51 protein-coding genes and 1 tRNA gene (1 of these 52 running past the window's edge) are annotated in these 57,671 nt (G+C 60.0%); 16 read left to right on the top strand and 36 right to left on the bottom strand.

Going from position 1 to position 57,671, the window contains the following annotated elements:
- The 5 genes from Q0V70_RS07945 to Q0V70_RS07925 form a co-directional block, all read right to left on the bottom strand.
- Nucleotides 1-1,128 carry the 5' portion of a glycosyltransferase gene (locus Q0V70_RS07945; RefSeq protein ID WP_297590486.1) on the bottom strand. 81 nt of this gene lie to the left of the window's left edge, so the window shows 1,128 of its 1,209 coding nt (coding positions 1-1,128); the start codon lies at nt 1,126-1,128; its stop codon lies off the left edge, out of view.
- A gap of 5 nt (nt 1,129-1,133) precedes the next feature.
- A complete protein-coding gene (locus tag Q0V70_RS07940; protein WP_297346873.1) occupies nt 1,134-2,120 on the bottom strand; it encodes a Gfo/Idh/MocA family protein in 987 nt (328 codons plus the stop codon).
- Nucleotides 2,121-2,233: 113 nt separating this feature from the next.
- Nucleotides 2,234-3,334 carry a DegT/DnrJ/EryC1/StrS aminotransferase family protein gene (locus tag Q0V70_RS07935; RefSeq protein WP_297590483.1) on the bottom strand — a complete coding sequence of 367 codons (1,101 nt, stop codon included), beginning with the start codon at nt 3,332-3,334 and terminating at the stop codon, nt 2,234-2,236.
- Nucleotides 3,335-3,366: 32 nt separating this feature from the next.
- Complete coding sequence (locus Q0V70_RS07930) at nt 3,367-3,999, bottom strand: acyltransferase (RefSeq protein WP_297590481.1); 633 nt, start codon at nt 3,997-3,999, stop codon at nt 3,367-3,369.
- A gap of 248 nt (nt 4,000-4,247) precedes the next feature.
- Nucleotides 4,248-6,584 carry a cell wall-binding repeat-containing protein gene (locus Q0V70_RS07925; protein WP_297590479.1) on the bottom strand — a complete coding sequence of 779 codons (2,337 nt, stop codon included), beginning with the start codon at nt 6,582-6,584 and terminating at the stop codon, nt 4,248-4,250.
- 305 nt (nt 6,585-6,889) lie between these two features.
- On the opposite strand from Q0V70_RS07925, the gene Q0V70_RS07920 reads away from it, so the two are divergent.
- Both Q0V70_RS07920 and Q0V70_RS07915 read left to right on the top strand, forming a co-directional pair.
- Nucleotides 6,890-7,540 carry a glycosyltransferase family 2 protein gene (locus tag Q0V70_RS07920; protein ID WP_297590641.1) on the top strand — a complete coding sequence of 217 codons (651 nt, stop codon included), beginning with the start codon at nt 6,890-6,892 and terminating at the stop codon, nt 7,538-7,540.
- 1 nt (nt 7,541) lies between these two features.
- On the top strand, nt 7,542-7,994 hold the full coding sequence (locus tag Q0V70_RS07915) for a DUF2304 domain-containing protein (RefSeq protein ID WP_297590477.1): 453 nt from the start codon (nt 7,542-7,544) through the stop codon (nt 7,992-7,994).
- Here the strand turns inward: Q0V70_RS07915 and Q0V70_RS07910 are convergent.
- Nucleotides 7,948-8,874 (bottom strand): glycosyltransferase family 2 protein, encoded by a 927-nt coding sequence (locus tag Q0V70_RS07910; protein ID WP_297590474.1) that lies wholly within the window; start codon nt 8,872-8,874, stop codon nt 7,948-7,950. The genes Q0V70_RS07915 and Q0V70_RS07910 overlap by 47 nt on opposite strands.
- 97 nt (nt 8,875-8,971) lie before the next feature.
- On the opposite strand from Q0V70_RS07910, the gene Q0V70_RS07905 reads away from it, so the two are divergent.
- From Q0V70_RS07905 to Q0V70_RS07890, 4 genes are all read left to right on the top strand, one after another.
- The gene (locus Q0V70_RS07905; RefSeq protein ID WP_297590471.1) at nt 8,972-10,423 is read left to right on the top strand and encodes an LCP family protein; all 1,452 of its coding nucleotides are present in this window, start codon (nt 8,972-8,974) and stop codon (nt 10,421-10,423) included.
- Nucleotides 10,420-11,715: an LCP family protein gene (locus tag Q0V70_RS07900; RefSeq protein WP_297590468.1), complete on the top strand. Its 1,296-nt coding sequence runs from the start codon at nt 10,420-10,422 to the stop codon at nt 11,713-11,715. The genes Q0V70_RS07905 and Q0V70_RS07900 overlap by 4 nt, the downstream gene beginning before the upstream one ends.
- A gap of 419 nt (nt 11,716-12,134) precedes the next feature.
- Complete coding sequence (gene purE, locus Q0V70_RS07895) at nt 12,135-12,668, top strand: 5-(carboxyamino)imidazole ribonucleotide mutase (RefSeq protein WP_295027787.1); 534 nt, start codon at nt 12,135-12,137, stop codon at nt 12,666-12,668.
- Between the two features lies 1 nt (nt 12,669).
- The gene (locus Q0V70_RS07890; protein ID WP_297590464.1) at nt 12,670-13,824 is read left to right on the top strand and encodes a 5-(carboxyamino)imidazole ribonucleotide synthase; all 1,155 of its coding nucleotides are present in this window, start codon (nt 12,670-12,672) and stop codon (nt 13,822-13,824) included.
- 74 nt (nt 13,825-13,898) lie between these two features.
- Here the strand turns inward: Q0V70_RS07890 and Q0V70_RS07885 are convergent, their stop codons facing one another.
- The 6 genes from Q0V70_RS07885 to Q0V70_RS07860 all read right to left on the bottom strand — a co-directional run bounded on the left by Q0V70_RS07885 (nt 13,899) and on the right by Q0V70_RS07860 (nt 18,384).
- Nucleotides 13,899-14,738 (bottom strand): ABC transporter permease, encoded by an 840-nt coding sequence (locus Q0V70_RS07885; protein WP_297590461.1) that lies wholly within the window; start codon nt 14,736-14,738, stop codon nt 13,899-13,901.
- Complete coding sequence (locus tag Q0V70_RS07880; protein ID WP_366126885.1) at nt 14,728-15,462, bottom strand: ABC transporter ATP-binding protein; 735 nt, start codon at nt 15,460-15,462, stop codon at nt 14,728-14,730. Before Q0V70_RS07880 ends, Q0V70_RS07885 begins: the two co-directional genes overlap by 11 nt.
- Complete coding sequence (locus Q0V70_RS07875) at nt 15,455-15,817, bottom strand: GntR family transcriptional regulator (RefSeq protein WP_297590458.1); 363 nt, start codon at nt 15,815-15,817, stop codon at nt 15,455-15,457. The genes Q0V70_RS07880 and Q0V70_RS07875 overlap by 8 nt, the downstream gene beginning before the upstream one ends.
- 115 nt (nt 15,818-15,932) lie before the next feature.
- Nucleotides 15,933-16,607, bottom strand: a complete 675-nt coding sequence (locus Q0V70_RS07870) for a nucleoside triphosphate pyrophosphatase (RefSeq protein WP_297590455.1) — start codon at nt 16,605-16,607, stop codon at nt 15,933-15,935.
- A gap of 9 nt (nt 16,608-16,616) precedes the next feature.
- On the bottom strand, nt 16,617-17,465 hold the full coding sequence (locus Q0V70_RS07865; protein WP_297590452.1) for an alpha/beta hydrolase: 849 nt from the start codon (nt 17,463-17,465) through the stop codon (nt 16,617-16,619).
- Nucleotides 17,466-17,589: 124 nt separating this feature from the next.
- Nucleotides 17,590-18,384 carry an alpha/beta fold hydrolase gene (locus Q0V70_RS07860; RefSeq protein ID WP_297590450.1) on the bottom strand — a complete coding sequence of 265 codons (795 nt, stop codon included), beginning with the start codon at nt 18,382-18,384 and terminating at the stop codon, nt 17,590-17,592.
- A gap of 286 nt (nt 18,385-18,670) precedes the next feature.
- On the opposite strand from Q0V70_RS07860, the gene Q0V70_RS07855 reads away from it, so the two are divergent.
- The 4 genes from Q0V70_RS07855 to brnQ all read left to right on the top strand — a co-directional run bounded on the left by Q0V70_RS07855 (nt 18,671) and on the right by brnQ (nt 23,710).
- The gene (locus Q0V70_RS07855; protein ID WP_297590446.1) at nt 18,671-19,348 is read left to right on the top strand and encodes a response regulator transcription factor; all 678 of its coding nucleotides are present in this window, start codon (nt 18,671-18,673) and stop codon (nt 19,346-19,348) included.
- Nucleotides 19,349-19,351: 3 nt separating this feature from the next.
- A complete protein-coding gene (locus Q0V70_RS07850; RefSeq protein ID WP_282921052.1) occupies nt 19,352-20,671 on the top strand; it encodes a HAMP domain-containing sensor histidine kinase in 1,320 nt (439 codons plus the stop codon).
- Between the two features lie 62 nt (nt 20,672-20,733).
- A complete protein-coding gene (locus Q0V70_RS07845; protein ID WP_297590444.1) occupies nt 20,734-21,918 on the top strand; it encodes a site-specific DNA-methyltransferase in 1,185 nt (394 codons plus the stop codon).
- 343 nt (nt 21,919-22,261) lie between these two features.
- Nucleotides 22,262-23,710: a branched-chain amino acid transport system II carrier protein gene (gene brnQ / locus Q0V70_RS07840; RefSeq protein ID WP_297590442.1), complete on the top strand. Its 1,449-nt coding sequence runs from the start codon at nt 22,262-22,264 to the stop codon at nt 23,708-23,710.
- Nucleotides 23,711-23,817: 107 nt separating this feature from the next.
- Here the strand turns inward: brnQ and rplL are convergent, their stop codons facing one another.
- From rplL to Q0V70_RS07825, 3 genes are all read right to left on the bottom strand, one after another.
- Nucleotides 23,818-24,207, bottom strand: a complete 390-nt coding sequence (gene rplL, locus Q0V70_RS07835; RefSeq protein WP_297590438.1) for a 50S ribosomal protein L7/L12 — start codon at nt 24,205-24,207, stop codon at nt 23,818-23,820.
- Nucleotides 24,208-24,312: 105 nt separating this feature from the next.
- Nucleotides 24,313-24,834, bottom strand: coding sequence for a 50S ribosomal protein L10 (rplJ, locus tag Q0V70_RS07830; protein ID WP_282921048.1), 522 nt, complete (start codon nt 24,832-24,834; stop codon nt 24,313-24,315).
- Nucleotides 24,835-25,121: 287 nt separating this feature from the next.
- Entirely contained in the window at nt 25,122-25,820 is a 699-nt protein-coding gene (locus Q0V70_RS07825; protein ID WP_297590436.1) for a TetR/AcrR family transcriptional regulator, read from the bottom strand.
- A 141-nt stretch (nt 25,821-25,961) separates the two neighbouring features.
- Here Q0V70_RS07825 and Q0V70_RS07820 point away from each other — a divergent pair, with 141 nt between their 5' ends.
- From Q0V70_RS07820 to Q0V70_RS07800, 5 genes are all read left to right on the top strand, one after another.
- Nucleotides 25,962-28,505 carry a DMSO/selenate family reductase complex A subunit gene (locus Q0V70_RS07820; protein ID WP_297590433.1) on the top strand — a complete coding sequence of 848 codons (2,544 nt, stop codon included), beginning with the start codon at nt 25,962-25,964 and terminating at the stop codon, nt 28,503-28,505.
- Nucleotides 28,506-28,516: 11 nt separating this feature from the next.
- Complete coding sequence (locus tag Q0V70_RS07815; RefSeq protein WP_297590430.1) at nt 28,517-29,155, top strand: DMSO/selenate family reductase complex B subunit; 639 nt, start codon at nt 28,517-28,519, stop codon at nt 29,153-29,155.
- A 2-nt stretch (nt 29,156-29,157) separates the two neighbouring features.
- A complete protein-coding gene (locus Q0V70_RS07810) occupies nt 29,158-30,144 on the top strand; it encodes a DmsC/YnfH family molybdoenzyme membrane anchor subunit (RefSeq protein WP_297590427.1) in 987 nt (328 codons plus the stop codon).
- Nucleotides 30,145-30,220: 76 nt separating this feature from the next.
- On the top strand, nt 30,221-31,126 hold the full coding sequence (locus Q0V70_RS07805) for a molecular chaperone (RefSeq protein ID WP_297590424.1): 906 nt from the start codon (nt 30,221-30,223) through the stop codon (nt 31,124-31,126).
- Nucleotides 31,123-32,010 (top strand): 4Fe-4S dicluster domain-containing protein, encoded by an 888-nt coding sequence (locus Q0V70_RS07800; RefSeq protein WP_297590421.1) that lies wholly within the window; start codon nt 31,123-31,125, stop codon nt 32,008-32,010. The genes Q0V70_RS07805 and Q0V70_RS07800 overlap by 4 nt, the downstream gene beginning before the upstream one ends.
- A gap of 59 nt (nt 32,011-32,069) precedes the next feature.
- Here the strand turns inward: Q0V70_RS07800 and rplA are convergent, their stop codons facing one another.
- The 11 genes from rplA to lepB form a co-directional block, all read right to left on the bottom strand.
- Nucleotides 32,070-32,759, bottom strand: coding sequence for a 50S ribosomal protein L1 (gene rplA, locus Q0V70_RS07795; RefSeq protein ID WP_282921040.1), 690 nt, complete (start codon nt 32,757-32,759; stop codon nt 32,070-32,072).
- 62 nt (nt 32,760-32,821) lie between these two features.
- Nucleotides 32,822-33,247: a 50S ribosomal protein L11 gene (gene rplK, locus Q0V70_RS07790; protein ID WP_282921039.1), complete on the bottom strand. Its 426-nt coding sequence runs from the start codon at nt 33,245-33,247 to the stop codon at nt 32,822-32,824.
- Between the two features lie 218 nt (nt 33,248-33,465).
- Complete coding sequence (locus Q0V70_RS07785) at nt 33,466-34,773, bottom strand: sugar MFS transporter (protein WP_297590418.1); 1,308 nt, start codon at nt 34,771-34,773, stop codon at nt 33,466-33,468.
- 9 nt (nt 34,774-34,782) lie between these two features.
- Nucleotides 34,783-36,426, bottom strand: coding sequence for an MFS transporter (locus tag Q0V70_RS07780; RefSeq protein WP_297590416.1), 1,644 nt, complete (start codon nt 36,424-36,426; stop codon nt 34,783-34,785).
- Between the two features lie 48 nt (nt 36,427-36,474).
- A tRNA-Tyr gene (locus Q0V70_RS07775) sits at nt 36,475-36,559 on the bottom strand.
- 364 nt (nt 36,560-36,923) lie between these two features.
- Nucleotides 36,924-38,168, bottom strand: coding sequence for a UDP-N-acetylmuramate dehydrogenase (locus Q0V70_RS07770; protein WP_297590414.1), 1,245 nt, complete (start codon nt 38,166-38,168; stop codon nt 36,924-36,926).
- A gap of 52 nt (nt 38,169-38,220) precedes the next feature.
- The gene (locus tag Q0V70_RS07765; RefSeq protein WP_297590412.1) at nt 38,221-40,932 is read right to left on the bottom strand and encodes a translation initiation factor 2; all 2,712 of its coding nucleotides are present in this window, start codon (nt 40,930-40,932) and stop codon (nt 38,221-38,223) included.
- Complete coding sequence (locus tag Q0V70_RS07760) at nt 40,914-41,090, bottom strand: hypothetical protein (RefSeq protein ID WP_297590409.1); 177 nt, start codon at nt 41,088-41,090, stop codon at nt 40,914-40,916. The genes Q0V70_RS07765 and Q0V70_RS07760 overlap by 19 nt, the downstream gene beginning before the upstream one ends.
- A gap of 14 nt (nt 41,091-41,104) precedes the next feature.
- Complete coding sequence (locus Q0V70_RS07755) at nt 41,105-42,148, bottom strand: adenosine deaminase (protein WP_297590407.1); 1,044 nt, start codon at nt 42,146-42,148, stop codon at nt 41,105-41,107.
- 65 nt (nt 42,149-42,213) lie between these two features.
- Nucleotides 42,214-43,065, bottom strand: coding sequence for a zinc metalloprotease HtpX (htpX, locus tag Q0V70_RS07750; protein WP_297590405.1), 852 nt, complete (start codon nt 43,063-43,065; stop codon nt 42,214-42,216).
- Nucleotides 43,066-43,135: 70 nt separating this feature from the next.
- Entirely contained in the window at nt 43,136-44,035 is a 900-nt protein-coding gene (lepB, locus tag Q0V70_RS07745) for a signal peptidase I (RefSeq protein WP_297590401.1), read from the bottom strand.
- Nucleotides 44,036-44,148: 113 nt separating this feature from the next.
- On the opposite strand from lepB, the gene Q0V70_RS07740 reads away from it, so the two are divergent.
- On the top strand, nt 44,149-45,009 hold the full coding sequence (locus tag Q0V70_RS07740; protein WP_297590399.1) for an SDR family oxidoreductase: 861 nt from the start codon (nt 44,149-44,151) through the stop codon (nt 45,007-45,009).
- Between the two features lie 185 nt (nt 45,010-45,194).
- On the opposite strand, the gene Q0V70_RS07735 is transcribed toward Q0V70_RS07740, so the two are convergent.
- The 10 genes from Q0V70_RS07735 to Q0V70_RS07690 all read right to left on the bottom strand — a co-directional run.
- A complete protein-coding gene (locus Q0V70_RS07735; protein WP_295027607.1) occupies nt 45,195-45,593 on the bottom strand; it encodes a hypothetical protein in 399 nt (132 codons plus the stop codon).
- Nucleotides 45,594-45,618: 25 nt separating this feature from the next.
- Nucleotides 45,619-46,671 (bottom strand): polyprenyl synthetase family protein, encoded by a 1,053-nt coding sequence (locus Q0V70_RS07730; protein ID WP_297590396.1) that lies wholly within the window; start codon nt 46,669-46,671, stop codon nt 45,619-45,621.
- Nucleotides 46,672-46,681: 10 nt separating this feature from the next.
- A complete protein-coding gene (nuoN, locus tag Q0V70_RS07725; RefSeq protein WP_297590393.1) occupies nt 46,682-48,268 on the bottom strand; it encodes an NADH-quinone oxidoreductase subunit NuoN in 1,587 nt (528 codons plus the stop codon).
- Entirely contained in the window at nt 48,265-49,857 is a 1,593-nt protein-coding gene (locus tag Q0V70_RS07720; RefSeq protein ID WP_297590390.1) for a NuoM family protein, read from the bottom strand. Before Q0V70_RS07720 ends, nuoN begins: the two co-directional genes overlap by 4 nt.
- A gap of 12 nt (nt 49,858-49,869) precedes the next feature.
- Nucleotides 49,870-51,861, bottom strand: coding sequence for an NADH-quinone oxidoreductase subunit L (gene nuoL / locus Q0V70_RS07715; protein ID WP_297590387.1), 1,992 nt, complete (start codon nt 51,859-51,861; stop codon nt 49,870-49,872).
- 15 nt (nt 51,862-51,876) lie between these two features.
- Nucleotides 51,877-52,176 (bottom strand): NADH-quinone oxidoreductase subunit NuoK, encoded by a 300-nt coding sequence (nuoK, locus tag Q0V70_RS07710; RefSeq protein WP_282921025.1) that lies wholly within the window; start codon nt 52,174-52,176, stop codon nt 51,877-51,879.
- Nucleotides 52,173-53,147, bottom strand: coding sequence for an NADH-quinone oxidoreductase subunit J (locus tag Q0V70_RS07705; protein WP_297590384.1), 975 nt, complete (start codon nt 53,145-53,147; stop codon nt 52,173-52,175). Before Q0V70_RS07705 ends, nuoK begins: the two co-directional genes overlap by 4 nt.
- A complete protein-coding gene (nuoI, locus tag Q0V70_RS07700; RefSeq protein WP_297590382.1) occupies nt 53,144-53,875 on the bottom strand; it encodes an NADH-quinone oxidoreductase subunit NuoI in 732 nt (243 codons plus the stop codon). The genes Q0V70_RS07705 and nuoI overlap by 4 nt, the downstream gene beginning before the upstream one ends.
- Nucleotides 53,872-55,230, bottom strand: a complete 1,359-nt coding sequence (nuoH, locus tag Q0V70_RS07695; RefSeq protein WP_297590380.1) for an NADH-quinone oxidoreductase subunit NuoH — start codon at nt 55,228-55,230, stop codon at nt 53,872-53,874. Before nuoH ends, nuoI begins: the two co-directional genes overlap by 4 nt.
- A 5-nt stretch (nt 55,231-55,235) precedes the next feature.
- A partial coding sequence (locus Q0V70_RS07690; RefSeq protein WP_297590378.1) for an NADH-quinone oxidoreductase subunit G occupies nt 55,236-57,671 on the bottom strand: 2,436 nt, incomplete at its 5' end.

Here is a 57,671-nt window from a genome sequence, read left to right as displayed (position 1 = left end):
GCGCGTCTCACCGGTCCGCAACCGACCCTCTAAAACACTGGTCAGAGCCATTTTCAGGACTTCGCGGTCATAAGGCAGGGCCAAACCTAACCGGTTTTCGGTGATGTCCGCGCCGGCCGGACCCGCGCCCACGTAAATGACCGGAGTTCCGCAAGCCAGCCCCGCCAGCACCTTGGTCGGGTAGGCGAAATCGTAGCCCAGCCCCGGTTTGATACTGACCAGGCAGGCCCGCGCCTGACGCTGCCAGGCCGCGGCCTCAACCGGGGACACCTGATCGAACAGGATTCGCCCCGGCTCCAGGCGCTGGGCAATATCGCGCATCGCGGCAAAAGAACTGCCCTGCCCCAAGAACAGCAGGCGGGCGCGGGGAAACTTCGGGGCAACTTCGGCAAAAGCCTGGGCAAAAATTTCTGCCCCCTGCCACTCCGAAGCCGTCCCAGCATAAACCAACCAATCCGCCTCAGCTACCTCATCGGCACTCAACCCCGCCACCGGCTGCGGGGCGGGACCGTGCGCGGTAAACACCTCGGTATCTATCCCGTTTTCCACCACGGCCACCCGCCGGGCTCCCAGCTCCTGACAACGGGCTGCCACCTGGTCAGACACGGCAATGACCGTGGCGGCTCCGCGCAGCGCGAAACGTTCCACCGCCCGCAGAGCCCGCACCACCCAGCCCGGGGCGCTGGTCTGGGCCGCATCTGACCAAATATCGGCGGCGTAATACACGTAAGGACGGCGTTTCAGGGCCGCCAAAACGCGCAGCATCGCCCCGGTAGTCGGCGGCGGCTCACTGACATAAACCCTGGGGCTCGGGGCGAACAGCAGCCGGAAAAACGCGGGAATGTCAAAGCTCATATAGGGCAGGTAGCCGCGAATATACCCGGTTTCGTCGCGTTTGGCCTGGACTCGTTGGATGTGCAGCAGGTCGCCCGCGCCGGTTTGTGTTTCGACTTGCGCCCGCGCGTCGCGGTCCGTGCCGGGAGCGGGAATCGTGGTCAAGACATTGACGGCGGCCCGGTGTTCTAGCAGGGCTTTCACCAGGGCTTCGAGCCGGAAGGATGCCGCGGCCGGCTCCGGGGCAAAAATCCGGGATACCACGGTGACATCAGGGTGCGCTTGAGAACACATAGGAGCTACAGGTCGACCGTTTGTCCCGTGTCTCGCGACTGAACCATCGCCTCCAACACCCTGAGAGTCTGCAGCGCGTCCGTGAGCGGCACGATTCGGCTGGCGTCCCCGTTCAGGGCGGCCACAAAGTTCTCGTGCTCCACCCGCAGCGGTTCGCGCTGGTCCAAGGCGTATTGAGTCACTTCCCCAACGCTGACCCCGCGGACGTTCGCCACCTGATCCCATTCCACAGCTTTCGTGCCATTTTCATAGAACGTCAAAGTGGAATTCATCGTATCCGCGACCAGCGCGCCCTTTTCACCGGTGACGGTGGTCAGGCGCTCTTTGAAAGGACTGAACCAGTTGACGATGTGGTTTACCAGCACCCCGTTTTCCAGCACCCCGGTGGCGAACAGCAAGTCTTCATGTTCGCGCCCAGATTTGCGAGCCGTCCGGGCGGACACGGATTGGTAGCGCGAACCCGCAATCCACGCGGTCAAATCCACGTCATGAGTCGCCAGGTCCTTGATGACCCCCACGTCTGAAATTCGGGCGGGGAACGGGCCTTGACGCCGCGTGGCAATCTGGAATACCTCCCCGAGTTCGCCGGCGGCAACCCGCTTTTGCAGCTCGATCAAGGCCGGGTTGCAGCGTTCTACGTAACCGGCGGCACCCACCAGGTTGGCCCGCTGGAAAGCGCTCACGATTTGCTCGCCTTCCGCAACCGTGCGAGCCAGGGGCTTTTCGATGAGGGCCGGGACACCCGCGGCGGCCAGCTGCAGCGCCACTTCCAGGTGAAAAGCCGTAGGCACTGCCACGACCGCAGCCTCGATACCGGCGCCAATCAGGGCCGACACGTCGGGAAGAACCTCCAGTTCCCCCGCCACCCCGAACTTGTCACCGGCCGGATCCGCTACGGCGACGAGGGTTTCGCCAGGAGTCTCGCGGACGTTGCGGACGTGGTGTCTGCCCATTGAGCCGATTCCGATTACTCCAACACGTATTTCTTTCATGACTTTCCTATCTGCTTTGAGTTCCGGCTAAAACGGTCCCCCGGACCGTTTCTAAACGCCTCCACACCACCACGCGGCGCCCCCATGCTAACGCACCGGCGCCACGCCGTTGTCTAGGCACCGGCTTTGGCCAAGGCGTTCACGGCAGTCACGATGCGCTCCAGGTCTTCCTGGTCTAGGGAAGGATGCACCGGCAGGGACACGACTTCGCGGGCGGCCGCTTCAGTCTGGGGCAGGTCCAAGCCCGGCGCAAAGTGGCACAGGGACGGCAACCGGTGATTGGGAATCGGGTAGTACACACCCGAACCAATCTGGTATTCCTCGCGCAACGCCTGGACAAACCCATCACGGTCGGCCGTGACTCGAATCGTGTATTGGTGGAACACGTGGGAGGCTTGCGGAGCAATGGCCGGGACGGCGACTCCCCGCAGGTTTGCGCTCAGGAAAGCGGCGTTTTCCTGGCGTTTCGCGGTCCAGCCCGCGACCTTTTTCAGCTGTTCACGCCCGATTGCGGCGTGAATGTTCGTCATGCGCAGGTTAAAGCCGATGACTTCGTTCTGGTACTGCTTTTCCATGCCCTGATTGCGGTACAGGCGGCATTTGCGGGCGTGCTCAGGAGCTTCAGAGGTAATCATGCCGCCCTCGCCGGAGGTCATGTTCTTGGTTGGGTACAGCGAGAACGCCCCAAACGTCCCAAATGTCCCGACCGGCTGACCGTCCCAAGTCGCCCCGTGAGCCTGGCAGGCGTCCTCAAAAATCATCAGGTTGTGTTCGCGCGCAATCCGACCCAGCTCGGTCATATTCGCCGGATGTCCATAGAGGTGGACCGGCAAAATCGCCCTAGTGTTCGGCGTGATGGCCGCCTCAACCGCAGCGGGATCGAGGCAGAAATGCTCCGCCTCAATGTCAGCAAACACGGGCTTTGCCCCGGTCAGCGCCACCGAATTCGCCGTAGCGGCAAAGGTAAAGGACGGCACGATGACTTCATCGCCCGCCCCGATTCCCGCCGCCAGCAGCCCACACAGCAGGGCGGAAGTTCCGGCGTTGACCGCCACGGTCTCCCTCCCCGCCCCCAGCTGGGTGCCAAATTCCTGTTCAAACTCGGCCACTACACTGCCCTGAGCCAACATTCCGGTGCGCAGTACCGCATCCACTGCTTCGCGTTCTTCCGCGCCGATAATCGGCTTGGCTGCGGGGATGAATTCTTTACTCATATTGTCTCCTTGCTTGTGTACTCTCTAAAGCCTCAGACTTCGTCCAAAGTCAACGTTCCGTCAGTTTCGGTATAGGTCTGTCCAGTCACGGGACACCGCCAGCACCCGGCTTTGCCTTCCACCGCTTCGAGGCGCACCCCGGCGCGCCCTACCCACCCAATCTGGCGAGCCGGAACGCCAACCACCAGGGCGTAATCGGGAACGTCACGGCTGACCACCGCGCCGGAACCGACTGTGGCCCACCGCCCCACGGTAACCGGGGCGATGCACACTGCCCGAGCCCCGATGGCACAACCGTGGCGCAACGTCACCCCTACGGCTTCCCAATCAGTTGCGGATTTCAAGGTGCCGTCCGGGTTGATGGCCCGCGGCCACTGGTCATTGGTCAAGACCGCGGCCGGACCGACGAACACGCCGTCTTCCAGCACCGCTGGTTCATAAACCAGGGCATAGTTTTGAATCTTGCAATTCGCGCCGACTTTCACGCCGGCATCGATGTAGGCTCCGCGTCCCACGATGCAGTTTTCTCCCAGCACCGCATCTTCGCGGACTTGGGCGTAATCCCAAATCGAGCAGTCGGCACCGATTGCAGCCGACGGCGCAATTTGGGCGGTTTCAACGATGCGACCCATAGCTGCCTTTCTGACCAAATCAAACTCCTCCATCTTATCCCAACGGAGCCTAGCGGAACCTGGTGGAAAGCGGGCGGGCCAAACAATATCCGCGTTTGGTAATCGAAATCTGCGATTAAATCGGGGTACGTGGCTATATAGACCAGCAACCCCGATTTAAACGCAAATTAGAATCGCTCCGCAACGGACACCCCCGATATCGAGGACTCCTACCCCGCAAATTATCCCGGGCACAAAAAACGGGGGCTCGGGAATCGCCCCGAGCCCCCGCAGTTCAGGCCCTATTTGGTGCTGGTTGTCGGGGTGGCACCGATGGATTGCAAGGTCACAAAGACCTGGTTAATTTGCTCCTGTGCCACCGCGCCGGGTCCACCCAAGGCCGTGGCCGTGTGCGCCTGGAGACGCACAATTTCAGCGGCGATGCTCCCGTTCAAAGATTTCCCTCGGGCGTTGGGCAGCAGCAGAATCGGCCCGTCCGTCAGCACCCCACCAGCTACCGCGTCAACCGGGTTCTTTCCAGAAGCCAGGTAGACCTGCGCGGAGCCTTGCGGGAACTGATATTTACTGATTTCACGGGCAGTCTCGTAGCGGTCGGCCCCAAAGATACGTTCGGAGGCACGCCCGGCGGAGGCTTGGGACAAAATCCGATTCGAGACCGCACCCGGTCCGCCCAAAGCCACCACTTTGGCCGGGTTTATGGCCGCAATCGTCTGGGTCACGACCGCGGGCAGCTTGCCGTTGGTGGGAACCAGAATGACCGGCCCAGCCGTCAACGAACCGGCCGCTAACGCGTCTATTCCTTGTGACATTTCCGCCAGGAACACGGCACTGGCCGGTCGCGTTCCCGCGGCGTGGCGGGCAATGAGGGCAGAAGTCTCCACCCGGTCGCCGCCCCCGATACGCTCGGTAGCCACACCTCCCGCCGCGGCATTCAAGGCCGCGTTGCTCACCGCTCCAGGGCCGCCCAAAGCCACCACCTTCGTAGCTTTCGCTTCTCGCACATAGTTCGCGACCGCCGCTTGAGCGTCCCGTTTAGCTGATACCAGCACAATCGGGCCATCCGTGAGCGACCCGCCGGCCAGCGCGTCAGCGGTATTGACCGCGTTGGCCAGGTAGACCGTGCGCGAGCCTTGCGGGAAAGCATGACGGGCAATCTCAATAGAGGTGCCCACACGATCTGCACCAGCCAAAGCTAACGGAACGCCGGCATTTATCTGGTTTTGCTGGAGTTGGGCATAGTCGGGCACTTTAATTGGGTCGCTCGGTTGGGAAATGTATTCCGCGACCATCTGGCGCAACGTCGGCAGGAACGCGTAAAAGGCGTTGCCGGGGCAGGCGGTGGCACCGACGTCACGGTGTCCCGAGATGACCGGCGCGGTAATAGTTCCTTTGCCCTTGTGGATCGTGGTCTGAAGTTCCAGGGGATCCAGGCCGGTGGGCTTCAGTTTGTAGGCAATAACGCGAGAAACCGTGTCTACCGCCGCGTCCGAGGGGCGGAAATCCGTGTAATTGCCCAGCACGGAAATCCCGAAAGTCCAAGAGTTTACGCCCGAAGCATGAGCACCGACAGTGTTGTAGTGCCAGAAATCGCCAGCACGCCCCTGCCAAGCGCGTCCGAAGTTATCCACCAGCACGTTGTAGCCGATGTCTCCCCACTTCAGACTGATGGCGTGGTAACGGTAGATGGAACGCAGGATGCTGGGAACCGCTTCGGGGCTGTAGTCGTTGGCGGTGGCTGTATGGTGTACGACCGCTCCCGTCACCTCGCCGCGGTAGGCTCGCCAGCTCCGCCAAGATTCGTTAGCGCCCCAGTCTGCCCGCGTGTACAAGGTGGAGGGCTGGCCGGTAGCAGGCACTTTCGTCCATTCGTTTTCTACGTTCGAGGGAGGAATGACTTTGTTGCCGGCGTCATCCTGATTGTCCTTGGTAGCGTTCGGGTCGCCGCCGTCCGGTCCGCTAGCTTGGCCCGGAGTGACGAGGGTAGGTGTTTTCGCAGAAACGAAGGCATGAGTGTGTCCCTGATCGTTCAGGGCGTAGTTTTGGTCGGCTTGACGCGTACCGGGGTCGATGACCTCAACTTTGGGTTGGAATCCCACCGCTGATTTGGGCAGCACCACTGCCACTTCGGCTTTGGCCGCATTGGACACAATCCACGGTTCACTGGCCGCGATGGAACCGTCCCGGCTGGACTCGAAGTCGTCGCCAATAGTTTGCCAGGTTGACCAGGCACCACCCTGCAGGTAACGACCCAGTAGCGCCAAAGGTTGGGGTCCGTCCGTCGGCCACTGCACTGCCACCAACGACACTGCGGACTTCAGGTCTACGCGCGATATCTGCTGTTTTGTGCCGGTGCTCGGGTTGGATTCGACGTGTCGAGACTGGGTCACCAGACCGCCGCGGCCCAAATGGGGCACCTCTCCGCGCAGGGAGGCCTGGAATTGCGCAACATGGTCACCGAGTTCTGACCTGCTTAAACCGGGCAGGGAGGACACGGCTGAAAAATTTGTACTGTAAGTCTCGCTCGGCGCCGTGTCTCCCCCGGAGGTCGGGGCCGCGAGGGCTGGACTGGCCAAAAGACACAGGGCGGACAGCGCCCCCAAGATGACGTACTTAGGCATTACTAACTCCAATCAACACTGCACAATAGCTTTCCCGATTTATTGACCTGTGTCCAGATCAAGTTTCGGAAACGACTCAATTATTATGTGTTTTGATAGCTTTTGATGCTTAATTTTCACATCAGTAACAATAGTAACACATTCTACTGGCATGTCCCGCACATTTTTCGCCTCGCTCTAAATCTGCTTTCACGCAACCCGCCCACCCATGACACAATAGGGTCGTGAGTGAAAACGGGAAAACTAGCGACCTCGCCGGGTCTGATAACGCGGCCCGGCGCGCCGGCCAGGAAGTCGCCTTAGTCATCCCTATCTATAACGAAGGCCCCGTCATCACCGAAGTTCTCCAGGAAGCCAAAAAAACTTTCCCCCACCTCATCTGTGTTGACGATGGTTCCAGCGACGACTCAGCCGCCCTGGCTCGCCGGGCCGGAGCCACCGTCCTGACTCACGCCATCAACTTGGGACAAGGCGCCGCCCTGCAAACCGGCATCACCTACTTCCTGCAAGCTACCGACCTGCCCTACGCGGCGACTTTCGACGCCGATGGCCAACACCAAACCGATGACGTCGTTTCCATGTGGAACCGCGCCAAAACAGACCAGCTCGATATTATCTTTGGTTCCCGATTTTTGTCCGAGAAACAAGAGATGGGAACCGCCAAGCGCATTGTGCTGAAAACCGCGGCTTGGGCGACCGCCCGCACCACCCATATGCTACTGACTGACGCTCACAACGGACTGCGCCTGTTGTCTCGGTCCGCGGCCAACACCTTGAACCTGAAGCAAAACCGCATGGCTCACGCTTCGGAAATCGTGGCGCAACTGGGCAAAAGCGGGCTACCCTGGGCGGAAATGCCGGTCCACATCCGCTACACCGACTATTCCAAAGCCAAGGGACAATCCCTGTGGAACTCGATAAACATCGTCATGGATTTAGTGATGGGGGTGCGCTGACATGGGTGTTTTCACAAGTGTAGCCGGGCTGGTTCCCGCTTCGGTTCCGACTTTGCTGGCGTGGGTAGCAGCCGGCCAGTGGGGTATCAAGATTGTCCTGTTAATTGTGGTCGCGGTGGGGCTGGTTTATGTGTCCCGCCTCCAAGGAGCCCGCAACCTGGCTTTGCGGCGCATTCTGGCGCTGCTGTTCGCGGTTTTGGCGGCCGTGGCGATTATCTACCCGCCCGTCATTTCCGCGGTCGCGGCGTTCCTCGGAGTGGGTCGCGGCACCGATTTACTGCTGTATATGCTGGTCATAGTGGTGTTAGCAACCTGGCTGGTGCAGTGGCGTTACAACATTGCCGTGCAGACGCGCCTGACCGAGCTGACTCGGGCGCTGGCTCTCTCCGAGGCGCGGCGCACCGACCCTAACGACGAGCCAAAACCCGATACCGCAGCCGCAGACCCCAGCTAATCAACATCAGCAACGGCAAGGCATACGGCTGGTTCACATAGAGCCGGTCCAGGAAAATCCGCGCCGAATCGTGGTGAGCCCGCAAGACCCGCAAGTTCCGTTTCTGACCCGCCCCCAAGGTCTTGTTACCGGTCGTGGCCCCCTGTTCGTGGATTGCCACGGCGCTGCCCACGAACAGTGCCCCGCGCCCCAGGAAACGCCGCGCCCGCCAAGCCAAGTCCACGTCCTCAAAGTACATAAAGTATGCCGGGTCAAAACCACCCAGCTGCTCCCAATCTGAGCGGCGAATCAGGATGCATGCCCCGCTGACCCAGTCCACCTCGGCTGCGTCAGTCCCTCGCCAAGACGACCCCCAATACCGGCGAGTCCATGGGTTTCCCGACCACACTCGCCCCAGCAGCGCGTGGCCGATTCCGATGGAAATATAGGGAAAAGACCGGCCGGTGGGGTAACGTGTACCGGTTTCGTCCACCAGGGCCGGGCCGATTATCGCCGCCGCGGGATGAGACTCGGCGGCAGCAATCAGGGTGTCCACAGCGCCGGGAGTCAGGCGCAAATCCGGGTTAGCGAATAATAGCCACGGCTCACTGCCCCCGAAATCGGAACCAAAATTATTACCCGCCCCGAATCCCGGATTGTCCGGCAAGGACCGGTATTCCGCCCCGAATTCTTGGCAGAGAGCCGCCACCGTGGTATCACAGTTCTCTGAGTTGTCCACCACCACGGTGTGAATTGCCTGGCGGGAAGCCTCGGGAAGGCTCTGCAGCAGTCCGCGTATTCCCTCCCCGCAGTGATAAGCGACCGTGACCACGCGAATAGCCGGGCGGGCAACACCGGGCATCGGGGCCGGACTGGCGGGCACCGCGGACGAACTCGACACGAACTTTCCCCTCCCTGTCGCACAAAATCTAGGAAAATCATCGGCCCAGGCACGACCGTGCCAGGAAATACCTGACGCTTAAGTCTACAATGGCCTGGTGTCATCAAAGCACCACCCTGTTGCTTCCCACGCCGCCGCTCTGACTCGCCCGCGGCGAGGACTACGCATTTTTAGCCTTGTGGTACTATTCTTGGCGATTTTCAGCCTGAGCTTCGCAGGTCTGGTCAATGCCGATATTTCCTCGTGGACCAAGAAAGTCAATGTGAACGCTTTCTTGGAGGGAAACCGCCGAGAGAAAGACCTCCCGGAGGACAGCTTCGCGAACCGTGACCTGAACGTGCTGGTCATCGGGTCGGACTATCGGGCTCAAAAGGAATATGACGAGATGGGCCGGCGGATTACCGGGATGCGCTCGGATACGACCTTGGTGGCGCACATCAGCGCGGACCGCACCCGCGTGGAGGTCATGTCTATCCCACGCGACCTGATGGTGAAGCGCCCGGCTTGCCTGCGTGCTGACGGGAAAACCGAGCCCGCCAGTCAAGGTCTGGTTCAGTTCAACTCCGTTTTTGCCCTGCTGGGACAGGACGAGGACGTGGCTGCGGCTACGGCCTGCACCTTAAAAACTGTGGAGCAGCTGACCGGGATTTTCCTTGACGAATTTGTGGTCGTGAACTTTGACGGTTTCCAAGACATGGTGGCGGCCCTGGGCGGGGTGCCGATTTGCCTGGAAGAAAAGATGAAGGACAGCAAGGGCACCATTGACCTTCCAGCCGGGTGCCAAACGTTGAATTCCCAACAAGCTCTCGGTTTTGCCCGCGCCCGCTACGGGGTGGGCGACGGCTCGGATATTTCCCGGATTGGCCGCCAACAGCAACTCATCGGCGCCATGATGAAGGAAGCCAAGAGCCGCAATATGCTCACCGATTTACCGACTTTATACGCCTTCATGAAAGCGGGAATGAGGTCCCTGACCACCTCACAAAGTTTTGGCAATGCTCAGAATCTGGGCGGTTTGGCACTGTCCTTATCGAAAGTCAAGCCCGACAATATCCGCTTTTACACCCTGCCTTTCGGGGAATATGCTCCCGACCGGGCGCGCGTGGCGGTGGCGGATAATGCCGTGGAGATGTTCGACGCCCTACGTTTGGACAAGCCGGTTCCCTCCATTTTCCCCTACCAGGACATGAACGGGGGACTTCACGAGCCTAGCGAGCAGGCCTCCTCACTTTCGCCCGATTCCGCCAGTTCCGGCGGGTCTGTCCCTACACAAGGGAGTCGCACCGGTCACACTGAAGGGTCGCCTTCCCGGGGGACGAATGGGACGGGCGGCGCAAATTCCGCTCACCTTGGGCAAACCGGGGGAACAACGAGCAACAACTCTGGCGGTAACGCCGCGAGTACCCCGGAAGCCCCGGCGCACAACCCCGACACCACGAGCCACCCGAACTCGGCAAACACCAGCGAAACGGAAGGAAATTCTGTCAATAACGCCCCATCCGGAGAAACGTCCGGGGGCAGCGGCGCTTGGCAGGACACCCAGCAATGACTTTGCCGCCATCCTTTCCGCCTGAGAGTTCCCCGCGTAGCCCGAACCCCGGAAGTTCTCCCGATGCTCGACCGGAGGCCCCTGCGCCAACTTTCCCCAGCTACGAAACCTCACGGGGACGTCCGGATTCTCGCAACGCCGTGGTTGTGGGCGGCTCCTCCACCCCTAACTCGCACCGGCAAGGGCTGAGCTATGAAGATTTGGCGCTACCAGCCGCTTATGCCCCCGGTTCGGCAGCAAACCCCGGCATTCCCGACTCTCCCGACACACCCCCGGCGCGGGTGGCTAGCCCCGAACTGGTTCTGCCCGCCAGCCAACCACATACCGGAACCACCCGGACTCGCAGCTGGCCGAAACGAATCTTTCTCACCATTTTCACCCTATTTTTAGCGTTGATTCTGGCCATAGTGTTTTGGGGACTGTTCCTGATACACCGGGTGGACACGAACCTGGGACGCACCGATGCATTGAGTGGAGCAGCCGACACGCCGGGCACGACCTGGCTCATCGCCGGTTCGGATTCCCGCGAAGGCACCGCCGAAGCGAACAGCGGGGTAGAGGGCCAACGCTCCGACACGATTCTTTTGCTGCACCAGGCCACCAACGGCACCGCCATACTGGTTTCCCTGCCTCGTGACACCTATGTCGAGATTCCCGGTCACGGCCACAACAAACTAAACGCCGCGTTTTCTGAAGGCGGACCACAACTGCTGGTTTCCACCGTCGAAGGCTTGACCGGGCTCAGTGTGGATCACTACGCCCAGCTGGGTTTCAACGGTGTAGCCCAGGTCGTTGACGGGGTCGGCGGAATCAATCTGTGCTGGGATCAGACGTTTTCCGACCGGATGACGGGGCTGAACTGGCAAGCCGGTTGCCATGATGTAGACGGGCCGACCGCCCTGCTGTTTGCGCGGATGCGCTATTCCGACCCACTGGGCGACATTGGGCGCACCCAACGCCAACGCCTAGTCATCAGCTCCACTCTGAAAAAGGCGCTGAGCCCGGAAGTGCTAGTTAATCCCGCCCGGCAAATAGCACTGGCAGACGCGGGCGCAGCTGCCCTGACGGTTGACCGTTCCACCGGAACCCTTGACATTGGCCGGATGACACTGGCACTACGGAAGGCCGGGAACACCGGGCTGCAAGGGGTGCCGCCCATCGCGTCTCTCGGTTACAACCCCGGCGGCGGGGTGGGCTCGACGGTGAAGCTGGACGAGAGCCGCACCCCCGCTTTCTGGGAAGGGCTACGCAACGGGACTCTCACCCCTGCCGACCTGACCCCGCAGTTCTAGGCTCGTTGTTATCGCTCGTTGAACTGCCCGGCTGGGTGGGGTGTCGCTCGCGAAGAGCCGCGCTGGGCGGGGGCTCGCTCGCGGAGGTCTCGCGCGACTTGGGGGGTCTCAGACCCCCCTCGGAAAATGCTTGCAGAGCATAGCATTTTCCTCACCCCCTAGCGTCGCCTGCGAGTACCTCCGACTTCGCTCTCCCCGCCCAAAATCACAACCCTCTCCACCCCCGAATCCCAGCTAACAGCACTCGGACAAACCCCCGCTCAAACCGCAATCCTCGCAATACTCCCCAGGCAGGGCATCACTCGTTAAACTGCCCAGCAGGGCGCGAGTACCTCCACCTTCGCTCCCCCCGCCCGAACGCCAGGACGAATGCTCCAATCCCCGCCCCGGGCTGGGAATCCACGGGGTAGAATGGCGCTATGAGCGAAGCTGAGAATACGCCCCTGGTGGGCTTGGTGATGGGTTCGGATTCCGATTGGGCGACAATGTCGGCCGCCGCGGAGGTGCTGCGCGACTTTGGGATTCCCTTCGAAGCTCGGGTCGTGTCCGCCCATCGGATGCCTATCGACATGCTGGAGTACGGGACTTCGGCGGAAAAGCGCGGTTTGCGAGTGATTATTGCCGGAGCGGGCGGGGCAGCGCACCTGCCCGGAATGCTGGCGGCAGCTACTGTCCTGCCGGTCATCGGGGTGCCGGTACCGTTGAAACACCTGGAAGGCATGGACTCCCTGCTGTCTATCGTGCAAATGCCCTCCGGGGTGCCGGTCGCTACCGTTTCTATCGGAAACGCGAAGAACGCCGCCCTGCTGGCTGCCCGTATCTTGGGCGCTGGGGAAGGACCATTAGCGGAACAGATGCGCGAACGCATGTTGCAATATCAAGCCCTGCTGCGCCAGGTAGCCATCGACAAAGGCGAAGCTCTGAAAAACGTGATGGACACAGAGGAGAACTGAGTTGACCACCTATCATCCGCCCGTAGTGGCGTGTATCGGCGCTGGTCAGCTGGCTCGAATGCTGGCTACTGAAGCCGGCGAACTGGGCTTTTGCCTGCGAGTTTTAGCTGACTCTCCCTCGGATCCGGCCGCTTTTGTGTGTCCGGAAACTGTGGTGGGCTCCCCTGACGATCCCGAAGCGTTGCGCGCGCTGCTGGACGGGGCTGACGTGGTGACTTTTGAACACGAGTTGATTCCGGACGCCGTTTTCGATGCTGCCGCCGCGGCCGGTGTCCCTGCCCGGCCTACCCAATCCGCCCTGCTCTACGCGAAAGATAAACTGGCGATGCGCCAGCGTTTGGGTGAGTTGGGGCTGCCCATGCCCGCTTGGGCCAATGGGGCGGATCTTGATGCGGTCAAGGACGTGGGCCGGCGCTGCGGTTGGCCACTGGTGGCGAAAATCAGCCACGGCGGGTATGACGGGCGCGGGGTACGTCTGGTATCAAGTTTGGACGAGTTTAAGACCTGGCGGGAAGCCTTGGATGAAGGCATCGAGTGCCTGGTCGAGCAGCGGGTTCCTTTCAGCAGCGAGCTGGCCGTGATGGCGGCGCGACGCGCTTCGGGCGAACTGCGCACCTATATCCCCATGCAAACCTGGCAGGAACAGGGACAATGCGCGGCTGTTTTGGAGCCGGCCCCGATTCCTGAGGACATCATTGACCAGGCGGAGGACTTGGCGCGCCAAATTGGCGTGGAACTCGACATCACCGGGGTGTACGCGGTTGAAATGTTCCTGGTGAAAACCCCCAATGGCAAATACCGCCTGTACATCAATGAGCTGGCCATGCGTCCGCACAACTCCGGACACTGGACCCAAGACGGATGCGTGACTTCCCAGTTCGAGCAGCATTTGCGGGCGGTACTGGACCTGCCGCTGGGCGATACTTCCCGCACCGCGCCCTACACCGCGATGGCTAATGTCTTGGGCAGTAAGCTCGACGACCCGGCTCTGGCCGTAACCAGCGTGATGGAGAATTATCCCGAAGCCAAGATTCATCTGTATCGCAAGAGTAACCGCCCGAAGCGCAAGCTCGGCCACGTCAATGTCTGTGGCACAGACCCCGACCTGGAGCTTTCCACCGCCCGCGCGGCCGCTAACCTGCTGATGGGCAAGTAAGCGCCGCCCCGGCCTGGTGACCCTAAAAAGTGGTGGCGGCCCGGAATACCGAGCCGCCACAATGAAACACCCAACTAACGCAACGACAGGTGTCGAGACAGTGAGTTGTGGGCGAACCAGTAGCCGACAATAAACAGGGGAATCATGCCCAGCATTCCCAGCGGAAGGAATACGCCGGCCCCTTCGTTGGTCCGCGAGAGGATAGCGCCGAAAAACAACTTTGCCTGGGTGCCGCCTGCCGAAGTCGTGATGTGCAACGTCGCCGGCACCAGGAAAGTAAACAGAGCCAACACCGCTTCATAAACCACATAGATGAGGATTGCGCTGATGGTCACCGCCTTGTTGGTGGACAGGTAAGCGAAGCCGAAACGGTTAGACAGGGCGGAAAAGCACACCACCCACAGTACAAACTGTGCCGTCGCCAGCAGTAAGGTCACGATTACGGCAACGATGAGGTAGGCAGGGGCGCCCTGCAGAAGCTGCCCGATAGCCTCCCAGGTGGCAGCGACTTTGTCGCCAAAACTCAGCTTAGCGCCTGCCGCCCCTGCCATCTGGGTAAAGATGACCCAGGCCAGCGCCAAGCAGCTCCAACAAATGCTGAGTAGAACCGCGATAAACAGCCACAAAGACTTCGCACCCAACACGGTTCCGCCCGAGGCCGGCAGCGTGTTTGTAAAGTAGCCGCGTTGCCCGTAGGTGGTCTGGTAGTAGTACTTGGAACCCATGATAAAGATGAGGAAAGGAATGATGATTGACACCAAGGCACCGATAGTGGTCCCCATTACCGACAGGAAACTTTGGTTAGTGAGGCTCAGCAACCCCGAGGTAAACACCACCACCAAGCCGACAGCCAGATAAAGCAGCAGCTGCCAGCCCATTTCCTTGGCTTCATACTTGAATAACTTAGCAAACATGGGAGTATTCCTTCCGAAAGATTTGATCCAGGGACATACCGTAGGCTTCCCGCAGTTCATCGGCTTCACCCTGTTTGAACAGTTTGCCCGCGTGCATGAATACGGCTTCGTCCATTACCGGCTCAATGTCGGTAACCAGGTGGGTGGAAATAAACAGAGTCGCTTCGGGGTTCCACCCTTTCACAATGGTGTCCAGCAGGGCTTGGCGCGATGCCGGGTCCACCCCCGAAATCGGTTCGTCCAATAGATAGAGCCGGGCGGAACGTGACATTACCAGCGCCAGCTGGAGCTTTTCACGCATCCCTTTACTCATATGGTTGGTGGTTTGGCGACGTTGCAGCCCCAGGAACTCCACCAGTTCCGTGGCTTTTTTCGCGTCAAAGTCCGTGAAATAATCCGCGTGCCGTTTGATAGCCGCGTCAACACTGATTGATTCAGGCAGCCAGGCGGCATCGGGCAGGAAAGAAGTCATGGCTTTGGTTTTCGCCCCGACTTCCTGGCCGTCGATGCGGACTTGCCCGCTGGTGGGTTCCAGTACGCCTGCCAAAATTTTTAGCAGTGTGGTCTTGCCGGAGCCATTTTCGCCCAGCAAACCGATGATTTTTCCGGCATTCAAGTTAAGGGTGAGCTGGTCCAATGCCGGTTTCACCACTCCGTTTACCTTGATGCCCTGGTAGCGTTTGGTGAGGTTGGACACTTCCACTAAGGGTTGCATCTCAATCACGTCCTTTCCATTGACTATTCAACAGATCTTGGGCTTCGCTGAGGCTTAGTCCCAAAGTTTTCATGTCTGTTATGAAGTTGCGTACGGAGGTTTTCGCCAGATCCTTGCCGAGTTCCCGGACGGTTCCGGCATCTTCGGTGACGAAACGTCCCAAGCCCCGGCGCGAGGCAACCAAGCCGGTGCGCTCCAGCTCGGTCAACGCCTTTTGCATAGTGTTGGGATTGACCCCGTACTCGGCGGATAGATCGCGTACAGAGGGAATTTGGGAACCCCGCTCCCACGCTCCGCTGGTGATGCGCCGTGAGAAGTCGTCAAGTAACTGACGCCAAATGGGCGTTCCAGTATCGAAATCCATCAGCTTCTCCTTACCGAAACAAACGCGGTACCATGTTTGTGTACTACAACACTAATACACCATCACACGGCTGTCAAGGGGAAACTATTTTGCGGTGAATGGAGGGGGATTCGGCTCAAGCCCACAACGAGGGCCAGAAAATCCCCAGTTCGCCAGCCAGTTTTCGCAGCAAAGGCAGAGAAATCCCGATGACATTGTGCGGATCGCCCTCGATACCGCTGATGAATGCCCCACCCAGGCCGTCAATCGTAAATGAGCCGGCGACTTCCAGCGGTTCCCCGCTGGCCACGTAGGCGCGAGCCTCTGCCTCGCTGAAATTCGCGAAATGCACCACGGTAGACTCGGTGCGCCCCACTTGCGCAACCGGCTCGACGGCATCGCTGCGTAAACGCATCACCCAATGCCCGGTGTGCAACACCCCGCAATCCCCCGACAGGGCGCATACCCGCGCGAGGGCCACCTCGGGATTGTGCGGTTTGCCCAACACTTCTCCGTGAAACTCCAGCATGGAGTCACAGCCCACCACCAATGTGTCCGCACCCGGCGAAAGCGACGTCTCCAGCTCCCCCGCTACTGCCCGCGCTTTTGCCTGCGCGAGAGCCAAAACCTGCTCGGCCGGACCGGCCGCACGCGAACGCAGCTCAGCCAGCAAAGCATCCTCGTCCACGTGAGAAACCCGCACCACCGGGCGCAGCCCCGCCCCTTGCAAGACTTTGCGCCGCGCCGGGGAGGCGGAAGCCAACACCACGTGCACCGCGGCCGCACCCCAATCAGAATCTGGTTTTTCCATGTCTCTAGCCTAATCGCGCGGGTTTGATTCGCGGCAACCCAGAAAACGACCCAGCAGTTCCCGCAGCTCAGCCCAGGTTTGACTGCCCGGCACTCGCAAGGACCCGTGGAAGGTTCCGGCATACATATGCGCCTCCACCGGCACCCCGCAATCAGCCAGGCGCAGCGCTAAACGCAGCCCTTCATCGCGCAACGGATCGATGGGGTTCACCACGATGAGACTGCGCGGCATTTTCCCCGCCACTGCCGGACTGTCCAGGATTTTTGCCAGTTTCGCACGCAGTGCCGGGCTCGGCGCCGCCAAAGCCCAAGCCTCCCGATTGGCCTCGGCCGTCCAGACCGGGCCGGCGGCGTGGGTTTGCATAGAATCACTATCGCAGCGCGGATCCAAGCAGGGCTCAAACAGGATCATTCCCGCCACCGGACACTCCGCTGATTCCGCCAGCAGGTCGGCCACGGAATAATACGCCAGCCCGGCCCCGGCGGAATCGCCGAAAACATACACTTGCAGCCCCAACTCGCGACCCCGCTCCAAGGCATAAAGCAGCGCCGCCCGGCAATCCGCCACCGCTCGGTCCACCGGAAATTCGGGCGCCAAACGATAATCCGCAGACAGGACTACGGCCCCCAAATACTCAGCCAGTTCAGCATTATGCACATCATCAAACCGGGCTCTACCAGCCACGTAGCCGCCGCCGTGGAAGGTGAGCAAGATGGCTGAACAGTCCGCCCGACCTTTTGCCGCCGGGAACTGTGCGGCTAGCTGCGGGGTGAAACAGCGCAGTTCCATGGGCTGGCCGTCCCCGCCGGGAATCTCCCGCACGTCGAGGTTTACTCCGGCCGGGGTTTCTGTGGACATACCTAACATTCGATCCCCTTCGCTTCGCATAGTTTGCAGGTCACAAGGTGTTTGTGGGGGCGTGGCGGCGATTGCTGGTGTCAGTTCGGGACACAAGAATGGTTGCATCGTTTTGCCTTTCCGGTCAGCCCGCGTAGCGGTGGAGCCATTCGTCTAAGCTGGCGTGGTATTGTTCCGGGGCGCCGAGCCGCACTCCGTGACCAGTCCCGGAAATAACCTCGGTTTGCACCAAAGGGTTTCCCACCTGGGCGATAGCGTCCACGCCCGCCAGGCCAATCAGCACTTCATCCGTGTCTGAGGTAACAACTTTGGTCGGTACACGCAGTGCCGCGACGATTTCTGGCCAAGGTTCGCGAAAACTGACGATACCGGTGGCCAGCAGGCGCGAGTCCACCAGTCCTTTGCCGAAAGCCCAGCCGTAGTGCGAGGCGGCGCTCCAGCCCGGACGTTGTGCCACGTTGTCCGCCAGCGTTTCCACCGGATTAGCCTGCCAGGTGTGTTCACAGCGGGCGACCTGTTCACCAGCCCGCTGGCGATATCCGGCCGCTTGCGCCGGGCTCAACCAGGCCGGGTCCTCGAGAAAGAGCGCTCTCATCAACTCGGGACGACGCCCACCGAGGTAGCTGGAGATGGACGCCCCCATGGAATGGGCTACGATGACCGGAGTTTGCCCATAGAGTTTTTCCAAATGTTCAAGTGTCAGCTCCAGCTCATTTGCCGTCGCCTCACCTGGGTCATCCAACTCGGAGTCTCGCAAACGTCTCGAAGTGCCATGCCCCAAGGAATCCAGCGCAATCACCAAATAGTGCTCACTGAGATGATTAATTAAATCTACCCACGCTGAGGCCGAATCGCACACCCCATGAACCAACACCACCATCGGATTGTGCAGTTCACCCGACACATAATGGGACAACATCTCCAGTTTCCTTTCGTCAGCCCCATTCTAGCTGCGGTTGCATTCCTACCCGTAAGAACCGGACAGAATACCCGCCAGTCACGCTCAAAAAGACTGGGAATACTGAGGAATAATTTAAATGTTCCGTCGAATAGCGCAACGGGTCAAAAGAGGGTAAAGTTTTACTCGATGATGACTTAGGGTTTCACCATTCTCCCAGTTCACGAACACCTGCGATAATCCAGAGTTTCTGGCAATTCGAGAGAACGGAACCAGGAGATAGAAAAGCGAAAGCAGAGGAAGAGGAATGACCAGAGTCCTTTTAGTCGAAGACGATCCCGCGATTGCCGAGCCGCTGACCCGCGCTTTGCAACGCGAAGGCTACGAAGTCAGCGCCCACGTTACGGGCGGTTCTGCCCTGAAACAAGTCAATGACTCCGACATGGTGATTTTGGACTTGGGGCTGCCCGATATGGACGGCCTGGACGTAGCGCGCACAATTCGTGCCCAAGGCCTGACCATTCCGATTCTCATTCTGACGGCACGTACCGGCGAAGTTGACATGGTGGTGGGCTTGGACGCCGGGGCGGACGATTACGTCACCAAGCCTTTCCGGCTGGGCGAACTGCTGGCTCGCGTGCGGGCTCTGCTGCGGCGCTCCGGCGGGGAAATCACCGAAGAAAGCGACCTGACCGCCCAGGACGTGCGCATCGAGGTTTCCGCGCACCGCGCTTTCCAAGGCACGCGCGAACTGCAGCTGACCGCGAAAGAGTTTGAACTGCTGCGGGTGCTGGTGCGCGAGGCCGGCGCGGTCGTGGAGCGGGAAGCCATTATGCGGGAAGTGTGGGGCGGGGATCCGTCAGGTTCCACCAAGACCCTGGACATGCACGTCTCGTGGCTGCGCCGCAAACTTGGCGACGACGCGAACAATCCGCATTACATCACCACCGTGCGCGGCATGGGCTTCCGTTTTGAAACTGCCTAGCCCTTGCGCAAGCAAATCCTGATTTCTATCCTCAGCGCGGTCATCATTGCCGTGCTGTTGCTGGGCGTACCTTTGGCCGCTTTCGCCGTCAATCAGCTGTGGGATTCGGCCCGCGCCGATGTTGACGCAACCGCTAAACAATACGCGCTCGCCCTGGACCGCACGTCCCTGACCGGCCACTATGTGACTGATGTCACCGTGGCCAGCTGGCTGTGGCCGGGACGCTCGGCGAACACCAGGGTGGAAGTCACCACTCAGGACGGGCGGGATTTGAGCTTTGGGACTCGCCCGGTTTTCCCGCTCGTCTCCAGGGTCGAGACCGCCACGGGAGCCACCCTGACAGTCATTTCTTCCTCGGATAACGCCCGTTCGCGTTCCGTAGTGTTTGTTTTGGTGACTCTTTCCGGGGTGGGAGCAGCAGTCTTGGTCGGCGCGTTCATCGCGCTACGGTCCTCTCGCCGAATCTCGGCACCGCTCATTTATCTGTCCGCTCAGGCCGAACAGCTCGGTTCCGGCGGGGTACGTCCCCGCGTGACCCCCTCCGGGATTGAAGAAATCGACCTGGTGCAAGACGAACTGGTTCGGGCCAGCGAAAACCTGGCGGGGCGTATCGCCGCGGAACGCCAGTTCGCCTCGGACGTATCCCACCAGCTGCGCACCCCGCTGACGGCCCTGTCTATGCGGCTGGAAGAAATCCAGATGATCAGCAGCGAACCGGAGGTACAGCAAGAAGCCGAACAGTGCCTGGACCAGCTGGAACGCCTGACCGGTGTAGTCGAGGACCTGAAACGCAACTCCCAGAATGCCGGCGGGGGCACCACCCAGGCAATTAACGTGGATGAATTTTTGGTACACCAGCAAAACGAGTGGGAAAACCAGTTCCGGGCAGCGAATCGCCCACTGGTGTTCCGTAACGAAACCGACCGTCCCGCCCTGGCCACGCCGGGCTCGCTGGGCCAGGTCATCGCCACCCTGCTGGAGAATTCGTTGAAGTATGGGGCGGGCACGACTACGGTACGCGCCAAGATGAGCGGCAACAAAAAGGGCATGTATTTCGAGGTCAGTGACGAAGGCGAGGGCGTGGACGACGAAATCGCCCCGGATATTTTTAAGAAGGGCGTGTCGGGACACGGTTCGACCGGGATTGGCTTAGCCCTGGCCAAGCAGCTCATTGAAGCTGACGGCGGGAAACTCGAACTTATTGTGCGCCGTCCCCCGACTTTCCAGGCTTTTGTCGCCACCGTGCCGGCGTCCCTGGATCCGAACAAGGTGTTGCCCCAGGGCGCCATTATTTCCGTGTCCCATCCCAAGCGCCGGTTCTGACTTTCCCGGTTAGACCGGCGATTTTCCCCGATACGCGGCATGAGGCTCGGTAGGATTTTTTCGTGAACGATTTTCGGGAAGGTAACTGGCTGTTGCGTGCCGATGCCGCGGCAGGTTTACGGACGCTGCACCAAGCCGGGCAACGCGTGAAGATGATTTACATCGATCCGCCCTACAACACCGGAAATACTTTTGCCTACCACGACCGGCGCGCCAAGGACGAGTGGCTCGCCATGATGAGCCCGCTGTTGGCCGCGGCTCGTGAACTGCTCAGTGCTGACGGTCTCATCTTTATCTCGATTGACTTTAACCAGCTGTGTGAACTGAAACTCGAGATGGACCGTATTTTTGGCACCGCAAACCTGATTGGCAACTTCGTGTGGGTCTCTAACCTGAAAGGCCGCCAGCTGGGGGCGGGACCGGCGGGAACGCACGAATACATCTTGGCCTATGCCCGCGATGCCACCCAGGTGGGCCAGCTCCGCGGCCGCACCGAGCTGTTGCAACAACTCATGCCTACCGTGTACCACCTGCCCCAACGCCAGGTAAAACACGATGCGCGCGGAGCTTATGTCACCAAGAACGAGCTGTACAACACGAACTCGAAGTTCAACGAGGTCACTGCCCCTTCGATGGTGTTCGACATTCACTATCATCCCCAGACCGGAGCGGTGCGCACCAGTGAGGTCGGGGCCGCTGACCCCGACCTGGCCGCTGCCGGCTGGGTCTGCGCCCACCCCCACCCGAATGCGAAACCGGGACTGAAGTATCACGCTTGGCGCTGGTCGCGAGCCAAGGTGGAACGCGATTATGCTGACCTGGAATTTCAGGTTCACGGCCGGGGGGCGCACCGCAGCCTAAAGATTTATACGAAAATCCGGGATTTTCATGAAACTGCCCTGAAAGACCTGGTCGTGGGCCCTTCGACGATTTCGGGGCAGCGAGAACTGCAGCATCTGGGGCTCGGCGGACTGTTTGAAACCCCGAAGCCCACGAAGCTGCTGCAAGTCCTCATCGAGGCCGCTACCAGCCCCGGCGACACGGTCCTGGATTTTTTTGCCGGCTCTGGCACTACCGGGCAGGCGGCACACGCCACCGGACGGCGTTTTTTCCTGATTCAGCTGGAAGAGCCGTTTAGCGCGGCTAAATCCGGCCCGGCTGGGGTGCAGGGGTTACACACCATCGCTGACCTGACCGCCGCAAGGCTGCGGGCTGCCACAGTTCCATTCCACGAACTGCGCTGTTAGCCAGCTTGGCGCGGGTGGAAGCATGCTCGCGCACTGTTTCACTAAGCGGCTGGAGCGCGGTTGGCTGTCAAACCATTGGAACACCGCCAGCCACGAAACGCACCCGAACTGGGCAATCATTATCTTCCGCCGGGCGACACGCTGCCTCGCACCACCATGCCACCAACCGTCTTGTGCCACCGCCTCACCGGCCATCTCCTGCCACCGCGCTTACCGACCTTCTTGCCTCCCCCACCCCTAAAACCGTTGAAAAACCGGGGAATTCATGGTAAATCCCACTTGTGCTAGGCTTGGAATCCGGGAAAGTCCCGCCAATTTGCCACCCATCAGGAAGGCTATATATATGAATTCCCCTAGCCGTAAAGGCTTCGACACCTACCTTTTAGTTTCCGGATTTGCCCTGTTCGCCATGTTTTTCGGCGCGGGCAACCTGATATTTCCGTTCCAAGTCGGCGTCAGCGGCGGGGCCAACGTAATCCCCGCGGTCATCGGCATTTTGCTGACGGGCGTACTGTTCCCGGTGGCGGGGATGATGGCGGCCTCGACAGATGCTTATGGAGCCGGGCGGATTGCGGACCGCATCGGACACATTCCGGGGCTGATTTTGACCGTCGCGGTATTCCTGTTTTGTGGGATGTGCTACGCAATGCCCCGCGTGGCTACCGTGTCTTGGGAAATGGCTGTCCGGCCTTTGACCAGCCTCGGAGCCCAGAGCGGAGAGACTGCCGCGAATCATGTCGGGCTGTTTATTTACTCGTTGATTTTCTTTGCCATCGTGTTGATTCTGCTGAACCGTCCCGACCGGATGCTCGATCGTATAGGTCAGTACCTGACCCCGGCTCTACTGATTTTGCTGCTGGTGATGATTGCCATCGCAATGTTTAAACTGCCCAGTGTCGAGACACTCCACCCTGACCCGTCTTACCAGGCGTCGCCCTTTACCGCCGGGTTGATTACCGGCTACGGCACGATGGATGCCCTGGCCTCCCTGGTGTTCGGCGTCGTTATCATTACCCAGCTGCACGCTCACGGCTACAACGAAAAGCGTTCCGTGTTCCGGGCCACGACCTTTACTGCGGGTATTGCGGGAGCATCCCTGGCTATCGTTTACACGGGCTTGGCCTTCGTAGGTACCCGCGTGGCTGACCAAGAGATTGCTAACCCGGCTGCCGGTCTGTCCTTGGCAGCGCAAATGATTTTTGGTCCAATCGGGCAAATTTTGTTCTCGATTATCGTGTTCCTGGCCTGCTTGACCACCGCTACCGGACTGATGGGAGCCTCGACCCAATACTTCTGCGACCTGTTCCCGAAGGTTCATCGTTCGGCCATGCTGGGTATTCACGTGGTGGTTTCCCTGCTGGTGGCCAACCTGGGCTTAGAGAACATCCTGGCCATCGTGGTGACGATTGGTTTGGCGACCTACCCTCCGGCTATCTGCCTGATTCTCATCGCCCTGCTGGATTACACCATGAAACGCCAGCTGTTCTGGACCTACCGACTCTCCGCGTGGGTAGCCACCATCATCGGGATTTTTGAAGCTATCTCGACTTTCAAGCTGCCGGCTTGGGAAAACGTCAGCGGTTGGCAGCAGGCTCTGCAAGACGTTTTGCATGTCCTTCCGCTGGGCAGTGTCCAGATGGGCTGGCTGACCCCCGCTTTGGCCGGGGTCGCGGTAGGCATCGCCATCGACCTGCTCCACCCCGTTGATGTGTCTAAGCTGCCGGTTTCCCAGACTCCGACCGGGATTCCCGACCGGAACTCGGAGACGGACGACCTGCCGGCCGAGGGCTAACGGTCGCAAATCCGTAAATACACGTTGGGCACTGCAGATATCTGCAGTGCCCAACGGATTTAAGCCTGTGAACGGCTTTCGGAGCGCAACGCACCCCGAAAGCGTTGCTACTTCAGGGTAACGGTAGCGCCGACCTCTTCGAGGTCAGCCTTGGCCTTCTCAGCGTCTTCCTTCTTGGCACCTTCGAGGATGGCCTTGGGAGCGCCATCAACCAGGTCCTTGGCTTCCTTCAAGCCCAGGCCGGTCAGAGTCTTGACGACCTTGATAACCGGCACCTTGGAGGAGCCAGCGCTCTCGAGCACTACGTCAAACTCGGTCTTTTCCTCGCCACCAGCAGCTTCGCCACCAGCAGCCGGAGCGGCCGCCACGGCCACCGCAGCCGGAGCAGCGGCGGTCACGTCAAAGACCTCCTCGAACTTCTTAACGAAGTCAGAGATCTCAATCAGGGTCATATCCTTGAACACGTCGATCAGTTCATCAACAGTCATTTTCGCCATTTTAGGCATCCTTTCGGTTTATCCGCCTGGTGGTTCCTGTACACCGGGCGTTGCTCGCTAGGGCGAGCGCATTTCTCTTTGAATCTAGGTCTAAAGTAAAGCGCCTTAGGCCGCGAGTTTTTCGCGGTAGGCGTCGATGGTGCGAACCGTCTTGGAGGCCGAAGCCTGGAACAGCCCGGCAGCGCGAGTTTGCAGCGCCTTGAGCAATCCAGCGGACTTCGCCAGCAAAACTTCGCGGGATTCCAGGGAAGCGAGTTTCTTAACGGCGTCAGTATCGAGGATTTCCCCGTCCATGATGCCAGCCTTTAGAACCAGCGCCTTGTTATCCTTCGCAAAGGTATCCAGAGCCTTGGCGACGCTAACAACATCACCATCGGCCGGGACGAAAGCGATAGCGGTCGGCCCCACGAGATATTCGTCGAGACCTTCCAACCCCGCTTCCTTCATAGCCAGTTTCGCGAGCTTGTTCTTCGCTACGGAGTAACGTACTCCTACCCCAAGCGAGGTACGCAGCTCTTTCATCTGCTTTACGGTCAGACCACGGTATTCGGTCAAAATGACAGCGGCGGAGTCCTTCGCGGATGCCGCGAGAGACTGCACATCTGTGACTTTATCAGGCCTTGCCATGAGCCCTCCTTCCGTTTTTAGCCGGCGTCACGGAGTTTTGGGCAATAGAAAAGCCCCGGGCGCAAGATCCGGGGCGTACAGTTACGGTTTCCGCCCTCTCAGGGGTTTTGTCCCTGCACAAGGTCGGTGGGTACCGTTCGTGATTCGCTTATCGTTTCCTGCGCAGGCTCAGCTATCGCTGAATTATCCATTTGGACCGGCGGTCTTAGGCTCGTACAGACTAGCACATTGGCCGCCTGGAGCCAAATCTACGACTTCCCTTGATCCCGCGAAAACTCACCAGCACCCTAGGGGCGCGGGGTGCGCACCAGGAGCTGTTCGATGGCGTGGCGGCGACGGTTCAGAGTGGAGCCGGGCTGGTCGAACTTGGTGAACTGCCAAGGTGCCGCCAGACTCATGAACGTGTTAATGGCGACTTCCGGGCTGGTTTTCATACCGTCTTGCAGCCAGGAACGAATAATTACAAACGTGTTTTGCACCTGCTGTTCGGCGGCCATGGAAACCCACAGGTCACCGTTATCGTCCCCGGAATAGGTCACGTAATCCTGAACGTAGCGCCGCAGATATTGGTGAAAGTAATCACTGAAATAGCCGCGCGTCCCCGATGAAGGCACCTCAAGGAAAATATGCTCATAGACTTCGGCGTGACTGGCGATGTGTTCCAACAGTTCGATATAAATCTGGCGCCAGCGCAGCAGGTAGTTTTCCCGGCTGTCGCTGAGTAACTGGCCAATCGCAGGGAAGAATTCGTGAATTTCCGTCAGCAAACATTTGGCCAACAGTTCGGCAGGACTGGAGGCGTGGGCATAAAACGTGCCCCGGGACACACCCGCTGCTTTTGTCAGTTCCGACACTGACACGTCCTCGGGAGCCCGGGTGGCGCACAGCCGCAAAATGGCCTCGTTGAGGTTGACACGCGCGCGGGCATAGCGCGGATCCATCACAACTTTGCCGGTCGGAAAACTCAAAGGCTCGTTTCTTGCCACAAATTTATTGTGGCACAACCCGCGGGCAAGCCGAAACATTAAAAAGAATTACGCAACATCTTATTGAACACATGTCCAATAGTGTGTAATATAATTCCAGAAGCAAAGCGGCTTCATTTCAACTGCGGAAGAGGAACACTTATGGCACAACAGAGCGAAAAGACCTCGGGCATTTCCCGGCGGTCATTTTTACAATGGTCCGGTGTGGCTGCTGGAACCGCAACCTTGCTGAGCATGGAAGGCTCGCTGCCAGGCTCTTTGGCAGCCAACGCCGCCGCACCTGACGACACCAAGCTGGTGTGGTCGGCTTGTACCGTGAACTGTGGTTCGCGCTGCCCGTTGCAACTGCAGGTCAAGAACGGTCGGGTCGTGCGGGTTCTGCCTGACGACACCGGCACCAACGAACTCGGCTCGCAATCCGTGCGCGCCTGCGTCCGCGGTCGCTCCATTCGGCACCGGATTTACAATCCTGACCGGCTAAAGAAGCCGCTAAAGCGCAAGCCAGGCACGAAACGCGGCGCCGGCGAATGGGTTGAAATCAGCTGGGAACAAGCCCTGGACGAAATCGCCCAGAAGATGAAGGAACTCAAGTCCAAATACGGTAACGAAGCCTTTTACATCAACTACGGTACCGGCACCCTCGGATCTATCGTGTCGACCTCGTGGCCCCCGGACGTCTCCGCTTTTGCCCGCCTGATGAACTGCTGGGGCGGCTACCTGGATCACTACTCCGATTACTCCACCACGGAAATCACTACCGCCTACCCATACTTTTACGGGACTTGGTTTGGATCGAACTCGCTGGATGACGCGGCCCGTTCGAAGCTGCAGGTCATGTTCGGCAACAACCCGCTGGAAACCCGCATGAGCGGGGGCGGACTGACTTTCACCACGCTGGAGACAAAAAAGGCCTCCGGGGTGCGCACCATCATTATTGACCCGCGCTATTCCGAAACTGCCGTTGACTTAGCGGACGAGTGGGTGGCGTTGCGTCCGGGGACGGACGCGGCTCTCATTGCGGGCATGATTCACGTCATGCTCCAGGAAAACCTGCACGACCAAGCCTTCCTGGACACCTATTGTGTGGGCTTCGACGAAGCCCACATGCCGCCCGGCGCTCCCGCGAACGCTTCCTACCGCGCCTACATCGAGGGCAAGAAGGACGGCATCGAGAAAACCCCCCAGTGGGCCTCAGCCATAACCGGCGTGCCGGAGCAAACCATCCGCCAGCTGGCTCGTGAGATTGCCACCGCGAAACCCTGCGCGATTACCCAAGGCTGGGGCCCGCAACGCCACGCAAACGGGGAGAACGCCTCGCGCGCTATCTTCCTGCTGGCCTGCGTGACCGGCAACGTGGGTATCCCCGGTGGTGGTAACGGCGCCCGGGAATCCTCACCCGCACTCGGGGTCGGCAAGAACCTGACCACCTCGAAACCGAACCCGTCGATGAAGATTATCTCGGTGTTCTCGTGGCTGGACGCCATTGAGCACGGCGAAAATATGGACACGTTCAACTCGGGTGTAATGGAAAAACCCGAATTGGGAGTACGTAACTTTAAAGTCCCGGTCGATGACAACGGCAACCCCACCAACACGAAACTGGAAGTCCCCATTAAAATGGTGTGGCAATACGGTGGGAACTCGCTGGTCAACCAGACTGGGGAAAACGCCGCTTCCGTGAAAATCCTCCAAGACGAATCCAAGTGCGAACTCATCGTCGATTGCGACATTCAGATGACGGTGTCCTGCCGTTACGCCGATTACGTCCTGCCCGGCACTTCTGCCGCTGAGGAATGCGACTATCACGCCGGGGAAAACGGTGCGCCGATGGCTTATGGGATTGTTTCCTCCCAGGCCATCAAACCTCTGTATCAGTGCAAGGACGTTTACACGATTTGCACCGAGCTGGCGGACCGCCTGGGCGTAAAGGACGAGTTTACCGAAGGCAAGACCCGCGAAGATTGGCTGAAAGAGGCGATTGACACCGCTCGTGAGGACGACCCCGAACTGCCCACCTACGAGGAATGGAAAAAGATGGGCATCTACCGTCGCTACGAGGGGCCGGTCGTGTCGATGGAAGACTTCCGTACAGACCCGCAGGCCAACCCCCTGCCCACCCCCAGCGGAAAGATTGAAATCTATTCCCAGCGCATCGAACAGATGGCTACCAAGTGGACTTTCGACGATTTCCGGGAAAAGGCCGAGGGCGACCGGCTGGTACCGCTGCCCGAATACGTAGAGACTTGGGACGGCCCGGCAGCCGCCATGACCGGCAAGTATCCACTGCAATGTATCGGCCATCACTTCAAAGGCCGGACGCACTCAACGTATGGAAACGTGGATTGGCTGCGCGAGGCTCACCTGCAAACCATCTGGATTAACCCGATTGATGCCAAGGCTCGCGGGATTAAGAACGGCGACCTAGTGTTTGCCTACAACGACCGCGGTACCGTGAGGATTGAAGCGAAAGTCACTCCCCGCATTGCTCCCGGAGTCGTTTCCCTGCCTCAGGGCGCGTGGTATCACCCGGTCGACGCCTCCGAGGTGAAACCCCCGGCTGGAGCCAACCAGGATATTCCGGTGGACATCGGCGGAAACACCAACACTTTGTCCTCGCTGCACCCCTCGCCCCTGGCGCACGGCAACGCGGTACATACCATCACCGTGGAAATTGAAAAGGCTTAGGAGGACACATCATGGCTGAAAACTTCACCAAAGCTGGCGCCAAGTACGGGTTCTATTTCAATCAGACCCGCTGCAACGGCTGCAAAGCCTGCCAGATTGCCTGTATCGACAAACACGACCTACCGTTGGGCGTGCACTGGCGCAAAGTCGCGGAATACTCCGGCGGGACCTGGAAAGTCCAAGGCAACACCTTCCAACCGAAAGTGTTTGCCTACTACGTTTCCATCTCTTGCAACCACTGCGAATACCCGGTCTGCATGGAGGTTTGCCCCACCACCGCGATGAGCCGTCGCGAGGACGGCACTGTGTACGTGGACGAATCGAAGTGCGTGGGCTGCCGCTACTGCCAGTGGGCTTGCCCCTACGGCGCGCCCCAGCTCAACCCGGAGACCGGACACATGTCGAAGTGCGACCTGTGTTACGACTACCGTTCGGAGGGCAAAGACCCGGCTTGTGTGGCGGCCTGCCCCTCGCGCGCTTTGGAATGGGGACCCATCGAGGAACTCCGTAAGAAACACGGCAACCTCAACGGTATCGCCCCCCTGCCCGACCCGTCCTTGACGGAACCGCACCTGGTCATCGAAGCACACCGGGACGCGGAACCGTGGGACCAAGCCACCGGCGAAATCACCAACCCGAAGGAGATCTGAAAATGGAAGAACTCCCTATGATTCTGTTTACCGTCATCGCCCAGATGGCGATTGGGGCTTTTTGGGCTCTGGGCTTTGTCCAGTTGCTTGGACGGCTACGCAAACTGCCTGGTGAATCCATTGACCGGGTGACTGACACATCCTTGTTCGCGGTCGGACCGCTGCTGGTTCTCGGGTTCTTTGCGGCATTTTTCCACCTGAATGACCCGTTCCATGCGCCGTTTACGCTGTTGCACGTCGGCTCCTCCTGGCTCAGCCGCGAACTGTTAAGCGGGGTGCTGTTCGGCGGTTTCGGCTTCGTCTTTGCGGCGTGCCAGTGGAATAAGTGGTTGGGCCGTACTGTCCGCGATGTGCTGGCGGTCCTCACCGCCTTGAGCGGGCTGGCTCTGCTGGTCTCGATGAGCGGAGTGTACTGCTCACTGAGGACGATTCCCGCGTGGCACACCCCCGCGGTCCCCGTGTTCTTCTTTGCTTCGGCTCTGTTGACCGGTCCGCTCGCGGTGGCACTGAGCCTGTTGCTGGTGTGGAAAAAGGCGCTGTCCGCGTCCGAAGCCGCTCCCGAAGCAAAGGGATGGCGTTCGCATCTCGCGGTGGGCCAGATTGATGACGACCTGAAGTCGCTGGTGCATTCCGCTATGCAAATCCTCACCATCGTGGGAGCGGCCAGCGGTGTTGTCATCATGATTACCTACCCGGCTTACCTGTTGGGTCTGCATCAGCAGGGCGGGGCGGCGGCTCACGTAGCTGACGTCATCTCGGGTGGTTTCCTGACCTGCCGTCTGATTCTGTTGGGTATAGCGGTCGTTGGCGCAGGCGTGTTTGCGTTCACCCAAATTCGCTTGCATTCGCAGCCCACGACCGACTTGACCGTGTTGTTGTGCGGTTCGTTGTTGCTGGCGTTCATCAGCGAGCTCATGGGCCGAGCCGTCCACTACGAAGGCCTGTGGCATGTAGGCTTGAATACAGTGCAAAATGTTATCGCCCCCTAACCGGGGTCCTAGAGACAACTCGGTGGCTCCCGGCGCATAACCGGGAGCCACGCTTTACGACAGAAGGAAGATACCCATGAGTCAGCGCGTTGACGCCCCCTCTCTCGATGCTTTTGCGGCGTCTTTTCTGGTCCTGGGCCGGCTGCACCTGGGCCACGCGACCACGGACACCCGCCGCGACATCTACACGAACCTGTTGGACTGGCCCTTTTGGTCTGAACCGTCCCCCCTCCCCGAACTCGCTGACCTCCAGACGGACGCCCACGCCGCCCACACCCGCGGCATCGACCTGCTGCAACGCTCTTGGGAAAGCCACGAGGACGATGAGACGATTCGCATGGATCAGGATTTCCTCTACGGGGTTTCGGCCAACGCCCGAGTTTCGCCTTTCGAGTCGGTACATGTCGGTGAGGAGCAGCTAGTTTTCGATACTGAGACGATCCAAGTCCGGCTCTATTACTCGCGGCTGGGTTTGCAGGCTCCCCGGCTGCACACCGAACCGGATGACCACCTGGGACTGGAGTTCGCTTTTCTATCTCAGGGCTGTCAGCAAATGATGGCGGCGCTGGAACAGGACCGGACGGAGGATTACACCCGCGTGCGCGACATCGTGGCGGCTTTCACGGCCGAACACCCCTTGCGCTGGGTTCCCGCGACTTTGCGCGAGGCTGAGGCGCAGGCGCAAACCGCCTGGATGCAGGGGGTGGAGGCCCTGAGCTACGCCACTTTCGCATCTTGGTGCGTGGCTCTCTCGACGCGGGGTCTGATTCCACCCCAGGCTGTTGTGGATGGGTTCGCCGCTCTCTACCGAGGCGTTACGCAACGTCACAAGGGTGTTACGGCGGGTAAGTTTGGCGACCCGGGCGTCCCGGGGGCGTCTCGCGACGCGGGGGACACTGCCGCTCCTACCATCGACAAACCCGGCGAACCTAGTGAACCCGGACACCCCGGCGACCACACTTCGGAAAACTCCACGCGATGAAAGACTCCCTGCGTGAACTGCTGCGCTTTCTGTGTGCGAGGGAAGTTCCCGAAACCCTCATTCTGGCGTGCGACCACAGCCCCCGGCCGCGCGTTCCCCGCCGGGCATGCGCGCTGCATTACGATGCCTGCTGGGGTGAGGCGCCTTTGGGCTCACTCGCGCAGATTCTGGCACTAGGGGTGGGGCGCATTGCTTTCGTGCCGTGTTCGAGGGACGGTGGCTTGCGTCGGCTGCTACAGCTCGGCGAGGAAGTTTTTCCTGGCCGCTTGCGCCTGTGGGAGACACCGCACCAGGGCAGGTTTGCCGGAAAGTGGGTCGAGGTTTCGCAGCTGGGGGTGTCGCGGCGGTCTTTTTTGGGGCTATCCACCACGTGCGCCCTGGACTTGAACGCCAACTGGCAAGAACGTAGTGCTCAGGCTTTTGCTCTGCTGGGGGTGAGCGAGCCGCCGCCGGACCCGCCGCCGTCATGGACCTTGCAGGTCAGCACGTGCAGCGTTTGCGGGGTATGTGTCGCCGCGTGTCCACACCAGGCTTTGTCTCTCACGCCTGACCCCGCGGACGCCAACCTGCTGGCCCTCACCCAAGACCTGGCGCGCTGCGAAGCCGACGGCGCCTGCCTGAAACTGTGCCCACCACAAGCCCTGGCGGTACAAGACCACCCCACTTGGGCGGAAATCCACGATGGTGCCACCCGAACCCTGACTGCGGTGAACACGAAAGTCTGTCCCTCGTGCCACAACCGTTTCCCCGCCACTGCGGGCGAGCTCTGCCCCTTGTGCGCTTTTAGACAGGACCACCCTTTCGGCGCGCTCCCGCCTGACGTGTTCGGTATTGGCGCTCGCCCTGACGCGAGCGAAACCACAAGGAAAACCGAGCTCAACTAAGGGCCCAAATACACTGGTGGGGCCAAGGTTACCCCTGACCCCACCAGGAAAGACAGTGCCTATTCCTTAACCGCTAAGGACAGCGGAATCGAAGGACCCATCGTCGTCGAGATGGAAGCCTTCTTAATGTAACGGCCCTTGATGGTCGAGGGGCGCAGACGCTCAACTTCCTCCAGCACAGCGCGGAAGTTCTCGGCCAACTGAGCGGCCTCAAACGAACACTTACCGACGATGAACTGCAGGTTAGCGTGCTTGTCAACGCGGAACTCGATACGACCGCCCTTGATGTCCTTGACCGCTTTCGCCACGTCCATGGTGACGGTACCGGTCTTGGGGTTCGGCATCAGGCCGCGAGGACCGAGCACCTTACCCAAGCGACCGACCTTGCCCATCAAGTCAGGAGTCGCTACGGCCACATCAAAGTCGGTGTAGCCTTTGGAAACCTTCTCGATGAGTTCGTCCCCACCGACCTCGTCAGCGCCCGCGGCCTCGGCGTCAGCGGCCTTATCACCTACGGCAAAAACCAGGACCCGAGCGGTTTTGCCGGTGCCGTGAGGCAGAGAAACGGTGCCGCGCACCATCTGATCAGCCTTGCGGGGGTCAACGTTCAGACGCATCGCAACCTCAACGGTCGCGTCGAACTTCACGCTGGAAGTTTCCTTGACCAGCTTGAAGGCGTCGTCGATGGGATAGAGAGTGTCGGGAAGAATCTTCTTCGCGGCCTCGTTGTATTTCTTGGCGTGTTTCATGTTCTGCTCCTTACGCAGTCGTGGTGTGGGCAAACACTAAGCCCCTCCACAGTTTTTGACGATTAACCGACCGTGATGCCCATGGACCGAGCGGTACCCGCGATAATCTTTTTCGCGGCCTCGATGTCATTAGCGTTGAGGTCTTGCATTTTTTCCGAAGCGATCTTTTCTACCTGATCCCAGGTCAGATTCGCTACCTTGACGGTGTTCGGGGTGCCCGAACCCTTCTGAACGCCCGCGGCCTTGCGAATCATCTCGGAGGCCGGAGAGGTCTTCAGCACGTAGTCGAAGCTGTGATCCTCGTAAACGGTGATTTCCACAGGAACCACAGAGCCGCGCATCGACTCGGTCTTGGCGTTGTAGTCCTTGCAGAATTCCATAATGTTCACGCCGTGTTGGCTCAATGCCGGGCCAATCGGCGGTGCCGGGTTTGCCCCACCGGCCTGAATCTGGAGCTTGATAACTCCGATGACTTTCTTCTTAGCCATATTTTTGGGTCCTTTTCCATAGGGGCGTCGACCTGGCAGGTCTCCACCCAAACTTTTTCAACTTCGTGAAGGCCGTGATGACACGGCTCTCACTCGGTCTGCATCGTTTTCTCGCGGTGATTTCCCGCGAGACGCCGCCCTTTTACGGGCAGCAAAAGGCGCGCGCCATCAAGACACACAAGGAAATATTCTAACGCCCCCCCGGCTTTTACACCAATTTAGCCGATTCCCAAGTGTGCGGCGGAGGGCCGCGGCAAAAACACCAGAATCACGTAGAACCCCAGCAACACCAGGAACCCGAAGTGCAGGCCTAGTGCCGCCAGCAACAACCCCAACAGCAGCGGCGTCACGATAGCGCCAATCCCAGAAAGGGAACTGATGATTGCGGCGGCATATTGCTTTTGTAGCCCTGGCAAGCCGGAAAACTCAGTCGCGCTGATGGGGTACAGACAGCTCACCCCCAGTCCGCTGATGAACAAACCGACCACCGCGACACCGACAGAGGGCACAAAAGCAACTGCAGCCGTACCGCAGAATCCTAGACCCACAAAGACCCACCAGGCTCCGTAGTGCCGCGCAAAGACAGCCCCACCCAGACGGCCCCCCGCCATGCCGACCGCAAACGCGGTCGCCAAGCCCGAGGCCAATGCCAGCTCTACCCCCAGCTCCTGCAGGCGCGTCACCGCCCAGGCATACATGGCAAACTCGACTCCGGCCGTAAAAATGAGCCGCAGGATTTGGGAAGTAAACAACCACTTGGAGGGCTTCGCGCTGGGAGTTCGGGAGACGCTGGAGCTACGGGAGTCCGCAGAAGTGCTGGGCTCACCGGGTTTTACGTCCTCAACAGCGGGAGTGGGCTGGCCGCTGGCGACATCACCCGTTACGTACGGCGACCCGGTTGGCGTGCTCAAACCCTTTTGCAACACCTGCCGGAATGGCACGGCCGGGAGTCTCCACCCCCACACCAAAGTCGGCACGGCCATCAGCAAAACAAACCATAGCGCCATGCGGCCAAAACCGGGAAATACGCGCTCGACTAGGGCAAACAGCACCGTGGTAGCAATCGACACCGATGAGCCAATCCCGACGGTCAATGACAGGTACTTCGTTCCCTCTGAACCGACAAAGGTACCGGCTACCGCGGCCGAAACCGTCGTGCCTCCCAGGCAAGCCAAAGTTACCCCCACCAAGCTGACCTCAATCGAGGGGCTCCACGCCACCATCGCGGTTCCCATCAGGACCAACAGCGGGGCAATCCGCAGCGACCAGACTGGACCGTTGCGCATCACCCAGGGCGCCAGCAACCCCGACACCAGCATGCCAAAGCCGTAGGCAGCGCCCAGCCAGGTGAAAGCCTCGGGCTTCACGCCAAGGTCGCGCGACAGGGTGGCGATGAGAGAACCGGCAGCGGTGACGTAAAATCCTGCCATCGACAGCCCCACTGCCATCGGCGGGAACATTCGCTTTTGGTCGTGCCAGATTTCGGGCCCTATGTATGCGGGGTTCTGAGGCTTTTTTGTGGTCATGTCATACCTTCATTTTCTCGCGGCGACCGGACGCGGTTGACGGGGAAAGAAAACAAAGATAATGGCCACGACCAGGGCTATTGCCAGGAATCCAGCGGATCCCGCAAAAGACATCACGTAGCCGTAGCTCCAGGCGTCTGCTAAGCTCAGGTCCGCCCCCGGCGTGGTAGCTTCCAGCCCGTCGGTCGCTCCAAAGAACACACCGGTGAGAATGGCAGAGCCGATGGCGGTAAAGATGCGCTGGCCGGTTTGCTGGATTCCTCCGGCGATACCGCCCCGCGAGGGCGAAACCTCCAGCATTGTCTGGGTTTGGTTTGCCGAACCCATCGAACCCGAGCCGAAACCCAACACCGCCAGTCCGATACTGATGAGCCACACGGAACCGCCGCGGGCAAACAGCACCGCCAGCACTGCGGTCAACACCACCCCCACCAGCATTATCGCCAGCGACCAAGCTTGAATAACCCGGCCGTGCTTGATGGTCTGGCGAGCCACCGCGATGGAAGTCACTCCGGACAGGATTGCGCCGGGCATTCCGCTGAGACCCGTAATGAGCGCGGTTTGACCAAAACCGTTTTGCAAGAACATGGCGTTGATGGCGTAGACGGAGGGCACGCCCAAGAATTGGATGGCGCCAATCGCGCTGGCAAAGCTATAGGAGGGGATTTTGAACAGCCGCAAGCTCACCATCGGGTAACGTCCCCGGGCCTCATAAGCCCGTTCCCACCAGACCCACAGGACGAACACGGTGAGAGACGCGGGAATCAGGACGAAACGCCACAGCGTCCCGGTGGTTACGAAAGGCAGCATAATGCCGATGACCGCCGCCCCCAGCAGAATCATCCCCAGCGGGTCAAGGTCGACGCGGGAACGCTTCGGGGCTTTTTTACCGGACTTAACGGCCCGGGCAATGTCGGCTTCCAAGGCTTCGATGCGCGCGCGGCGCGCAAAGATACGTTCCCGTTTGAACGGCAGCCACAACACCGCACAAATGACCCCAATCAGGCCCAACGGCAAGTTCAGGGAAAACGCGAGTCGCCAGCCTTGTTCCCGGCCAAAAATCGCAATCAAGATACCCGCCAGCATCGGGCCCAAAGCCACGGTAACGGACACGACCAAACCCATCAGGGCATAGGCCATGGCTCGGGCTTGGCCGGAAAAATACTGTTGAATAATTCCCGCGGTCTGGGGACTAAAGATACCGGCCGCGAATCCTTGCAAGATTCGCATCCAGTCCAGCATCGACCCGGAAGTTGAAATAGCGCACAGGAACGAGGACACGGAAAACAGCGCGAGGCCCAGGACAAACAGGAGCGAGCGACCAAACAAGTCGCCAAGGCGCCCCATCGGCACCATCGCCAGCCCTATAGCCAGGGCATACCCGGAAATGACCCATTGCACCTCTTGGGCACTGGCTCCGATAGAGTCGGGGAGCACTGCGAGGGCGACGTTCACGGTGGAGACTTGCAACAGGGTCAAAGCCAGTCCCATCAGAACCACGACCAGAATCAGTGAGGTGCGATATTTCTTGGAGGAACCGGGGACAGTGACAATCCGCGGGTCACCGTCGTTAGTCTCGTGAGGAACCTGCGGGCTGCTGTTTTCATCGAAGAGTTCGCCGTTTTCGCCGGGAACTTCGGTATTCTTTGCCATGTGCCGCCTGCGATTTCTGTGCCGTAAAAATAACCCAGAATAAAGTGGTGGTGGCGGGTAAGGGATTCGAACCCCTGAAGCATTGCGCAGCTGATTTACAGTCAGTCCCCTTTGGCCACTCGGGAAACCCGCCATACGCTGAAAGCGCCCAACTAGGCTACCAGATACGCCGCTATTTTCGCAAACGTCGGTTCGGAGCGGAGTTTTGTGGATTATAGGGGGAGACTAGCCGGGTAGCTGCCAATAATGGCAGCTACCGCCCAAATCCCCCGGTTTATTGACAACCCTAGCGGGTATCCCCGGATTCTCACCAGCGTTGGAAACCGCTGAGGCTATTGCATAAACGACCGATTTCGAGTTGGAATCCGCAGTCGCGCCCGACGTTCTGTTCATAAAACTGCTGGTAGGCACATTTTCGAGTCGGTGAGGTTATGCTCGGAGGCGGTGAAATCGGTCATTCGCGCCGGGTAGTGCGAATCTGGGTGATTCGCAAAACGCTACAAAATGACCGGCTCGGGAACCAGGGTAACCCCATAAGCCCCCTGCACCGCGGCAATGATATGGCTGGCCAGAGCCTGAATGTCCGCGGCCGTGGCGTTGCCGCGGTTTGTCAGCGCCAGGACGTGTTTAGTCGAGACTCCCGCGCCCGCACCCGGCAGGATAAATCCTTTCGTAATGCCGGAGTGCTCGATGAGCCAGGCAGCAGACAGTTTCACGCCCACCTCCCCGGCACGGCCCGGCAGCGCCGCCTCCCAGCGGGGAGCGTCCTGAGGCAGTCTCAAAGCCGCGGCCGCCTCGACCGGCAATATCGGATTGGTAAAGAACGACCCTACCGACCAGGTGTCATGGTCGGATGGGTCCAGAACCATGCCTTTGGAATGCCGCAGTTCCAGCACTGCCGTGCGAATCTGGGCCGCCGGTACGACCGTGCCCATCGACACTCCGAGCGCCCCCGCCAACTGGGCGTAACGAACGGGTGTGCCCCCGCCGCGCTGCAGCACAAAATCGACTTCCAGCACAATCCACCGCCCGGTGGCGGGGTTTGTCCCGGGGCGTGCCGGCGCAAACCGCGGCATTCCAGAACCAGCTTCGACCTGGAGTCGAGACTGTTTGAGTAGGGAATCTCGGTAGCCGAACCGGAGGTCCGCAGCGCTCAAATACACCAGCCGGCGCTCCTGGCGGTCCCACGCGGTGACTCCCAGCAGGCAGTCCGCGACTTCCCCTCCGTAAGCCCCGATATTTTGCACGGGCGCCGCCCCGACCACGCCGGGGATTCCGCTCAGCGCCTCCAGTCCGGAAAACCCTTGCGTCACACAAAACTCGACCAGTCGGTCCCAAGCCAGCCCCCCGGACACGCTGAGAAATACGCACGAGGGCGTGGCGGTGGCGAGCTGCTGAGCTTTCGCCACGACCGCAGCGGCATCACGAATGCCGTTAGACACATCAGGGCGCAGCTCAGTGTCGGGTTCACGTCCCTGAGATGGTTGCTCCCCGCCAGCGCGCAAGTCGCTGAACTCCTGCAAGGTCAACACCCGCACGTCCTCGCGACCATCGCGAAGCACTAATCCAGGAAACTCGCCGTCCACCGGCACCAGGTTCGACCCTCCGCCCAGGAACAACAGCGGCTCCCCGTCCGCATCAGCCTGCGCAATCACCTGAATCAGCTCGTCACGCCGCGTACTCAGCAAAAAGCGGCGCGCTTCTCCCCCTACGCGCAAAGTACATAATTCTGCCAATCGCACTGATTAAGTCTCCTTTATCCCCATGCGCCACCCTTGGTACGGGACGTGTCCGCTAGGGCAGTTCTTCGATTTCAGCTTCGCCCTCAACGAATTCTTCGTACTGTCTCGGGGCGGGTCGCGGCTTGGCAAAGGTCGGCGGGTACACGGCCCGAGGGTCGATTCCTTCATCGGCCGCTTCCATGTTCATCGGGGCGTTGGGCTGCACGGGAGGAGGAACGTTCGGTCCGGCGGGGTTCACAAGGCCGGGATTTTGGGGAAATCCCGGATTCGCTTGCGGAACGGGTTGGCCAGGGTTCGCCGGTGCGCCCGGGACCTGCGGGCCGGGCTGGCCATAGTTGGCTGGTGGGTTTGGAAGCTGCGGACCGGGCTGGCCCCAGTTAACCAGGGGGTGCAGGGACGGTGGCGACGCGGGAGCGCCCACGGTGGAGTAGCCTTCCATCGTTCGCACCACAAAGGGATAACCCGGTGCAGCCTGATGTTCTGACGCCGCAGGATTCGCGGGATTCACGGGATTGTTTAGCATCGGCGTGCCAACTCCAGCTGGGGCTCCGAGCCCGGCCGGACCCATCGGCGCGCTTCCCGATACCGGCGCACTAGGCTCCGTGGGGGCATCGGGCATAGCTGGCGTAGTTCCCGCACCCGGCCCCGCTGGCGCGCCTAAACCGGGAACTTGAGGTCCGCCAGGCTGGCTGGGGAACCCTGCGTTCTGGGGTTCGCTGCCCGGCCAGTTATTCGCGGGACCCGCTTCACCAGCACCCATCCCTCCGGGGGAAAGGGGGTCACCAGGAATCGGGAACACCCCGCCCTGCGGACCCGCCTCGGGCTGACCGGGGAACATAGATCCTTCCGGACCTGCCCCGGAAACCGCCGCGGGATTCCCGGGAACCTCCGAGGATGCACCATTGGTCCCGCCCGCATCCAAGTAACCGTAAGGCTGTGGATTGGGAATAGTGGGCGCACCGTTGGGCCAGCCCCAAGGATATGCTCCGTAAGCCCCAGCCATGTTTGGATTCATCTGCCAATATCCCGCCGCGCTGTAGCCGTAAGGGTCGTAGCCATACCCGCCGTAAGGGTCGGAATACCCGGGATCCCCATATAACTCCGCATAAGGGTTGGCCGTCCCGTAGCTGTAGCCGTCCGCATAAGACTGCGCATAAGGGTCGGTTCCGAAGTCTGCGTAGGGGTTGGCGGAGCCGCCGTACGGGTTGGCATATCCGTAGGGGTCATAGGCATAAGGGTCAAAGCCAAACGTTTTGATGGCCAGTTCCTGCATTTCCTTTTGCTTTTCCCATGCCTTTTCCTGGCGTTCCATCTCGTCTTTTTCTTTGTAGAACTCGCCCCATTCCTGTAAAGTTTGCGAATCCAAACCAACCGCGGTGTCGTTGACGGACTGACCCAACAGGTGCGCCAAGCCCGAATCCAGAGGTTCACCTTCCTCTGCCTGTCCTTCGGGCAACCCAACAGTGTCCCCAAGTTCACCGCCCTGGGCCAGCGCGGGATTGGGGTTCATCGGAATCAAGTTGGATGCCACGCCCTCATTCAAAGCTACACGGTGTTCCACCAGTTCCCGTACAGCTTGGCGAATCTCCGCCAATCCCTTGCGTTCCTCCGGGGTCAATCCCACTCCTGCACGGGCAGCCAATTTGGACATATACGTGAAAGCCTGGGCGACTTCTTCGGGAGCCGAACCGGAGCCGGGAGCGGTCAGCAGATCTTTTTGGGGATTTTCCAGCGTGGACACAAACAGATTTTTCCTCGGCTGGGGTATAGATCCCTTAATAAGTTCGTCCTCGTCATAGTCCAACATGTTCCGGAAATTTTCCAAGCTGAACAGATTCGGGTCACGTTTTTCACTCATCACCTTGTCTCTCAGCGCCTTCATGAGGCGTCGAGACGGATCCATCTTGCGCATAAACCACCAGGTCGGAATGCAGGCGATAGCCAACGAGCTCAAAGACACCGCCCAGCTCAACACCAGAGATACAGCTGAGATAGCGAACGGCCCGCTTTCATATTGAAGTTGCGCCAGGAACTGCAGACACCGCGACACTCCCGCACCCAAAATGAACGTGGCGAACTTTTGCACATTGTTCAAGTCCTCGCGGCGTAGCGCCATATCCACCGCCAGCGGCACTCCCGGGACGGGATTCCGCCACGAGATGCGGTACTGGATATATACCGCCATAGTCAGGAAGATGATGCCTTCAATCAGGTAATACCCTGCCGCGGCTAGAATTTCTTCGCTCGAAATGGAGGCATTCGGCCTTTCAAACGCGATTCCGCCCACCACCATCATGATTTCGGTCGCTATCCAGATGAGGATATACACCAGCCACGCCCGCAACCGGAAGCGCGGGCTGATGACCCAGTTGCGATTCGGCAACCAGTTCAGGGGCCGGGGAAACCACACGTGAACCATCAACAGGTAAGGCAATTGGAAAGCGACCCCCACCAACAGCACCAGCATGGTATTCATCGAGTTAAACGCGTTTTGCGTCAACAACCCGGAGTTGTACAAGCTGATGAGGGCAGCCGGGCTGAGCATTACGGTAATCAGGGCGAAAGACAGGGCGACACGTAAAGTCCACTCCATCTGGAGGATAGCTCGGCGGTGGTGCATCGGCATGGTTCGGGGAACCTGGGGCCGAAATGGAACCATGATGATAAAAATTGCCAGCATGATTGGCAATGGCCCGAACTTGGTAAAAATCTGGAATGCCCAGGCCACCCCATTGGAGGGGAAGGTCAGCCATTCATCAAACACTGCGACGCCTTCCCGCTGGTGATTCCAAATGCTGCCCACCGGGCAGATTGCTGAGAGTTTGCCGGCAACAGGCTTTCGGCCGTTTCCGAGGCAGCTTCTCCAGGATTAGCTAGAGGCACCCAGCAAAACTCCTCGCCATCCCGGAAAGTAACTATCATCAGATTTTACCCGTTTAATTCCCAGGATTGGAACTCTTGAGCCACAAATCGATTTGCTCCAGCAGTTTTGTCTTGGTTGGCGCGCTGGCCAACGAGGCCCGGACAGAGCCTGCAGCCAGTTCGGCCAGCTCCTGGTCGGTGAACCCGGCGACCTGACGGGCAAATTCATACTGGTCCAACAGCCGTGACCGGAACAGCAGCGGATCGTCCGCCCCCAGCGCTACCGTGGCGCCGGCCTCGGTCAAGGTGCGCAAGGGAACTTCGGCGAGCGTGGGATACACCCCTAGGGATACGTTCGAGGCCGGGCACACTTCCAGAGCGATACCGTGGTCTACCAATGACCTCAGCAGGTCGGGTTGTTCCGCGGCCCTGACCCCGTGGCCCAGGCGGGCGGGGTGCAGGTGACGCACCACTTGGGCGATATGTTCCGGGCCGCGCAGTTCCCCGCCGTGGGGTAAGCTGGCCAGCCCCGCCCTCGCGGCGATACGAAACGCCGGTTCAAAGTCGGGGGTAGAACCGGAACGTTCATCGTTGGACAGCCCGAATCCGATGACTTCTCCCGGCTGATCCCCGGCATAACGGGAGGCCAAACGCGCCAAAGTTCGGGCATCCATCGGGTTGCGGGTGCGAGATGCCGCCACAATGACCCCGATCTCCACCCCGGTTGCCGCGGCGGAAACTTTCGCTTCGTCCAAGATGATTTCCAGGGCAGGGGTCAGTCCCCCCACCCAGGGGGCATAAGACGTGGGGTCGACTTGTATTTCTAAACGTCGCGAGCCTTCCGCCGCGTCGTCCTCAGCCGCCTCCCGCACAATGCGGCGCATCACCGTTTCACAGCGCACCAGGGCTCGTGCCAGGTCATAGGAACGTTGAAAACGAAACCAGCCCCGCTCGTCAGCCGGGACGTGCAGGGGGTCGCCTTCCCCCATAAAGCGCGGCAGACGCTGCTGAGTTTCCCGGGCCAACTCCAGCAGGGTCTGGGGACGCATCGCCCCGGTAAAATGCAGGTGTAGATGCGCTTTGGGTAAAGCCCGCAAATCCCGCTTCAGTTCACTCACGGTTACTAATCTAGGGGTTTTTCGCGTCGGACAAAACTTTGCCCCCAGCCACTAGGTTTCCGGGGCTAATAACCCGCCATTTCTTCCAGACGCTTAATCCTCTGATCCATCGGGGGGTGGGTCGAAAACAGGTTACGTGTCCGAAACGGGTGGGCAATCATCATGGCAGACACAGTTTGACGCTGCGGAGTGGGCGCCAACGGGGCGCGAGCCACCCCGGTTTCCAGCTTCTTGAGGGCCGAAGCCAGCGCCAGCGGGTCATTAGCCAGGCGCGCACCGTCCTCGTCCGCATCAAACTCGCGAGTCCGGGAAATACTCAACTGAATGAGTGAAGCCGCGATAGGTGCCCCCAAGGCGAGCAACAGACCGGCAATCGCTCCCCCGCCTTCACGGTCACGCCCTGAGAAAAACAAAGCGAACTGGGCTATGGATGTGATAACCCCGGCCAAGCCCGCCGCCACCGAGGACGTGAGAATGTCCCGGTTGTACACGTGCATGAGTTCGTGGCCCAGCACGGCCCGCAGTTCGCGCGGCTCCAGAATGTCCAGAATGCCCTGGGTGACGCACACCGCCGCGTGCTGCGGGTTGCGCCCGGTCGCGAAGGCGTTGGGGGTTTGGGTCGGGGCGAGGTACAAGGCAGGCATGGGCTGGTCTGCCTGCTGGCACAAGCCCTGCACCATCGAGTACAGTTCGGGGGCTTGCTGGGGGGTGAGCGGCTGGGCGTTCATGGCACGCAAAGCGATTTTGTCCGAGTTCCAATAGCCCACCGCGGTTTGAATCAGGGCGATGGCCCCGAACACGATAATCCACGTGCGGTTTCCGGTGCCGCCCGCTAACAGGGCGCCGATTGCCAACAGTACCATCCACAGCACACCCAGCAGCACTGCGGTTTTCAAGCCATTGAAATGTTTCTTCACGCTTTGATTGTAACGATAAGTGAGCTAAATCTCGCCGGGAAGTCTCCACCTACGGTACGAATTTTCCGCGCTATTTATTGTTTTTCGCGCCCTCCGGGGAGGCTCCGGGCGAGACAGCTTCGGTAGCAGGCGGCGGTGTCTGGGGCTGCTGGTCGCTCGGAGGCGGCTGGTTGTTCGGGGGCCGGGCCGTCTTGGTCGCGCGAGGCAGCTGATTGAGGCCCGGATTGGAAAAAGTCTTAATCCGGCTCACGGGGAAATAGCGCAGCACAGTGCGGCCCACGATTTGTTCCTCGTCCACGAAACCGTGGTTGTTGTCGTCCTGATGGTAGCGGGAATCCCCGGAATTATCGCGGTTGTCCCCCATCACCCAGTACTTGCCGGCGGGCACGGTCACATCAAAAGACACCGGTATCGTGTTTGCGCCCTTCTTCACATAGGGTTCCGCCACGACCTTGCCGTTAACCTCAATCTTATTTTGGACATTGCAGCAGGTCACGTGGTCCCCGCTAACTCCAACGACCCGCTTGACCAGGTATCCCCCGGGATATTCAGGTTTCAGCTGCAACACCCGCAGTCCTTTATCGAGGGCTTGTCCGAAGGCGGTAGCGGCAAAACCGGTGGGGTTGTCGTTCTTAAACTCGTCAGGCAGCCAGTTGTGGCGATCCTCGAACACTACGATGTCGCCGCGCTCAATGGGCTGAAAGTTCTTCATTTTCGAAACAAAAATCCGGTCGCCCTTCATCAGGGTGTTTTCCATTGACTCGGAAGGAATCACGAAAAATTGAAAAACAAACGCTTTGGCCAGCGCCATTAAGACAACAGCGACGACCACCCCCACAACCAAGTCCACCCACCACGGCGAGTTCTTAGTTTTCTTGCGGTGAGTGCGCGACAGTGCGGCCTCGGGGGTCGCTGCGGCGCGTTCGGCGGGGTCCCCAGTGTCCCGGGTCAGCTGCGTCTTTTTTCTCACGTCCTCAATCCTACCGTTTGACCCACACCGATTGCGTCTCAGGAATAGAATTTGGTCTAATCCGGGGTCTATGTCAGCCCTCGGTGGGAACAATCTGCAGGAAGGCGGGCAAGATGTTGTTTTTCAAACCTTTCAAGGCCCCGGTAAAGGGTGCCGTGGTGTTGATTACCGGAGCTGGGTCCGGGATTGGCCGGCTGATGGCCGTGGAAGCTGCCCGGCGCGGAGCCAGAGCCGTCATCATTTGGGATTTGAATGCCGAGTCCGGCGCGGAAACGGCCGGTATGGCGGAAGCTGCCGCCACGGCACCGCGTTTCCGTTCCGGGGCGTTCACGGTGGACGTCACCGATGCCGAGGTCGTGCATGAAGCTGCTCGACAGACCTTGAGCGAGTACGGCAGGGTTGACATCCTCATCAACAATGCCGGTATCGTCACCGGTAAACCTGTGTTGGAAACGACCGACCGCGATGTGCAGCGTTCTTTCGAGGTGAACACGATTGCCCACTATCGTACGGTTCGCGAGTTTTTGCCGGGCATGATTGCGCGTGACCGCGGTTCAGTCGTGACTATCGCCTCAGCAGCTGGGTTGGTCGGGGTGCCGCGCCTGAGTGACTACAACGGTTCCAAGTTCGGGGCGGTCGGTTTTGCCCAATCCCTGCGTGAGGAACTGCGCCATATGGGTTCGCACGTCCATACCTTGCTGTACTGCCCGTATTACATTTCGACCGGGATGTTCGCCGGGGTGAAAACAAAGTTTTCCCTGGTTTTGCCAATCCTTACTCCGGAAAAAGTCGCGACTCAGGTTTTGGACGCAATCGACAAAGGTACCCAGTTTAAGGTCCACCCCCCGATTGTGCGCCTGGTACAGATTTTGCAGGCCTTCCCGGTACCTTTCATGGACGCGATGGTGGAATTCTTCGGCGTCGCCGACACAATGAATGAGTTCAAAGGGCGCGCCGGCGACGCTACGAAGTAGCGTCAAATCGGCGCGGCAACAGCGCGAAGCCGTTAAGAAACGGTGCTGGTGCACCGTTTCAGGCGAAGCACCACAAAAATAAAACGCCGACGCTACGAAGTAGCGTCAAAACGGCGCGGCTGCATACCCCCAAAATAAAAAGGGCTTCGCCGCACTGATGTGCGGCGAAGCCCCTGCTCTAAGCCTTACTTTCCGGATTTTTTGGATTTACCGCTGGAATCAGCAGCGATCTCTTCCGCACAGGCTTTCACGGCATCGTCGACGGTGCGACGGTGTCCCGGCGTCAGGTCTTTCAATCGGCCCTCAACCACCGTAATCACGGTGCCGGAAGGCAAATCTTCATAGACCTTATCGGCCGCGCAGGCAGCCAAAGCTACAGACATAATGTCCGCTACAGCGGCCTCTTGCTGCTTATCTTTAGCCTCCCCATCGGCACCGTTCTTGGCGGCGGCGAGCTGGTCAGCCAGAGCCGTAGAAAACTCATCCTTGCTGGGTTTCGTCCCGTCCTTGGCTTCGTTTCCGCAGGCAGTCAAGCTAAATACCAGGGCTCCTGCCAGGCACAGTCCGGCAATTTTACGAATCATAATGATGTCCTCCTCAGTTTCAGGTCTACTTTAGGCGGTTAATTTGCAAGTGTGCAAAATCCGAGAGAGCGGCCTTAACTTTTCCTTCGGGAATGTGGTCCAGGTGTCCCAGGGCGCGTTCGACCCACTGCTCGGCCAGCCGCTTTGTTTCCGCCGTCACCGGGTGCGCCGCCAATTGGGCGGTGACTTGGGCTAAAACCGCATCGTCTTGCAGGGAGGCAGTATCGCCAATCGCTTTCAACAAGGCGCGGTCGGCCTCGGTGTCCCGGCCCTCCTGCACGGTCTTTTCCAGCAGCAGGACGGGTAGCGTTTTCGTGCCGTCGCGCAGGTCGGCTCCGGGGGTTTTCCCGCTTTGAGCCTCGGTAGCCTGCAGATCCAACACATCATCGGCAATCTGGAACGCCACGCCCAAATCCTCGCCGAACTGGGTCACGGCCGCGACCGTGGCCGCCTCGCAGCCGGAGAGTTCCGCCCCGTACAGTGCCGCACAGCCAATCAACGCGCCGGTTTTGTCCCGCAGCACGTCAATATAGAACTCGATGGGGTCGTCATCATCGCCGGGACCGAAAATGTCATGCATTTGCCCCAAGCACAACCGCTCGAACGTTTGGGAATGCTGCGCCACGATGCTAGGTCCGAGTTCGGACACCAGCAGGGAGGCTCGGGCAAAAATCAAATCCCCCGCCATCACCGCCAGAGTGTTAGTCCACTGCACGTGCGCCGCGCGCACCCCGCGACGCACGGTCGCTTCGTCCATCAAATCATCGTGGTACAGCGAAGCCAGGTGAGTCAGCTCCACTGCCACCGCGGCTTGCTTAACCTGGGTGGACACGGGTTGATCCGGAGCTCCCAGCTGGGAAATGAGTAGGGTCAGCAGGGGACGCATCCGTTTTCCACCAGCGGATCGCAGGTGGGAAACCAGCTCAGAGGTGTTATCCCGCTGCGTCTGGGTTTCCCGCACCAGCATCTGTTCGACGTCATCTAAGGCTTCCTGGAGTTTCGTTTCCAGTGAGCCCTGTGTCTCTAAGACAGAATCGGTCGAGACCGGGTATTGCGTAGCGGTCAGTTTTTTTCTCACGGGTTCAAGACTATGCGCCCAGAGTAAACAACGCCAAAAGCGGCTGGCTGGCGACACCCAATGCGATGGTCGCCAGCGCGCACAGCACGATGACGCACTTGGTCAAGCCGTCGCCAGCCGAGATGGTGGCGGTGTCTGAACCGGGTTCGGTAAAGAACATTCGCATGATGACCCGGAAGTAAAAGAACGCGGTAACGACCGAGGCCAGCAATCCAATCAGGACCAGGATGCCGTTGGCGGAATCCGCCGCCAAGCCCGCTTCGAACACGACGAACTTTCCAATGAATCCACCGGTCAGAGGGATACCCGCGAAGCTCAGCAGGAAGATAGCCATTGCGGCGGCCATGGCCGGATGCTTACGCCCCAAACCGTCCCAAGAGCTCAGCGCCGAAGCCTCGCCGCGCACCGTGCCTTCTGCATCCTCGTCACGCACAATCGAGACGACAGCAAAAGCGCCGATGGTGGCGACGCCGTAAGCCAAGACGTAAAAGACTATGGAAGTGAAAGCGCTACCCGTAGTCCCGAACAGGGCAATCATGATGAAGCCCACGTGGGCAATCGAGGAGTATGCCAACATCCGCTTCACGTCAGTTTGGACGATGCCCAGGAAGGTGCCCACCACGATGGTCGCGATGATGACCATCCACATGAGGACCACGAAGTCCCAGCTCAACTGCGTGTAGAGGAAACTGTACAGGTGCAGCAGAGCACCGAAAGCAGCGACTTTCACCCCAGCCGCCATGAAGCCGGAAATCGGCGAGGGCGCGCCTTGGTAAACGTCGGGAGCCCAGGCGTGGAACGGCACGGCGGAAACCTTAAAGAACAAGCCCACCAGCAGCATCGCCCCGCCGGTCAGGAGCATCCAGTCCAAGCCCGAGTTCAAGGCCACCGCGTTGGACATCTCGACCATGCTCAAAGTCCCGGTGTAGCCGTAGAGCATGGTGATACCCATCAGGAAGAATGCCGAGGCAAAAGCGCCGAGGATAAAGTACTTCAGACCGGCTTCTTGGCTCAGCAGGCGACGACGCCGACCCATCGCGCTCATGATGTAGAGCGGCAAGCTCATCAACTCCAGGGCCACGAACAGGGTCAACAGGTTCCCTGAGCTGATGAAAGCCATCATGCCGCCCAGCGAGTAGAGGAACAAGGCGTACATTTCCGTGCGCTGGTAGCGAATCTTAATCGCGTAGTTTTCTTGGGAAGAGCCGGGGGTGTCGGCCGCCTGGGGAGCAAACGAGCCGTCGTTCGGGGTGGAGCGGTCAATGACGACAATGGCCGCCAACAGCCCTACGACCAGCAAAACCAGCTGGAATCCCAGCGAGAGCTGATCCTCAAACAGGGTTCCCGCCGCGATTTGCCGCGCCCCCTGCTGACCGACCACGGAGAAACGCCAAGCCACCAGGATAATCGCTGTAATGATGCTGGCGATAGTGAGGAAGGCGTTGACGCCTTTACGGAAGCCGGGCCAGGGGAAGGCCTCAATCAGGGTCGCTAACACGGCGGCGCCCAGCAGGACTAGCAGGGGACTTAGCGCATCCCACTCCACCACGGGGCTAACCTCCAAGGTTTTCACAATCACCGGAAGAATCGCGTTCATTGGGCGCCTCCTTCGCTCGTGGCTAAGACAGCTGAGGCAGACACCAACCCGCTATTAGACACTGCTTGATACATGAGGGCAGCATCAGGCTTGATCAGGTCCAAGGTCGGTCCGGGCAGAACGCCCAAACCAAACATCGCCAAAACCAAGGGAACCATGATGAACTTTTCCCGCCAGTTCAAATCGTCAGCTTCGCGAACCTCGCCGTCAATCGGCCCAGTAAACACATTCAGGTAAGGCACCAGTAGGTAAACCGAAGCCAGCACTACTCCGAGGATAGACACAATCGCCGCCGCGATGTTCATCTTAAACGTGCCGACCAGAATCAAGTATTCGGGCAGGAAACCGGACAGGCCAGGCAGGGCGATAGCCGCCAAGCCCGACACCAGGAACAGGCCTGCCAAAGTCGGGGTGACCCGCTGGAAACCGCGGTAGGCCGCGATTTCTTGGGTGCCGCCTCGCGTGGTCAGCCAGCCGCTCAACAGGAACAAACCGGCGATAGACACCCCGTGGGCGACCATGTAGAGCATGGCGCCCTCAATCGCGGTCTGAGAGCCGATGTACAGCGCCAGCACCATGAACCCGAAGTGGCTCACGGATGTGAAAGACACCAAACGCAGCAGGTCCTTTTGCGAAATTGCCGCCAGTGCCCCCCACAGAATCGAGATGATTGCCAACACCACGATAACGGGCGCAACTTTGGCGGACGCCTCCGGGAACAGCTGCCAGCAGAACATAATCATGCCCCAGGTACCGACCTTGTCCAGTACCCCCACCAGCAGCACGGAGGTACCGCCGCGGGCAACCGCCGCGGTGGAAGGCAGCCAGGTGTGTACCGGCACCATCGGAGCCTTGATTGCGAAAGCAATGAGGAAAGTCGTCATCATCCACATGCCGGCTGCCCCGGGGTGGAAGTTCCCGGAGGTCAGGTAATCCATGTGGAAAGCCCGGTCGCCACCGCCGGAATACACGTAGACGCCGATGACGCCAAACAGCATGACCAAGCCGCCCGCCAGGGAATACAGTACGAACTTGATAGCGGCGTGGCGGCGCACTTGTGCATCCCCGTTACCGTAACGGCCCACCAGGAAGTACAGCGGAATCAGCATCCCCTCAAAGGCGATATAGAACAGCAGCAGGTCACGGGCGACGAACAGCAGCACCATGAAGGATTCCAAAGCTAAGATGAGGGCGGCGTAGCCGGCTGCCGCTTTCGGGTCGGTGTCGTCCCGCCAGGAAGCCAGAATGACCAGGGGGGTCAGGGCGGTGGCGAGGATAATCATCACCATGCCCAGCCCGTTGACGCCCAGCGCCCAAGACAGGCCAATCGCGGGCATCCACGAGTAGGATTCGCCCAGTTGGAAAGCTCCCGGCGTCTCCGGGGCGAAGTCATAGCTGGTAAACAGGGCCACCAGCACACCTGCCAGGACCGCACTAGACACGGCGAGGGAAACTTCCCGGCCGATGGAACGCAGCCAGGGGATGAGCCAGATTGCCAGGGCAAACCCCATCGGGATACCCACCAGCAAGGACAACCACGGGAAACCAGCCGTTGTCGGAATAGTTGTTTGAGTCAAAACCATGTTCATCCTTCGTTTACCTCACAGCCTTGTCGCCAATACCAGGACAAGAGCCAAAACTGTGCCGAACAGGGTCCAGCCAGCGTAGCGGCGCGGGGAACCGGAGTGAGCCAGCGCCCCGACTTTACCGAGCCAGAGTGAGAGCCGACCGGTGCCTTCCACGATGCCGTCGATGACCACCCGGTCTGCCACCGCCACCCCGGAGGACAGCGCCAGCGTGGGGATAATCGCAACCTTTTCGTTGACAACGTCTTGGTAGAGGTCCTCGCGGGCCGCCATGATAAAGGCGTTGGCTTCGGGCACGGCCTTTTCGACCGGACGTTTCATGAACAGCACCCACGCGGTGAGCACCCCGATGATGACCACCGCCAGGGTCAACCCAATCAGCAGGGCTTCGGGCATGACCGGCTCGCCATGCTCGACCATCTGGCCGCGGGTGCCGATATTCACGATGGGGTTCAGCCACGTCACGAACAGGTTGCCTACCGAGAGCAGGCCGCCGAGTGCAATGGAGAACACGGACAGCACCAGGAGCGGAATGGTCATCCACGGACCGGCCTCGTGCGGGTGTACCGGGGCGCCTTCTGCCTCGGTAGTCCAGCGAGCCTCCCCGTGGAAGATCAGGAAGAACAGGCGGGACATATAGAAAGCGGTGATACCGGCGCCGAACAGGGCAACGAGACCAAATACCCAGGGGTACCAGGTTCCGAAGTTCGGGTTGGGCAGGAAAGCCACCTCGATGATTTTGTCCTTGGAAAAGAATCCGGAGAACGGCGGGATTCCCAGGATAGCCAGCCAGCCGATAAAGAACGCGAACCAGGTAATCTTCATGACCTTGAACAGCCCGCCGAAACGGCGAATGTTGACCTGTTCGCTCATCGCGTGCATGACCGCACCGGCAGACAGGAACAGCTGAGCCTTGAAGAAGCCGTGGGTAATGAGGTGGAAGATGGCGAAAGCCCAGCCGACCGGGCCCAGGCCCGCCCCCAGCATCATGTAACCGATTTGGCTCATGGTAGAGGCCGCCAGGACCTTCTTCATGTCGTCTTTCGCACAGCCGACGATGGCCCCAAACAGCAGAGTGATAGCCCCAACAATGGCCACGACCAGGGACGCGACCGGGGTTTGCGTATAGATAGCGCCGGAACGAACCATCAGGTACACGCCCGCGGTCACCATCGTGGCGGCGTGAATCAGCGCGGACACCGGGGTCGGACCGGCCATAGCGTCACCGAGCCAGGCTTGGAGGGGGAACTGGGCGGATTTACCACAGGCCGCCAGCAACAGGAACAGGCCAATCGCCGTAGCCCAACTCGGCCGCAGCGTAACGCCCAACACATCGGCGAAATCCACGGAGCCGACCACGGCGAACATTGACATCATCGCCAGCAGCAGCCCCAGGTCACCCACGCGGTTCATGATGAAAGCCTTGTTCGCGGCCAGGGCATTGTTGTGTACCTGGTTCCAGAAGCCAATCAGCAGGTAGGATGCCAAACCGACGCCTTCCCAACCGACGAACGTCACCAGGTAGGAACTGCCCAGCACCAAGGTCAGCATGGAGGCCACAAAGAAGTTCAGGTAGGCAAAGAAACGGCGCCGGTCGGGGTCAGCCGCCATGTATCCCACCGAATAGATGTGAATGAGACCGCCGACGAACGTCACCAGCATCACAAACGAGATGGATAGCGGGTCCAGCAGCAGACCGAAGTTCACGTTCACTTCCGAGCCGGGCAGCCAGTTCCACACCGTCAGGGTTTGCGCCCGATTCTCGGGGGAGCGTCCCAGCATCTCTACCAGAATGGCCACGCCAACCACGAAGGAGGCCCACGGCGCCAGCATTCCCAGGTAGTGTCCCCAGGAATCCACGCGGCGCCCTGCAATGAGCAGGAACATGGAACTGACGAAAGGAATGGCAATCATCAGCCAGGCGTATTGAGCCATGCCGGTGGCGGCTCCGAATTCCAGAATCGCGCCGCTAGCCAGCCCGTTGACAAGATTGAAAGTTTGCAACATATTTTCCTTTCCCCCTTAGCCGTTCAACAGGTTGAAGTCGTCGAGGGAGGTGGTGCGCCGGGAGCGGAACAGCGACACAATCAGGGCCAAGCCGACCACGACTTCCGCCGCCGCCACGGTCATCACAAAGAACGCCAGGACCTGGCCGGTCATATTGGCGTTGGCTTCTCCCAGAGCCACCAGCGCGATATTGCACGAGTTCAGCATGATTTCCACACCCATCAAGGCAATGACTGCGGAACGGTGGAGCAGCACGGTCAGGGCGCCCACGGCAAAGAGGCCCAGGGCCACGAATACCAGGAACATCACGTTCATGCGTTCTCTCCTTCTTTCGTGGCTGCACCCGGTTCGGTGTGGCCCTCAATAGTGTTGTCCAGCGGTTCTGCCTGATTTGGCAGAGTTTCAGGGGCGCCGGTTCCGGGCATTCCCGCCGCGCCGGAACGCGCGACCAGCGCGGAGGATTTCGCACCATGCAAGCTCACGTCACCACTGGCTTCGGCCGCCAACGCGCGAGCCGCCCACGGTGAGGCTTCCCCAAGCGAGCGTTCTTCGCCGCGAACTCGCACCACGCGCGGTACCGATTCCGGCACCGGACGCAGGGTTTCGCCGCTGATAGCCGGTACATCCAAAGCATTGGTTTCGGCGTAAACACCCGGCGGCACAGTCTGACCGAGGACGTGACCGGACTCCCGGTACGCTTTCATGCGTTGCTTCACCAGGAAAGACTGGGTCACGCGCGGCAACAGCGCCTCGGAGTGGGTCAGGCTCATCGCCCCGACCGCCGCCACAATCAGCAGGGTCGCGACCATTTCCAGCGGAGCGTAGTAAGTGTTGATGACTTCGGAGGCCAGCCGGACCGGATTCGGATCCCCGCTGGGCTGCGCCGGAGCCCCGTTCACCGTGGTGTTTGCGGCTGCCACTATCGCCATAATCCCGAAAGCGACAACCAGCAGCACCGCCACCGCCACGGTCACGACTTTGGAGTCTCGCGGCGAGTCCACGGCTTGTACCCCCACCAACATGATGACGAACAGGAACATCATCATGATGGCGCCGGTGTAAACCACAATCTGAACCGCGCCCAGGAACTCGGCTCCGACCGAAAAGTAGATGCCGGCCACGCACACCATCATGGCGACCATGTAGACCGCGGCGTGAACAGCTCGATTCGACAGCGCGACACCCAAAGCCGCAATCAACGCCAGAGCGGAACACGCCGCTACGAAGATTGTCTGACCGGTGCCCATCTCGGGTAAGGCGGCGGCCGCTTGCAGCAAGTGGCTCATGCTTTCACCTCCTGTGCCGGTTTTCCGGCGCTGGCCAAGGAGGCATCGTGCGGACGGCGACTCGCGACCCAGTCAATCTGGTCGGGGGTCGCGCCGGTGACGCTTCCGTTGTAGTAATCCATGTCAGAAGTGCCTGACGCCATCGGGTGCGGCGTGTCTAGCATCCCGGCATTCAAAGGAACCAACAGGCGGTCCTTTTCAAAAATCAAATCCTCGCGGTTGTCATCCCAAATCTCGTAATCGTTAGACATCGTGAGGGCCCGCGTCGGGCAGGCTTCGATGCACATCCCGCAAAAGATGCAGCGCAGGTAGTTGATTTGATAGACCCGCCCGTAACGTTCGCCCGCACTGTACTGTTCCTCCGGGGTGTTCGAGGCGGCCTCTACATAGATAGCGTCGGCCGGGCAAGCCCAGGCGCACAGTTCGCAGCCCACACACTTTTCCAAGCCGTCCGGGTAGCGGTTCAGCTGGTGACGTCCGTGGTAGCGCGGCTGAGTCGGTACCTTTTCGAACGGATACTGTTCAGTCACGTAGGGGCGGAAGAAGTTGCGGAACGTGACTCCGAAACCGGCGACCGCTTTCAGCGACTCCGCGATGGGGCCTTTTTTCTTCCGTTGCCACAGCTGGGGATCCACGTCCGCGGCGGGGGCAGGACCAGTTGACGCGGCGGCGTGGTCCGGTTCGTCAGGGGAGGCGACCAAGTTGTTGTCAGAAGTTTGCTCGCTCACTTTTCTTCCTTTCCGCCCGTGATGGCCGTTTCAGCCGGGATGTTGGGAGTGACTTTCAAGAGTCCGGAACGCGGACTGGGAGGCAGCTCTTGTCCCGGGAGGGGCGGGACCGGGAATCCGTCCGCCATCGGGTCGAAGGGTTTGTCCGCAACCGGTTTCGCTTTCTTGACGGGAATCAACATCACGATGACCAGTAGCACCACGCAGACCCCCGCTACCGCAATCATGATTTGTTGCGAGTTGAAGCCAAAGAACACGGGCAGCGCCTTAATCCAAGCCACCGCCATCATCCACACGAAACCGACGGGAATCAGGACCTTCCAGCCCAGGTTCATGAACTGGTCGTAGCGGAAGCGCACCTGAGTGCCGCGAACCCACACAAAAATCCAGAACAGGAACCACACCTTGAGGGTGAACCACAGAATCCCCCACCACGGCGACCCGGTGACGGGGTTCATGAAGTCCCACTGCCACGGCGCTTTGTAGCCGCCCAGGAACATGGTCACCGCCACGGCGGAAACATTAAAGATGTTGATGTATTCGGCCAGGTAGTACCAGGCGAAGTTCATTCCCGAGTATTCGGTTTGATGTCCGGCCACCAGCTCGCTTTCGCATTCCGTCAAGTCGAAGGGCAGACGGTTCGTTTCCCCGAAAGAAGCGATGAGAAAGACGATGAAGGCGGGCAACAGTCCCAGCAGCCAGCTCGGATCCTTTTGCGCCTCCACGATTTCGGAGGTGGACATGGAACCAGCCATGATGAACACGCTGACCAAGGCGGTGCCCATCGCCAGCTCATAGGAGATAACTTGAGCCGTGGAACGCACGGAACCTAGCAGCGGGAACGGAGAGTTCGCCGACCAGCCACCCAGAACAATCCCGTAAATCCCGATGGAGGAAATCGCCAGCACGATTAGCGTGGCGACCCCGGAGTCAAACAACTGCAGCGGGGTAGAGATTCCACCAATCGTCACGTTGGGCCCGAAGGGAATCAGCGCGAAGATGGCGAAAGCCGTGAATGCCACCAGAATCGGGGAAACCAGGTAAATCAGAGTGTCGGCACCCTTGAGACGGAAGTTTTCTTTGAACACCATCTTGCCGGCGTCCGCAACCGCTTGGAGCAAACCAAGCGGGCCGCGCACGTTCGGACCGGGACGGGTTTGAATACGGCCCAAGCCGCGGCGCTCCACCCACAGTGCCAACAGCACGTAGAGAATCAGCGTCACGATGATAATCAGGGCTTTGATGAGGGAAATCCACCAGGTTTCCTGGCTGAAGTCAGCCCCTTTCGGAGCCGCTGCCACGGCGGGCCACAGGTCAGCTCCCATAACGGTCAGGATAGGAATCAATGTGTACATGATGGTTACGCCTCCGCTGCTTTCAAGCTAACAAGCTGGCCGTAAGCCGAACCCAAGGTTTCGTGAACCAGGGATCCGGGGGAACATTCCGGCATCCACACGACCCGCTCCGGCAGGTCAGTGAGTACCACCGGCAGAGTCAAGGCGCCTTTCGGTCCCGTAATCTTGGCAAAGTCGGTAATACCGTTTTCCCGGGCGGTTTTCGCGCTCATGCGCGCCACCGGAACTTTGGCAGTCCCCGCCAAGTACGGTTCGCCGTCTTGGCAGCGCCCCGCGTCCAGCAGCGGCTTCCAGGTGATAACCAGAGCCTGACCCGCCTCGGGGGGAACAATGGGAGGATCCTGCCGGAAAGGCGCCCCCAAACGGATACCTTGCCAGGGCCCCAGCTCCTCGTATTCGTGCCAAATCGCGGCCAGAGAATCCAGCCCCAGGTCGTAGCCCGCGGCCCGACCCAACAGGTTCATGACCTTCCAGTCCGGCAGCGCGTGTGAGGCCAAAGCCTGACCGAAGGGGCGCAGCCGGCCTTCCCAGTTGATGAAAGTACCGCTCTTTTCGTGCGGCGGAGCCACTGGCAGGACGACATCGGCGTACTGGGTAATCTCGGTCTTGCGCACCTCCAGCTGAATGACGTGCTTCACGCCTTTGAGGACTTCCCGCGTGCCGTCCGGGTCCTCCAGGTCGCGCAGGTCCACCCCGCCCATCACCATAGTGGTGCCGGGCAGGAACTGTTCCCAAGCCTCGGGGGTCAACATACACCGGAAACACAGCGGCAGATTCTCATGCAGCGGCTCCTTTAGGCCCCAAGCCGCATCGATGTCGGCGCGTGCCGCCGGGTCGGTTACCAGGCGACCGCGCGGCAGCAGACCGGGGAAACAGCCCGCCTCAATAGCGGCACGCGAACCGGCACGCCGCGGTATCCACGCCCAAGCGGCGTTTGTGGCATCGGCCAGACGCGCAGCATATTCCAGCTCGTCAACGACCAAGCTGGCACGCTCCCCCATCAGCACCAGTGAGCCGGGCTGGCTCAGGGATTCTTTCACCCAGGCAAACTCGCCTTTACCATCGATGATGTCTTGTAGGATTTGGAGTTGCTCCCCCGGCTGGTTTTGCACCAGGGTGGCACCGAGTTTGCGCGCACCATCGCTGAGGAATGAGGCGAGGGTGGCGACCTTCGTGCCGTGGTTTTGCGTAGCTTTGCGCAGCCGCAGGAACAGGGTGGCGCATTCGTCCTCCGGTTCCAGGTCGACCAGGAACACAAACGGCGCTTTTTCAATGTCTTGGTAGGTCACTGTTACCGGACGCCCCGCGACCCGCATTTTGATGAAGTTCACTTCGTCCATGCGGAAGTCTCGCGAGCGCGCATCCACAATGTTCGACTTGCCTACCACGTGAGCAAACTTGCCCCAAGCGTAGTAGTCCTCGAGGGTCAGGTGTTCGCCGGGGAAGAACGTGACCTCCGAGTTTTCCGCAGATTCTTTAACATAGGCGGCGGCCCGGGAAAGGGCGGTACCCCAGTCGGTTTCCTCCAACTCGCCCGCGTCGTTACGCACCATCGGGCGGGTCAAACGGTCCGTGGAGGACTGCCACGCGAAAGCGTAACGGTCCTTGTCAGAAATCCATTCCTCGTTGACCTCGGGATTGTCCCCCGCCAGCTGGCGCAACACGACCCCACGGCGCGCATCGACGCGGATTTCCGCCCCACTGGCGTCCTGGTCGGTAATCGAGGGGGTCGAGATGAGGTCGTGGGGACGCGCCCGGAAACGGTAGGAGGCGTTCGTAAGCGCGCCGACCGGACAAATCTGCGTGACGTTACCGGAGAAGTACGAGGCGAAACGTCGACCGGACACGTCGCGGTGCGCCACGTCCGGGTTACCCGAATGCATCGAACCGATAATGCCGGGCTCCCCACTCGGGCCGGTCATCGATTCACAAGCCGTGACGGTAGCGCCGTCCGGGTTCGCCTCTTCGTCATAAATCCCCAACACCTGCGTGTCGAAAGAACCAATGTTTTCACCCATAAAGAAGTGGTGATCGCATGGAGAGGAACCGCCGCCCCGCCCTTGTAGGTCGATGAAGGCGTCACCGGCGATTTCTTTACCGAAACGCACGCAGCGCTGGCACAGCACGCAACGGTCCCGGTCCAGCAGAATCTCGGAAGTCAGGCGCACCGGCTTGGGCCAGACACGCTTTTTATCGGTGAAGCGCGAGGTCGGGTTGCCCTCCATGAACGTCTGGTTTTGCAGGGGGCATTCGCCGCCCTTGTCGCAAACCGGGCAGTCCAGCGGGTGATTGACCAGCAGGAACTCGAGGATACCGTTTTGGGCTTTGGCCGCGACCTCGGAGGTGAACTGGGTGTAGATCTCCATCCGATCCGAACAGGTGGTCGAGCAGGCCGGCATCGGTTTGGGCATCTTGGCGACTTCACCCTGCCGGTTGGGCAT

Source organism: uncultured Mobiluncus sp., assembly GCF_947087965.1.
Lineage (GTDB): Bacteria > Actinomycetota > Actinomycetes > Actinomycetales > Actinomycetaceae > Mobiluncus.
This window is presented reverse-complemented; position numbering and strand designations above follow the sequence as displayed.

What these genes read in the sequence shown, in the direction of transcription:
- Q0V70_RS07800 (WP_297590421.1), top strand. Translation starts at nt 31,123, where the DNA reads ATGAAAGACTCCCTGCGTGAACTGCTGCGCTTTCTGTGTGCGAGGGAA.
- Q0V70_RS07820 (WP_297590433.1), top strand. Translation starts at nt 25,962, where the DNA reads ATGGCACAACAGAGCGAAAAGACCTCGGGCATTTCCCGGCGGTCATTT.
- rplJ (WP_282921048.1), bottom strand. Translation starts at nt 24,834, where the DNA reads ATGGCAAGGCCTGATAAAGTCACAGATGTGCAGTCTCTCGCGGCATCC.
- Q0V70_RS07805 (WP_297590424.1), top strand. Translation starts at nt 30,221, where the DNA reads ATGAGTCAGCGCGTTGACGCCCCCTCTCTCGATGCTTTTGCGGCGTCT.
- Q0V70_RS07720 (WP_297590390.1), bottom strand. Translation starts at nt 49,857, where the DNA reads ATGAACATGGTTTTGACTCAAACAACTATTCCGACAACGGCTGGTTTC.
- brnQ (WP_297590442.1), top strand. Translation starts at nt 22,262, where the DNA reads ATGAATTCCCCTAGCCGTAAAGGCTTCGACACCTACCTTTTAGTTTCC.
- nuoL (WP_297590387.1), bottom strand. Translation starts at nt 51,861, where the DNA reads ATGTTGCAAACTTTCAATCTTGTCAACGGGCTGGCTAGCGGCGCGATT.
- Q0V70_RS07760 (WP_297590409.1), bottom strand. Translation starts at nt 41,090, where the DNA reads ATGATAGTTACTTTCCGGGATGGCGAGGAGTTTTGCTGGGTGCCTCTA.
- Q0V70_RS07815 (WP_297590430.1), top strand. Translation starts at nt 28,517, where the DNA reads ATGGCTGAAAACTTCACCAAAGCTGGCGCCAAGTACGGGTTCTATTTC.
- Q0V70_RS07785 (WP_297590418.1), bottom strand. Translation starts at nt 34,773, where the DNA reads ATGACCACAAAAAAGCCTCAGAACCCCGCATACATAGGGCCCGAAATC.
- Q0V70_RS07870 (WP_297590455.1), bottom strand. Translation starts at nt 16,607, where the DNA reads ATGGAAAAACCAGATTCTGATTGGGGTGCGGCCGCGGTGCACGTGGTG.
- Q0V70_RS07740 (WP_297590399.1), top strand. Translation starts at nt 44,149, where the DNA reads ATGTTGTTTTTCAAACCTTTCAAGGCCCCGGTAAAGGGTGCCGTGGTG.
- nuoH (WP_297590380.1), bottom strand. Translation starts at nt 55,230, where the DNA reads ATGTACACATTGATTCCTATCCTGACCGTTATGGGAGCTGACCTGTGG.
- Q0V70_RS07885 (WP_297590461.1), bottom strand. Translation starts at nt 14,738, where the DNA reads ATGTTTGCTAAGTTATTCAAGTATGAAGCCAAGGAAATGGGCTGGCAG.
- Q0V70_RS07925 (WP_297590479.1), bottom strand. Translation starts at nt 6,584, where the DNA reads ATGCCTAAGTACGTCATCTTGGGGGCGCTGTCCGCCCTGTGTCTTTTG.
- Q0V70_RS07855 (WP_297590446.1), top strand. Translation starts at nt 18,671, where the DNA reads ATGACCAGAGTCCTTTTAGTCGAAGACGATCCCGCGATTGCCGAGCCG.
- Q0V70_RS07780 (WP_297590416.1), bottom strand. Translation starts at nt 36,426, where the DNA reads ATGGCAAAGAATACCGAAGTTCCCGGCGAAAACGGCGAACTCTTCGAT.
- Q0V70_RS07935 (WP_297590483.1), bottom strand. Translation starts at nt 3,334, where the DNA reads ATGAGTAAAGAATTCATCCCCGCAGCCAAGCCGATTATCGGCGCGGAA.
- Q0V70_RS07940 (WP_297346873.1), bottom strand. Translation starts at nt 2,120, where the DNA reads ATGAAAGAAATACGTGTTGGAGTAATCGGAATCGGCTCAATGGGCAGA.
- Q0V70_RS07810 (WP_297590427.1), top strand. Translation starts at nt 29,158, where the DNA reads ATGGAAGAACTCCCTATGATTCTGTTTACCGTCATCGCCCAGATGGCG.
- Q0V70_RS07865 (WP_297590452.1), bottom strand. Translation starts at nt 17,465, where the DNA reads ATGTCCACAGAAACCCCGGCCGGAGTAAACCTCGACGTGCGGGAGATT.
- rplK (WP_282921039.1), bottom strand. Translation starts at nt 33,247, where the DNA reads ATGGCTAAGAAGAAAGTCATCGGAGTTATCAAGCTCCAGATTCAGGCC.
- Q0V70_RS07875 (WP_297590458.1), bottom strand. Translation starts at nt 15,817, where the DNA reads ATGGATTTCGATACTGGAACGCCCATTTGGCGTCAGTTACTTGACGAC.
- Q0V70_RS07900 (WP_297590468.1), top strand. Translation starts at nt 10,420, where the DNA reads ATGACTTTGCCGCCATCCTTTCCGCCTGAGAGTTCCCCGCGTAGCCCG.
- Q0V70_RS07735 (WP_295027607.1), bottom strand. Translation starts at nt 45,593, where the DNA reads ATGATTCGTAAAATTGCCGGACTGTGCCTGGCAGGAGCCCTGGTATTT.
- Q0V70_RS07705 (WP_297590384.1), bottom strand. Translation starts at nt 53,147, where the DNA reads ATGAGCCACTTGCTGCAAGCGGCCGCCGCCTTACCCGAGATGGGCACC.
- nuoN (WP_297590393.1), bottom strand. Translation starts at nt 48,268, where the DNA reads ATGAACGCGATTCTTCCGGTGATTGTGAAAACCTTGGAGGTTAGCCCC.
- nuoK (WP_282921025.1), bottom strand. Translation starts at nt 52,176, where the DNA reads ATGAACGTGATGTTCCTGGTATTCGTGGCCCTGGGCCTCTTTGCCGTG.
- Q0V70_RS07860 (WP_297590450.1), bottom strand. Translation starts at nt 18,384, where the DNA reads ATGTTGTCCCATTATGTGTCGGGTGAACTGCACAATCCGATGGTGGTG.
- purE (WP_295027787.1), top strand. Translation starts at nt 12,135, where the DNA reads ATGAGCGAAGCTGAGAATACGCCCCTGGTGGGCTTGGTGATGGGTTCG.
- Q0V70_RS07915 (WP_297590477.1), top strand. Translation starts at nt 7,542, where the DNA reads ATGGGTGTTTTCACAAGTGTAGCCGGGCTGGTTCCCGCTTCGGTTCCG.
- rplA (WP_282921040.1), bottom strand. Translation starts at nt 32,759, where the DNA reads ATGAAACACGCCAAGAAATACAACGAGGCCGCGAAGAAGATTCTTCCC.
- rplL (WP_297590438.1), bottom strand. Translation starts at nt 24,207, where the DNA reads ATGGCGAAAATGACTGTTGATGAACTGATCGACGTGTTCAAGGATATG.
- Q0V70_RS07930 (WP_297590481.1), bottom strand. Translation starts at nt 3,999, where the DNA reads ATGGAGGAGTTTGATTTGGTCAGAAAGGCAGCTATGGGTCGCATCGTT.